The sequence below is a fragment of the Enterococcus sp. RIT-PI-f genome, assembly GCF_001297065.1.
Classification (GTDB): domain Bacteria; phylum Bacillota; class Bacilli; order Lactobacillales; family Enterococcaceae; genus Enterococcus_D.
This window is the reverse complement of record NZ_LHOX01000018.1, coordinates 403,700-461,370: the sequence shown is the minus strand read 5'-3', so window position 1 is coordinate 461,370 and position 57,671 is coordinate 403,700. Positions and strand designations below refer to the sequence as shown.

Annotated in this window: 54 protein-coding genes and 1 pseudogene (2 of these 55 running past the window's edge); 15 read left to right on the top strand and 40 right to left on the bottom strand. The window is 41.6% G+C overall.

All coding sequences use genetic code 11. The annotated features are described in order from the left end of the window. Nucleotides 1–31, bottom strand: partial view of a YitT family protein gene (locus AEQ18_RS13335; protein WP_054116826.1) — the start only. It extends 905 nt beyond the left edge of the window; only the first 31 of its 936 coding nucleotides appear in the window; it begins with the start codon at nt 29–31; its stop codon lies off the left edge, out of view. Between the two features lie 154 nt (nt 32–185). Between AEQ18_RS13335 and AEQ18_RS13330 the strand changes: the two genes are divergently transcribed. Beyond that, nucleotides 186–677 carry a YajQ family cyclic di-GMP-binding protein gene (locus tag AEQ18_RS13330; RefSeq protein ID WP_054116825.1) on the top strand — a complete coding sequence of 164 codons (492 nt, stop codon included), beginning with the start codon at nt 186–188 and terminating at the stop codon, nt 675–677. 55 nt (nt 678–732) lie between these two features. On the opposite strand, the gene AEQ18_RS13325 is transcribed toward AEQ18_RS13330, so the two are convergent. Together AEQ18_RS13325 and AEQ18_RS13320 are read right to left on the bottom strand one after the other, a co-directional pair. Next, nucleotides 733–3,162: an ATP-dependent DNA helicase gene (locus AEQ18_RS13325; protein ID WP_054116824.1), complete on the bottom strand. Its 2,430-nt coding sequence runs from the start codon at nt 3,160–3,162 to the stop codon at nt 733–735. Nucleotides 3,163–3,329: 167 nt separating this feature from the next. Next, complete coding sequence (locus AEQ18_RS13320; RefSeq protein WP_054116823.1) at nt 3,330–3,863, bottom strand: hypothetical protein; 534 nt, start codon at nt 3,861–3,863, stop codon at nt 3,330–3,332. Nucleotides 3,864–4,250: 387 nt separating this feature from the next. On the opposite strand from AEQ18_RS13320, the gene AEQ18_RS13315 reads away from it, so the two are divergent. From AEQ18_RS13315 to AEQ18_RS13305, 3 genes are all read left to right on the top strand, one after another. Continuing rightward, nucleotides 4,251–4,871, top strand: a complete 621-nt coding sequence (locus AEQ18_RS13315; RefSeq protein ID WP_054116822.1) for an MBL fold metallo-hydrolase — start codon at nt 4,251–4,253, stop codon at nt 4,869–4,871. A 28-nt stretch (nt 4,872–4,899) separates the two neighbouring features. Continuing rightward, nucleotides 4,900–5,604, top strand: coding sequence for a histidine phosphatase family protein (locus AEQ18_RS13310; RefSeq protein ID WP_054116821.1), 705 nt, complete (start codon nt 4,900–4,902; stop codon nt 5,602–5,604). A 129-nt stretch (nt 5,605–5,733) separates the two neighbouring features. Then, nucleotides 5,734–6,567, top strand: coding sequence for an undecaprenyl-diphosphate phosphatase (locus AEQ18_RS13305; RefSeq protein ID WP_054116820.1), 834 nt, complete (start codon nt 5,734–5,736; stop codon nt 6,565–6,567). 37 nt (nt 6,568–6,604) lie between these two features. On the opposite strand, the gene AEQ18_RS13300 is transcribed toward AEQ18_RS13305, so the two are convergent. Then, nucleotides 6,605–7,228 (bottom strand): DUF47 domain-containing protein, encoded by a 624-nt coding sequence (locus AEQ18_RS13300; RefSeq protein WP_054116819.1) that lies wholly within the window; start codon nt 7,226–7,228, stop codon nt 6,605–6,607. Between the two features lie 13 nt (nt 7,229–7,241). After that, complete coding sequence (locus AEQ18_RS13295; RefSeq protein ID WP_054116818.1) at nt 7,242–8,297, bottom strand: inorganic phosphate transporter; 1,056 nt, start codon at nt 8,295–8,297, stop codon at nt 7,242–7,244. 237 nt (nt 8,298–8,534) lie between these two features. On the opposite strand from AEQ18_RS13295, the gene rpsT reads away from it, so the two are divergent. Further along, entirely contained in the window at nt 8,535–8,789 is a 255-nt protein-coding gene (gene rpsT, locus AEQ18_RS13290) for a 30S ribosomal protein S20 (RefSeq protein ID WP_054116817.1), read from the top strand. Between the two features lie 47 nt (nt 8,790–8,836). On the opposite strand, the gene holA is transcribed toward rpsT, so the two are convergent. The 10 genes from holA to AEQ18_RS13240 form a co-directional block, all read right to left on the bottom strand. Next, on the bottom strand, nt 8,837–9,862 hold the full coding sequence (gene holA, locus AEQ18_RS13285) for a DNA polymerase III subunit delta (RefSeq protein ID WP_054116849.1): 1,026 nt from the start codon (nt 9,860–9,862) through the stop codon (nt 8,837–8,839). Between the two features lie 25 nt (nt 9,863–9,887). Further along, nucleotides 9,888–12,143 carry a DNA internalization-related competence protein ComEC/Rec2 gene (locus AEQ18_RS13280; protein WP_054116816.1) on the bottom strand — a complete coding sequence of 752 codons (2,256 nt, stop codon included), beginning with the start codon at nt 12,141–12,143 and terminating at the stop codon, nt 9,888–9,890. Beyond that, a complete protein-coding gene (locus AEQ18_RS13275; RefSeq protein WP_054116815.1) occupies nt 12,112–12,612 on the bottom strand; it encodes a ComE operon protein 2 in 501 nt (166 codons plus the stop codon). The genes AEQ18_RS13280 and AEQ18_RS13275 overlap by 32 nt, the downstream gene beginning before the upstream one ends. Nucleotides 12,613–12,715: 103 nt before the next feature. After that, nucleotides 12,716–13,357, bottom strand: a complete 642-nt coding sequence (locus tag AEQ18_RS13270) for a ComEA family DNA-binding protein (RefSeq protein ID WP_054116814.1) — start codon at nt 13,355–13,357, stop codon at nt 12,716–12,718. 64 nt (nt 13,358–13,421) lie between these two features. Beyond that, nucleotides 13,422–14,039, bottom strand: a complete 618-nt coding sequence (locus AEQ18_RS13265; RefSeq protein WP_054116813.1) for an HAD-IA family hydrolase — start codon at nt 14,037–14,039, stop codon at nt 13,422–13,424. 220 nt (nt 14,040–14,259) lie between these two features. Further along, nucleotides 14,260–15,819, bottom strand: a complete 1,560-nt coding sequence (locus AEQ18_RS13260; RefSeq protein ID WP_054116812.1) for a TPM domain-containing protein — start codon at nt 15,817–15,819, stop codon at nt 14,260–14,262. Nucleotides 15,820–15,994: 175 nt separating this feature from the next. Beyond that, entirely contained in the window at nt 15,995–17,344 is a 1,350-nt protein-coding gene (locus AEQ18_RS13255; RefSeq protein WP_054116811.1) for a PFL family protein, read from the bottom strand. Nucleotides 17,345–17,353: 9 nt separating this feature from the next. Continuing rightward, nucleotides 17,354–17,620: an ACT domain-containing protein gene (locus tag AEQ18_RS13250; RefSeq protein WP_054116810.1), complete on the bottom strand. Its 267-nt coding sequence runs from the start codon at nt 17,618–17,620 to the stop codon at nt 17,354–17,356. A gap of 102 nt (nt 17,621–17,722) precedes the next feature. Beyond that, complete coding sequence (locus AEQ18_RS13245; protein ID WP_054116809.1) at nt 17,723–18,388, bottom strand: 2,3-bisphosphoglycerate-dependent phosphoglycerate mutase; 666 nt, start codon at nt 18,386–18,388, stop codon at nt 17,723–17,725. A gap of 131 nt (nt 18,389–18,519) precedes the next feature. After that, a complete protein-coding gene (locus AEQ18_RS13240) occupies nt 18,520–19,164 on the bottom strand; it encodes a 3D domain-containing protein (protein WP_054116808.1) in 645 nt (214 codons plus the stop codon). Nucleotides 19,165–19,656: 492 nt separating this feature from the next. Between AEQ18_RS13240 and AEQ18_RS13235 the strand changes: the two genes are divergently transcribed. The 3 genes from AEQ18_RS13235 to AEQ18_RS13225 are packed head-to-tail and all read left to right on the top strand — an operon-like array spanning nt 19,657 to nt 23,022. Continuing rightward, nucleotides 19,657–21,132: an ABC transporter substrate-binding protein/permease gene (locus AEQ18_RS13235; protein WP_054116807.1), complete on the top strand. Its 1,476-nt coding sequence runs from the start codon at nt 19,657–19,659 to the stop codon at nt 21,130–21,132. Then, a complete protein-coding gene (locus AEQ18_RS13230) occupies nt 21,125–21,847 on the top strand; it encodes an amino acid ABC transporter ATP-binding protein (RefSeq protein ID WP_054116806.1) in 723 nt (240 codons plus the stop codon). Before AEQ18_RS13235 ends, AEQ18_RS13230 begins: the two co-directional genes overlap by 8 nt. 20 nt (nt 21,848–21,867) lie before the next feature. Further along, nucleotides 21,868–23,022: a pyridoxal phosphate-dependent aminotransferase gene (locus tag AEQ18_RS13225; protein WP_054116805.1), complete on the top strand. Its 1,155-nt coding sequence runs from the start codon at nt 21,868–21,870 to the stop codon at nt 23,020–23,022. Between the two features lie 37 nt (nt 23,023–23,059). On the opposite strand, the gene AEQ18_RS13220 is transcribed toward AEQ18_RS13225, so the two are convergent. Both AEQ18_RS13220 and AEQ18_RS13215 read right to left on the bottom strand, forming a co-directional pair. Continuing rightward, complete coding sequence (locus AEQ18_RS13220) at nt 23,060–23,767, bottom strand: DUF4811 domain-containing protein (RefSeq protein WP_054116804.1); 708 nt, start codon at nt 23,765–23,767, stop codon at nt 23,060–23,062. Further along, complete coding sequence (locus tag AEQ18_RS13215) at nt 23,764–25,242, bottom strand: MDR family MFS transporter (protein WP_054116803.1); 1,479 nt, start codon at nt 25,240–25,242, stop codon at nt 23,764–23,766. The genes AEQ18_RS13220 and AEQ18_RS13215 overlap by 4 nt, the downstream gene beginning before the upstream one ends. A 136-nt stretch (nt 25,243–25,378) precedes the next feature. On the opposite strand from AEQ18_RS13215, the gene AEQ18_RS13210 reads away from it, so the two are divergent. Further along, nucleotides 25,379–25,879 carry a MerR family transcriptional regulator gene (locus AEQ18_RS13210; RefSeq protein WP_054116802.1) on the top strand — a complete coding sequence of 167 codons (501 nt, stop codon included), beginning with the start codon at nt 25,379–25,381 and terminating at the stop codon, nt 25,877–25,879. Nucleotides 25,880–26,054: 175 nt separating this feature from the next. After that, a complete protein-coding gene (gene spxB, locus AEQ18_RS13205) occupies nt 26,055–27,776 on the top strand; it encodes a pyruvate oxidase (RefSeq protein ID WP_054116801.1) in 1,722 nt (573 codons plus the stop codon). A 72-nt stretch (nt 27,777–27,848) separates the two neighbouring features. Here spxB and AEQ18_RS16015 read toward each other — a convergent pair whose 3' ends face one another. Continuing rightward, on the bottom strand, nt 27,849–27,977 hold the full coding sequence (locus AEQ18_RS16015; RefSeq protein WP_054116800.1) for a hypothetical protein: 129 nt from the start codon (nt 27,975–27,977) through the stop codon (nt 27,849–27,851). Between the two features lie 370 nt (nt 27,978–28,347). On the opposite strand from AEQ18_RS16015, the gene AEQ18_RS13195 reads away from it, so the two are divergent. Both AEQ18_RS13195 and AEQ18_RS13190 read left to right on the top strand, forming a co-directional pair. Next, complete coding sequence (locus AEQ18_RS13195; protein WP_054116799.1) at nt 28,348–28,875, top strand: NfeD family protein; 528 nt, start codon at nt 28,348–28,350, stop codon at nt 28,873–28,875. Between the two features lie 13 nt (nt 28,876–28,888). Further along, nucleotides 28,889–30,340: a flotillin family protein gene (locus tag AEQ18_RS13190; protein WP_054116798.1), complete on the top strand. Its 1,452-nt coding sequence runs from the start codon at nt 28,889–28,891 to the stop codon at nt 30,338–30,340. A gap of 56 nt (nt 30,341–30,396) precedes the next feature. Here AEQ18_RS13190 and AEQ18_RS13185 read toward each other — a convergent pair whose 3' ends face one another. The 15 genes and pseudogenes from AEQ18_RS13185 to AEQ18_RS13120 all read right to left on the bottom strand — a co-directional run bounded on the left by AEQ18_RS13185 (nt 30,397) and on the right by AEQ18_RS13120 (nt 45,278). Further along, nucleotides 30,397–30,951 (bottom strand): cysteine hydrolase family protein, encoded by a 555-nt coding sequence (locus AEQ18_RS13185; protein ID WP_054116797.1) that lies wholly within the window; start codon nt 30,949–30,951, stop codon nt 30,397–30,399. Nucleotides 30,952–31,177: 226 nt separating this feature from the next. Then, nucleotides 31,178–32,023, bottom strand: coding sequence for a nucleotidyl transferase AbiEii/AbiGii toxin family protein (locus AEQ18_RS13180; RefSeq protein ID WP_054116796.1), 846 nt, complete (start codon nt 32,021–32,023; stop codon nt 31,178–31,180). After that, a complete protein-coding gene (locus AEQ18_RS13175) occupies nt 32,020–32,601 on the bottom strand; it encodes a type IV toxin-antitoxin system AbiEi family antitoxin domain-containing protein (RefSeq protein ID WP_054116795.1) in 582 nt (193 codons plus the stop codon). Before AEQ18_RS13175 ends, AEQ18_RS13180 begins: the two co-directional genes overlap by 4 nt. A 411-nt stretch (nt 32,602–33,012) precedes the next feature. Beyond that, a complete protein-coding gene (locus tag AEQ18_RS13170) occupies nt 33,013–33,219 on the bottom strand; it encodes a hypothetical protein (RefSeq protein WP_054116794.1) in 207 nt (68 codons plus the stop codon). Between the two features lie 9 nt (nt 33,220–33,228). Next, entirely contained in the window at nt 33,229–33,690 is a 462-nt protein-coding gene (locus tag AEQ18_RS13165; protein ID WP_054116793.1) for a hypothetical protein, read from the bottom strand. Continuing rightward, nucleotides 33,690–34,586, bottom strand: a complete 897-nt coding sequence (locus AEQ18_RS13160; RefSeq protein WP_054116792.1) for an AraC family transcriptional regulator — start codon at nt 34,584–34,586, stop codon at nt 33,690–33,692. Before AEQ18_RS13160 ends, AEQ18_RS13165 begins: the two co-directional genes overlap by 1 nt. Nucleotides 34,587–34,695: 109 nt before the next feature. After that, nucleotides 34,696–35,343 (bottom strand): hypothetical protein, encoded by a 648-nt coding sequence (locus AEQ18_RS13155; protein ID WP_235505542.1) that lies wholly within the window; start codon nt 35,341–35,343, stop codon nt 34,696–34,698. Nucleotides 35,344–35,423: 80 nt separating this feature from the next. Then, nucleotides 35,424–35,667 (bottom strand): annotated as a pseudogene (locus AEQ18_RS15830) (transposase); the annotation flags it as partial. A 140-nt stretch (nt 35,668–35,807) separates the two neighbouring features. Then, a complete protein-coding gene (locus tag AEQ18_RS13150; protein ID WP_054116790.1) occupies nt 35,808–37,874 on the bottom strand; it encodes a DUF262 domain-containing protein in 2,067 nt (688 codons plus the stop codon). Then, complete coding sequence (locus AEQ18_RS13145; protein ID WP_054116789.1) at nt 37,864–39,675, bottom strand: DUF262 domain-containing protein; 1,812 nt, start codon at nt 39,673–39,675, stop codon at nt 37,864–37,866. The genes AEQ18_RS13150 and AEQ18_RS13145 overlap by 11 nt, the downstream gene beginning before the upstream one ends. 571 nt (nt 39,676–40,246) lie before the next feature. After that, a complete protein-coding gene (locus AEQ18_RS13140) occupies nt 40,247–40,534 on the bottom strand; it encodes a hypothetical protein (protein WP_054116788.1) in 288 nt (95 codons plus the stop codon). A gap of 154 nt (nt 40,535–40,688) precedes the next feature. Beyond that, entirely contained in the window at nt 40,689–42,059 is a 1,371-nt protein-coding gene (gene rlmD, locus AEQ18_RS13135) for a 23S rRNA (uracil(1939)-C(5))-methyltransferase RlmD (RefSeq protein WP_054116787.1), read from the bottom strand. A gap of 129 nt (nt 42,060–42,188) precedes the next feature. Then, on the bottom strand, nt 42,189–44,015 hold the full coding sequence (gene typA / locus AEQ18_RS13130; protein WP_054116786.1) for a translational GTPase TypA: 1,827 nt from the start codon (nt 44,013–44,015) through the stop codon (nt 42,189–42,191). A 204-nt stretch (nt 44,016–44,219) separates the two neighbouring features. Continuing rightward, on the bottom strand, nt 44,220–44,987 hold the full coding sequence (locus AEQ18_RS13125) for an inositol monophosphatase family protein (protein WP_054116785.1): 768 nt from the start codon (nt 44,985–44,987) through the stop codon (nt 44,220–44,222). A gap of 18 nt (nt 44,988–45,005) precedes the next feature. Continuing rightward, entirely contained in the window at nt 45,006–45,278 is a 273-nt protein-coding gene (locus tag AEQ18_RS13120) for a UPF0223 family protein (protein ID WP_054116784.1), read from the bottom strand. A gap of 144 nt (nt 45,279–45,422) precedes the next feature. Here AEQ18_RS13120 and AEQ18_RS13115 point away from each other — a divergent pair, with 144 nt between their 5' ends. Further along, the gene (locus AEQ18_RS13115; RefSeq protein ID WP_054116783.1) at nt 45,423–46,352 is read left to right on the top strand and encodes a TMEM175 family protein; all 930 of its coding nucleotides are present in this window, start codon (nt 45,423–45,425) and stop codon (nt 46,350–46,352) included. 109 nt (nt 46,353–46,461) lie between these two features. Further along, nucleotides 46,462–46,986, top strand: a complete 525-nt coding sequence (locus AEQ18_RS13110; RefSeq protein ID WP_054116782.1) for a type 1 glutamine amidotransferase domain-containing protein — start codon at nt 46,462–46,464, stop codon at nt 46,984–46,986. Between the two features lie 68 nt (nt 46,987–47,054). Here the strand turns inward: AEQ18_RS13110 and AEQ18_RS13105 are convergent, their stop codons facing one another. Together AEQ18_RS13105 and AEQ18_RS13100 are read right to left on the bottom strand one after the other, a co-directional pair. Then, complete coding sequence (locus AEQ18_RS13105) at nt 47,055–48,251, bottom strand: MFS transporter (RefSeq protein ID WP_054116781.1); 1,197 nt, start codon at nt 48,249–48,251, stop codon at nt 47,055–47,057. A gap of 174 nt (nt 48,252–48,425) precedes the next feature. Then, a complete protein-coding gene (locus tag AEQ18_RS13100) occupies nt 48,426–49,700 on the bottom strand; it encodes an O-acetylhomoserine aminocarboxypropyltransferase/cysteine synthase family protein (RefSeq protein WP_054116780.1) in 1,275 nt (424 codons plus the stop codon). A gap of 323 nt (nt 49,701–50,023) precedes the next feature. On the opposite strand from AEQ18_RS13100, the gene AEQ18_RS13095 reads away from it, so the two are divergent. After that, nucleotides 50,024–51,091 carry a PTS transporter subunit IIC gene (locus tag AEQ18_RS13095; protein WP_054116779.1) on the top strand — a complete coding sequence of 356 codons (1,068 nt, stop codon included), beginning with the start codon at nt 50,024–50,026 and terminating at the stop codon, nt 51,089–51,091. 116 nt (nt 51,092–51,207) lie between these two features. Here AEQ18_RS13095 and lpdA read toward each other — a convergent pair whose 3' ends face one another. The 5 genes from lpdA to mgtA all read right to left on the bottom strand — a co-directional run. Then, nucleotides 51,208–52,614 carry a dihydrolipoyl dehydrogenase gene (lpdA, locus tag AEQ18_RS13090; protein ID WP_054116778.1) on the bottom strand — a complete coding sequence of 469 codons (1,407 nt, stop codon included), beginning with the start codon at nt 52,612–52,614 and terminating at the stop codon, nt 51,208–51,210. A gap of 7 nt (nt 52,615–52,621) precedes the next feature. Further along, a complete protein-coding gene (locus AEQ18_RS13085) occupies nt 52,622–54,280 on the bottom strand; it encodes a dihydrolipoyllysine-residue acetyltransferase (RefSeq protein WP_054116777.1) in 1,659 nt (552 codons plus the stop codon). Nucleotides 54,281–54,304: 24 nt separating this feature from the next. Then, nucleotides 54,305–55,282 (bottom strand): alpha-ketoacid dehydrogenase subunit beta, encoded by a 978-nt coding sequence (locus AEQ18_RS13080; RefSeq protein ID WP_054116776.1) that lies wholly within the window; start codon nt 55,280–55,282, stop codon nt 54,305–54,307. A 2-nt stretch (nt 55,283–55,284) separates the two neighbouring features. Further along, complete coding sequence (pdhA, locus tag AEQ18_RS13075) at nt 55,285–56,394, bottom strand: pyruvate dehydrogenase (acetyl-transferring) E1 component subunit alpha (RefSeq protein ID WP_054116775.1); 1,110 nt, start codon at nt 56,392–56,394, stop codon at nt 55,285–55,287. A 433-nt stretch (nt 56,395–56,827) separates the two neighbouring features. Continuing rightward, nucleotides 56,828–57,671: the end of a magnesium-translocating P-type ATPase gene (gene mgtA, locus AEQ18_RS13070; protein WP_054116774.1), read on the bottom strand. Its footprint extends 1,748 nt past the window's final position; 844 of the gene's 2,592 nt are visible here — the last part of the coding sequence; its start codon lies beyond the right edge, outside the window; its stop codon occupies nt 56,828–56,830.

Genomic DNA, 57,671 nt, shown 5'->3' with positions numbered 1-57,671 from the left:
ATTGTTGATGTTTCGTTATTAAATTACTCACTCACAGTTAGCTCCTTCACTAAAAAATCTCCTTCCAAAGAATAGCAGTTTGTGTCAAAAATTGAAACAATTATTTGCAAAATTTTACTTTTGATTCCCTGAATCTTTTCGAACATGGTAGAATGAAGACAAACCTTTAATGAGGAGGATGAATAATGGCCAAAGAAGCAAGCTTTGATATCGTATCAGAGATCAATACAGAAGAAGTCAAAAACGCCATTCAACAAGCAGAAAAAGAATTAAAGAATCGCTTTGATTTCAAAGGATCAACCGTTGAGATCAAAATGGACGGCAGCAAAATGACCGTGGTCGGCGATGATGATTTCAAAGTTGAACAAATCAAAGATGTCTTGTTCGCAAAATTGATCAAGCGCAGTGTACCCACCAAAAATATCCAATTTTCAGAAACCGAACATGCCTTAGGAGCAAAAGCCCGCCAAACGGCTGAGCTGATCAATGGTATCGACAAAGAACAAGCAAAAAAAATCACGACTGCCATCAAAAATGCAAAATTGAAAGTCAAAACACAGATTCAAGACAATCAAATCCGCGTCACTGGGAAAAGCCGCGATGACTTGCAAGAAGTCATGCAACTTTTACGGAAACTGCCTTTGACGATCGATCTGCAATTTACAAATTATCGATAAACAATAAACAGGCGCTATCCAGGTCACGTTGGTCTGGATAGCGCCTATTTTTGTTTTATTGATGCCAAAATGCCTCTAGCTGCTGGCTGATTGCCTCAGGGCTGCGGACATGTTGTGCATGTTGCCAATGCAAAGGCAGCAAAGATCGGTAGACTGGCGTCTGAAACCGTTGATCCAGAAGCAGTACCACGCCAGTATCCGCGGTATCCCGAATCACCCGTCCGGCAGCTTGCAGCACTTTATTCATGCCCGGCAATTGATAGGCATAGGAAAATCCAGCGTGATTTTTTTGGTCGTAGTAACTGCGGATCAATTCCTGCTCATGATTGATTTGCGGCAAACCTACACCAACGATGGCCGTACCGATCAACCGCTCCCCTTTCAAATCGATCCCTTCAGAAAAAATCCCTCCTAATACACAAAACGCAACCAGTGACTGCTGGACATCGCCTGCTTTGTTTTGACCACCAGGGGTAAACCGTGCCAAAAAGGCTTCCCGTTCAGGTTCATTCATGGCGGTTCCCTGAATCAACAGATCGATTTCAGGATACTGGCTGGAAAACAGTGCAGCGACATCGTCCAGATATCGATAAGAAGGAAAAAAGACCATATAGTTGCCAGTCTTGGCTGCCACCATCCGCTGGATTGCTTCCACGATCAATGGCATACTGGCAGTTCTTTGGTGATAAGTTGTTTGGATATAGTCGGCAACAACTATTTTTTGCTTTTCCGGTGGGAAAGGACTTGGTAAACGATAGCGTAATGCCTCTTTTCCGCCCCCGAGGACTTCTTGATAATAAGGCAAAGGCGAGAAGCTTGCTGAAAACAACAGACTTGCTTTGCCTTTGTCTAATACATTGCTCAAAAAAGGCGCGGGTTCGATACAAAATTGCTTGATTTGCACCCCGTAAGCATCGATTTCGACGGTTGTTTCGTAGTGATCATCATAAAACTCGCTGATTTTCAGGTAATAATTGATATCAAAATACGCCAGCAAGACATCTTCTTGCCTCGGATCTTCTTCGTTGGCCGGCAACCATTCCTGCATCAACTCTGCCAAAGGACGCAAATGTTTCAGCAGTGTGTCATGGGGTGCCGCTTGATGATGATAGACCCAATCTTCTTCCTTGGCTAAAGCAGCGATTTCCTTGAAATCCTTGTCAACCTTCTTGAGCGCCCGTGTCAATTTCCCATGCGCTTTAGGCAGTTTTTTGATCAAGTCTTGGAACAGTTGTCTTTGCAAAGCAGCGGAATACATTTCCTTTGAGCGATTGACCAGATTGTGGGCTTCATCCACCAAAAAGAAATAGTCTTCTTCTGGTTCTTCAAAAAAGCGGCGCAAATAAACAGTCGGATCAAATAAATAATTATAATCCCCAATGATCACATCACAAAACACGCTCACATCTAATGATAGTTCAAATGGACAGACTGTATGCTTACGCCCATAGGCCTCGATCACAGCACGAGTGATCTGATTTTCATGATTGAGGAGATCCCACAATGCTTCATTGATGCGGTTATAGTACCCTTCGGCAAATGGACAATGCTCAGGTGTACAGTTTCGCTCCTCCAGAAAACAGATTTTGTCTTTGGCTGTCAGTGTCACACTTTTGGTTTCACTTCCTGTATCAGCTAACTGCTGTAAGGCATCTTCTGCGACTTGGCGCGTGATTGTTTTGGCAGTCAAATAAAAAATACGGTCGCCGCCCTCTTCTCCTAAAACTTTCAGTGCTGGGAAAATCGTTGAAATCGTCTTCCCAGTCCCAGTTGGCGCTTCGGCAAACAATCGTTGCCCTGTTTTTAAGGTTTTGTAGGCAGCAGCAGCCAATTCCCGCTGCCCTTTACGAAAGGTATCATAAGGAAATTGCAGCAACTGCAAGGATGTGTTGCGGACTCTCCGCCAATTTTCTTCAAAGACCATCCATTTATGATACTCCTGCAACAACGATTCATAAAAAGAAGCCAATGCGTTGATTGAGAAACTTCTGCGGGTACGGGTAATGATTTTTTCCGTTGTCTGATAATAGGTCAACTGTACATCGATTTGATCGAGGGGCTCAGCCGTGTCAGCGATCGTATCTTGGCTTTCTGGATGTTCCTCTTCCGGATTGCCATTTTCCCGCAACAAAAACAAATAAGCATAGACCATACCTTGAGCAAAAAATAGATCGATCTGATCCGCTTGGATATCTTCATAGTAAGGTTCAGATGTCTTGATCTCATCGATCACCCAGCAGGATTTTTCGTGATCGAAAAAAAGACCATCCGCCCGTCCTTCGACAGTAATCCGATCTTTCCCTACTTGGCTTTCATGCTTCAAAAAGACTTCTTTCTGATAGTCTTCCCCTGCTTCTTTTTGTAATTGGCGATGAATACGGGCACCTTCTTGCGCGGTATGGCTGCTGACGCGGCGGCTATCAATGTCTCCTCTGCGCAAGATAAATTCGACTATTTTTCGGACTGCTACTTTTCCTTTATACACATGTTCACCTTCTCGTTTGTCATTATAGCTGAAACCTTGATTTTGTAAAAGCGAACACAATAAAAAGACTGCCTGGCAGACAGTCTTCTAAAAAACTGACCAGACAGTTTGTTTAAACAAGGTAAAAGGAAAACGCTACTCTATCGATCTTTTTTTGCAGGTTGCCTTTATTCATCCACTTGAATATCATAGCGGACGCCATTTTCATCAATGGCTTGTTTGCTGGCTGGATCAAAGATAAAGGTAAATGTTTGGTCGGCTGTTTTTAACAATAACCGATCATTTTCGATTGTGTAAGATGCATCTGTAAAGTCCGCCTGATAAATTTGATAAGGGTCATCCGTCATTTTGATTGACGTCTGTGAAAAATGCCGGTCAAAATCGTCATTGATCTGTTTTTCATACGCTGTCACAGTTTGCGGATCAGCCACACTATCTTCTTCTATATCTGCGATTGGCAAATACTGCTTCACGATCGTCAATGCATGTTCATGGTAATCATAGACGCCTTGACTCTGAGGGAAGGAAGGGCTGTCTGTTTGGATCAACAGCAAATCACTTTCGCCATTGACAACAGCACCAGAAGCTGCTGAAACCGGTGGTTCAGTCGAATGATTGATCGCGAGATTCTCTTCGCCACAACTGGCAAGCAAAAACAGACTGATACTGCTCATCAAAAGTATACCCACTCTTTTTTTCATCGAAGCCACCTTCTTTCATCAAATAGATTCACACGCACCGTATAGATATGTCTGAACGATCAAAGATCCTTTTCTATCAGAAACCACTTACAGTATAACAGGCGGCTTTTTTCTAAAGGGTTTTCTAAGAGAAATTTTCGGAATCCCACTTTATTTCCGAGGATGATTCTCACTGAATTATGGTTTAAGGTCGTTTTTTTTCACAGAATCTTTATTTTCTTTTCTAAAGCTCATTTTTCTTCTAAATGCGCTGCACGAAAAAAGGATGGCTTTTTTCCCTATCGGTATGCCAGTGGAGGTGCACAAAAACCTTTCTTTGTTTCGCAGACTACTTTGAGCTATACTAAAGGTGGAACTATTTTTTTATTCGATATGAGGAGGTTCTATATGAAAATCATCGGTTTAGTCACAGGCCCTGTACAAGAGAATTGTTACCTCATCTGGCATGAAGATACGCTTTTGATCATTGATCCAGGTGCTGAAGCTGCAAGACTGATCACTGAGATCGACAAAACAGGGGCTGTACCGCAAGCCATTTTGCTGACGCATACCCACTATGATCATATTGGGGCAGTCGATCAACTACGAGCGTATTATGATATTCCAGTTTACGTCAGTCCGCTGGAACAAGATTGGTTGAGTGATCCTCAGAAAAATTTATCTGGCCGTCATCCAGATCTTGGCGCCATCACAGCCAGACCTGCAGAAGAACTTTTGGAAATGAAAGATTACCGTATCGGTGGGCTGTCGTTCCATGTCGTCCCAACACCTGGCCATTCCATCGGCAGTGTCAGTTTTATTTTTGATTCTTTTGTCGTTGCTGGTGACGCCCTCTTCAAAGGCAGCATTGGCCGAACCGATTTACCCACTGGCAACTTAGAACAATTGCTTGAAAGCATTCAGAGTCAATTATTTGTTTTGCCGAATCAAATGGCTGTATACCCTGGCCATGGCGAACCAACAACAATCGAAATCGAAAAAAGGACCAATCCGTTTTTCAATCAATAAAAGACGATAGTGAATGGAGGAAATGGCAATGACCAAAACAGAGCTTTATGTCGTACGACATGGCAAAACAATGTTCAATACGCTGCAGAGAGTCCAAGGATGGTGTGATACCCCTTTGACCCGAACTGGTGAACAAGGCATTCATTATTTGGGTCTGGGCCTGCGGGATGTTGCGTTTACGGAAGCAGTGTCCAGCGACAGCGGCCGGGCGATCGAAACGATGCGTTTGATTTTAGGAGAACATGTACGAGGACCAGAGATTCCTTATCATATCGATAAACGGATTCGCGAATGGAGTTTCGGGTCTTTGGAAGGCGGTTATGATGCTGAAATGTGGGGCGTCTTGCCTAGGATCTTGGATTTCCCTGACTATGATGATATGATCGCCAATCATGTCACCTTCGAAGCGATTGCCAACGCGATCCATCACGCAGATACAGCGAATTGGGCTGAAACCTTCGATGTGCTGACAGAACGGGTCAAAAACGGTTTTGAAGATATTGCCTATCGGGTCGAGAAAAAAGGCGGCGGGAATGCATTAGTTGTGTCCCACGGCTTAACGATTGCTTTCTTGCTTCACTTGATCAACAACGAAAACAATGTACGGATGGATATCGATAACGGTTCCGTGACCCGGCTGGTCTATGAAAATGGGACATTTTCGATTGCAGAAGTAGGCTCAACTGACTACATCAAGAAAGGCGTTCGTCTTTCACAAGAATTATTATCTTAAGACAATCGCCACGTTTTATGCGCAGTTTTCTTTGTTGAAAACTGCGCTCTTTTTTTGGAAAAAGATTGGTATTCTGCTAGAGAAACGGTATACTGATAATTGTATTTTGTTTAAGAAAGGAAGGACTCAATGTTTTTTACTAATTTCATAAAAGCAATTCTCTTTGGTATTATCGAAGGAATCACTGAATGGCTCCCTATTAGCAGTACCGGGCATTTGATCTTAGCGGATGAATTCATCGGGTTGGACGTCACACCGGAATTCATGACCATGTTCAATGTCGTGATTCAGTTAGGCGCGATCTTAGCCGTCGTTTACTTATATTTTCATAAACTGAATCCCTTCTCGCCCCAAAAGAATGCGCTCGAGAAAAGGAATACTTGGACATTATGGTTCAAAGTAGTTGTAGCAGTCTTGCCATCTGTGATTATCGGATTACCACTGGATGATTGGCTCGATGCACATTTCTATAACTTTTTATCAGTGTCGATCGTTTTGATCATTTATGGTATTGGCTTTATCGTGGTTGAAAAAAGAAACAAAAATCAAACCCCTAAATGTACGGATTTGAATCAATTTACTTACAAAGCTGCCCTGATCGTGGGTATGTTCCAAGTACTGGCACTCATTCCTGGTACTTCTCGTTCTGGCGCGACCATTCTCGGCGGGATCTTGATCGGCGCTTCTAGATTCGTCGCTGCGGAATTCTCTTTCTTCTTAGGGATCCCTACGATGTTCGGCGCAAGCGCCTTGAAAATCTTCAAATTCCTAAAAGACGGCAACGCCTTTGACTTACAAGGAACTGTGATCCTGCTGACAGGGACGATCGTTTCATTCATCGTTTCTGTGATCGCGATACGTTTCTTGATGAATTATATCAAACGCAATGACTTTACTGTATTCGGCTGGTATCGCATCGTTCTTGGTGTGATTTTGATCGGTTATTGGCTGACACAGCTATAAAAAAAACTTCCAAGAAAATTTTCTTGGAAGCTTTTTTTTACGTGTTCTTGATGACCATGCCATCAATAATATCCACAGCACTTTCAGTGTCATTGATGATTGATTCAAAGCGATCATAGATATCTTTCCATTTAATGATCTCCAACACATCTGTTTCATCAGTGAACAAGGCCTTTTTCATTTGTGAGTATAACAGGTCCGCTTCTGACTCGATGGCATTGACATCTGTGATCATCTTGCGCAATGTTTTAGAATTTTTAAACTTAGGAAATTCTTTTAATGCCGTTTCAACCCCTTGGGTCGCTTGGGTGATCATGTCAGCAAAACGTGCAGTTTCTGGGCGCAAAGACTGAATGACCAAATTTTCGAACAAATAAGTCAACCCCATAATGCCATCTAAAATGTCATCTAAACGCTCTGAGATAATCAAAATATCTTCCCGATCGATCGGCGTGATAAATGAATCGTACAATTCATTGGTCAACGCTGCGATCACTTTGTCCCCTTCTTTTTCTAATGCATGGATCTCCGCTGCTGCTTCAGTTAACGCTGTTTCTGAGTATTCATGGATCAGAACAGAAAAACGTTGTGCCGCTAAATGGCCATTGGTTGCCAATTGTTCCATCGCTGCAAAATAATCAAAACTTTTTTTACGTGCCATTACTTTCTCTCCCTCACAAAATAAACAATAAAACTTTTACCATCAGATATGCAATGAGTCCGCAACCCGGGAATGTCAAGATCCAAGCGTAGATCATTTCCTTCACGATCCGCCAATCGACACTTGAAAAGCGTCTAGAAGCCCCAACACCCATGATCGCGGTTGTTTTGGTATGGGTCGTTGAAACGGGGATCCCAAACACAGAAGATAGGAACAAGCAGATTGCTGCAGTTACGTCCGCTGCAAATCCTTGATATTTCTCCAACTTGACCATATCCATCCCAACGGATTTAATAATTTTCATCCCGCCGACGGATGTTCCCACACCCATTGTCAACGAACACAGTACCATGACCCATAAGGGGATTGCAAAACCGCTGCCACTTTTTTCGACGATATCGTTATAGTATAGGCCTAACATGAAGACACCCATAAACTTCTGCCCGTCTTGCGCACCATGCAAAAAAGCATTGGCACCAGCTGCGACCGCTTGCCCCACTGTAAAGATTTGATTGGCTTTACGCCTCGGTGTGTCTCGAAAAAGCCATACGATCAGCTTCGATATCAGAAACCCGCCGATAAACCCCATTAACGTTGAAACAACTAAACCGATCAATACTTTGATCCATTCATTGCCATTGACAGCATGTAACCCACCAAGAGCCATTGCAGCGCCTGTCAGACCAGCGATCAAGGCATGTGATTCGCTTGTAGGGATGCCAAAATACCAAGCAGCCACTGTCCAGACAACGATCGAGAAGAGCGCTGCTGCCAAAGCTATTTGTGACACTCGGAAACTGCCCCCAGAATCGAATGTTACGATATTACTGATTGTTTCAGCCACTTGGGCATTGAAATACGTCATCACCAAGACACCTAAAAAGTTCATGACCACAGCCATGCTAATCGCAACATTTGGGCGTAAAACTCTAGTAGAAACAGCTGTCGCGATCGCATTTGGTGCATCTGTCCAACCATTGACGAAAATGACACCCAATGACAATACAATCGTTATAAATAAAGCGATACTCACATTAAACCCTCCATTTGAAAATTCCGAAGTTATCATAGCATAGAAAATCACCGTTGTGTAAACTTTTTGTAACTATTCAATAAAAAATGTGTAAAGATACATTTTACGACAGATATTCAAATGAATTAGCCATTTAATTTGCTCTTTTTTCGTGTTAAGTAAAATTTCTTTACAACTTTTATTGCAATCGGCAAGCGCATTAGGTATAATGACTAGTGTTGATTTATACGTTTTTTCAAACGTAATTGAACTTTTTTTTCGGAGGTGAAATACATGCCAAACATTGAATCTGCAATCAAACGCGCGCGTACAAGCGAAGCGGCTAATGCGAAGAATTCATCTCAAGTAAGCACAATGCGTACAGCGATCAAAAAATTTGATCAAGCTGTTGAAGCTGGTGCTGATAACGTAGATGCGTTATATAAAGATGCTGTTAAAGCAATCGATATGGCTGAGACTAAAGGATTGATCCATAAGAACAAAGCTAGTCGCGACAAATCTCGTTTAAGTAAAAAAATTGCCAAATAAGCAAATTAAGAAAGGTGAAGCAATCGTTGATTGCTTCACCTTTCTTTTTATTTTCTGCTTTTTCCATGGCGCAAGACAAACAATTGAAACAAAAGTGTCTTGTCCATTTGACCGCTTTTGACTTGATAATCATTTTCGATCAACTCATCATACAATCTAGCCAAATCTTCAGCAGCAAGGCCCCTTGTCTGCTGCATGGCCAATTTGACCCGATAAGGATGGATCCCAAGGGTTTGAGCAATATTGGCTTGTTGGTACCCCACCTTCATCAAAATCGATGTTTGCAGCAATAGCCGAACTTGACTGATCAAAATCGCATTGATTTTGATGGTTTCTTCTCCTTGTAACAGTAGATCATCGTATAAACGCAGCGCCTCAGAAACATTGCCCTTCAATACATCACTGGTCAATTCGAAGACATTATGTTCCAACGTTTTCGGAATCAATTCTTGGACGATCTCTTTTGTGATTTTACGGCCATCACCGGCATATAAACGCAATTTTTGCAATTCCTGCATTGCTTTAGTCAATTGCAGATCCGTTAAGCGCAAAAACAAGTCAAAAGCTTCTCTGGTCATTTCGATGCCATCATTGGTCATGGTTTGCTGCAAATAATTACGGACATCCTGTTCTTTCATCGCTGCAGTGTCGATGACCACTGCTGCTTTTTTCAATTGTTTCGTGATTTTCTTCCGCTCATCCATCTTATCTGCTAGAAGGAACAAGACCATGACGGATGTTGGCTCAGGTGATTGGATATAGTTGACAAAGTCCTCTAAGTCATGTTCTGGTCCATTGCTCTTCTTTTCTGCGGTCAAAAAGAAGGGCCGATCAACAAAAATCAAGCGTTGATCCCCAAAAAAGGGCAAGGATTGTGCTTCTTGGATCACCAAATCAACGGCATCTTTCTCCAAATCAAATGTGGCAAAATTCAAATCATCTTTTGAAACAGAAAAACGGGTCAAAAAAGCCTCTCGGACTTGATCTTGTAAAAAAGTTTCGCTGCCGACCACCAAGTAAATGGGTTTCAATGTATCGGTACGAATCGTTTGCAGTGCTTTTTGTAAATCCATTGCGATCCCCACTTTCATCACTATCCTACCATTCCTGATTGGCTTCGTCTAGCCAAGTCTGCAAGGTCAGCTGCTGTTTGTTTTCTGACCAGCTAAATTGGATCATTCCATGATGATCCGTTCTTAGGACTGCAGAACCCGTCAGTCGATCCAGAACTTCTTGATGGGGATGGCCGTATCGATTGTTGCGGCCGCAAGAAACGATGCCATAGCGGGGTGACAAGTGCGCAATAAAAGCCTCTGCTGTTGATGTCCGACTGCCATGATGCCCCAATTTCAACACGTCCACCTGTAACGTTGGATAGTGTGCCAACAGGTCAAGTTCACCTGCTTGATCTAAATCACCGGTGAATAAAAATGAATGTGAGCCAAGATGTGCTTGCAAGACGAGAGAGTCTTCATTTTGTCCTACGCCATAGGCTGGTGCCAACACATGCAGGGACTGCTCGTTCCCAATTCTTTGTCCAATCTCTGTCCATATCACTTCTGTAGACGCAGGCATATCTTTCAACAACGCAGCGATCCGCGGATCTTCTTGACTGCCTGGTACCAAATATAATGTCCTAACAGGGATCGACTGCATCAGGAATAACGCATCTCCGATATGATCGGTATCCCCATGGGTCAAAAACAGACCGGTGATTTCATTGATGCCCTCACCTTTCAAAAAAGGCACCAATGAGTACGCAGCCCCGGATTGATAGGAACGCTGTTGCCAGGCCTGTCTTTCAAAGCCCAACGTGCCACCAGTATCGATGACATAGACCCCGCGATTTCTTTTTTCCTGGATCACGATACTATCTCCTTGCCCGACATCGACAAAAGAAATCGTGGGTACAACCTGCCATTTCTGATACCCAATAGGCAGCAAAATCGTGACTACTAGGAGCCAGAGCACTTTTCTTTGTTGATAACAAATCACACCTACAATCGTACAAAGCAGCGCGACTGATACTGGTAATGCGCCAATCGTCAGAGAACCATGACGTAAATGAAACAACGCACCTTCCAGTAGGTCTAAACATATTTCAGCAATAGCAATCACAGGCGCCAACGAAACGACCAAACTCAACACAAAAAGCAAGAAAACACCGGGCAGCAAGACCGTTGTCATCAATGGATAAAATAAAACGGTTGCCAGTCCGCCGAACAAAGGGATCTCAAAAAAAAGACATGCGAGTATAGGTCCTGCCAACAAGGTTAGCAGCTGGCCACTGACGAAACGATGAAAACGCGGCCTAAGGCTATTGGTCATCAGCAGTAAAAAGGTCATCAACAGACATAACTGACCTGATAGCTGCAGCAACAATTTAGGCGCAATGATCAATAAAATCGTTAAAATAATGCCATAACGATCACTCGCTGACCATGATTTGGCTCTTGCGGTCATCAAGGCATTCAACATATAGACCAATACTGCGCGAATCACACTGATACTGCCGCCAAACAGCACAATGCTGCCGCCTAAACAGCATAATACCGGCAGGCACATTTCCTCAGGTGTAAAATGCAGACGGCGAAAAATATAGGTCAGTTTTTGAAAGAAGAAAGCCACATGCATGCCAGAGATCGTAAAGAAATGCAATAACCCACTCCCGCTAAACAAATCCCGCAACACCTGAAACTCATGATCCTTATAGCCAAAGAGCAAAGCATTGATATAAATACTGATCCGCGAAGGAAAAACACGTTGGACATGTGTGATTGCAGCAGCACGCCATTTTCTCAGAGGCACTACTGACTGATCTTCTGTGCTTTTCTGCCAATCTGTCAGTTCGATCGTACCCACAAAGTTGTGATTTTTCAAATAGGCAGCGTAATCGAACCCATGCTTATTACTTGCACCTTGGGGATGAACCAGCCGCCCATCGCCAGTGATCGTGCCCTGCCAATCTTGACGTCTTTGCCACTGTTCTTTTTCGGCTTCCGTTTGGACTTGCAACCGCACCATAACTTTGCCTAAAGCCATTTTCCCTTCAAACGTGACCAAATCCCCATTGATTTTGATCGTATCCGATCGAACGCTGAGAGAGCCGCTAAAGGTGCCTTCAGCAACTGTTGGCGTCTGTGTCCAATATATACGGGCTGCAATCACTACGCAGCAGCACAATACCACCACACACAAAAAAGCTTGTCTTCTCCAGACAAGCATCATGAAATAATAAACTGTGAGCAAAGCGAGACAGACAGACTGTACTAGATAAGCCGTCGTTCCCAACGCCAAGATCACCCCAAGAAAAAGATAAGAATCATTCTGCTGTGTGTTGGACAGTCGTATCATTCAATACGCCGAAAGACAGCTTTTCAAAATAGATGGGATCGAGCACAACTTGGTGGACGGTAGCACCAACTTGTTGAATCAATTCCATCGCATAGGGATCATTACGGTAATCATTCAAGTAATGGATCCTTTTGACTCCCGCTTGCAAAATGGCTTTCGTGCAAGGCAAACAAGGAAAATGGGTGACATAAATCTCCGCCCCATCTGTAGATACACCTAATTTGGCACATTGCAGTAATGCATTCATCTCAGCATGGATCGTGCGGATACAGTGATTGTCTACAACATGGCAGCCTTCGTCGATACAATGAACATCGCCGCTGACAGACCCGTTATAGCCACCAGCAATAATGCGGCGGTCTTTCACAAGGGTTGCGCCGACCTCTAATCTTGAACAAGTACTGCGTAATGACAATAGGACTGCTTGCGCCATAAAATATTGGTCCCAGGGAATTCGATTTGTCTGCATGTAGTTACTCCTTTATATTCGATTACTTCTATTCTAATTGTTTTTTTGCTTTTTTCAACCGTCATTTCTTGGTGGTCTATTATTTAGATGATGCATTGCTGTTTCAACCTACAGTGATCAATTCTTTTAAAGCGTCAAAGGTTTTGTCGCCGATACCTGTGACTTTAGTGATCTCATCGATTGTTTTAAAGAACCCATGTTCTTCGCGATATTGGATGATCGCCTCCGCCTTCTTTGCGCCAATGCCTGGTAAAGTTTGCAACTGACTTGCATCTGCTTGATTTAAGTCGATCAATGCATTGGCAGTGTCGTCATGAGCGACATCGCTTTGTTGCGGCAGCTCCAGCAAATGGCTCTCATCTTTATGCAGGATCAATACCATTTGCTGGTCTTGTAAGACTTGGGCTAAATTTATCGCAGTTTCTAACGCGTCTTCTGTTAACCCTCCAGCCTGTTCGATCAACTCATACATCCGGGCACCTGTTTTTAATCGATAGATACCCGGCTGGCGCACTTGTCCTTTGATATCAATCACAATCTCGTTACTCTCGGCTTGAGAACTGTCTTCTAGGTTTTTCTCTCCCGCTACCATTTCAGAGGATTGACCAGCAGCATCCGTCATGTCATCCCAGTTCGTTCCTTGGTCTTGCGAGAAAGGTGCGAACCAAATAATCAGCAAAACCAGCAGAACAGCACCCGCAAGTATCATCCGCCAGTAGTCTTTAAACATTTTCCATTGATCCATTTTCACCACCTCATAGATGAAATACGCAAAAAGGAATCAATGACAGAAAAAAAGCCTTGATTTCTCAAGACCTAATGATTTGCTGTATTTCAGCCATCGATTGGACGGTATGGTCAGCGGATACTTCTTTTAAAATGCCTTCTATGTCATAAAAAATTGTTTTGACGTCTGCACCTTGCCCTGCAAAAACATCCATCGTGCGATCGCCGATCATGACAGTCTGATCTTTGTCTAGTTGATACTTTTCGACAAGATAAAGCAAGGAAGTTGGATCAGGTTTGCGGGGAAAGTTGTTTTCTGGACCAACGATCTCAACAATCAAGTGCGCCAGCTGCTCTTTTTCTAACAATTCTTTCGTTGAGATGACATCCCGGTGGGTCAAAATATAGTTCTTGCCACCAGCAGTAACGACAGCCTCTAATGTCTCTTTTGTCCCATCGAAAGAAAGAGGCAGACGATCATCTAGTGCTTCATTGGCTTTGAATTTTTTAGTGAATTCTTGGAAATCCAAGTTGTATTTTTCAGCAACTTTTTTGGAAGACGAATCTTTCAAAATATAGTAAATCTCCGCTGGATCTGGATCGAATCCATACTCTTTCAATGTCTGAATAAAAGCTTTCAACATGATTGGGTAGCTGTCATAAAGTGTTCCATCAAAATCCCATATGTAAGATTGGTACATGATATCCCTCGTTTTCTCACTTTTTCAAACGAATGAAACTTCCATTCATTTTCTGTAACTCTAAAAAAGTTTACCACACTTTGATGGGTTTGTCTTATTTATGAAGGGATTTCCTCCACAAGAAAAAACGCCATCGACCTTGTTACACATCCATTTGCTCAAATCTACATGCAAAGGGATAGGTTACAGGTCAATGAACGTTCATCCGGTATTCGAAAACTTACCAGCTGCCGGAAACACCGCCACCACTGCTGCTTCCTCCGCTAAAACCGCCAAAATCACTAGAGGAACTTTGTGTATCTGCAATCACTTGTTCTTGATGAGACACATGCGTATTCATCATCACAAAGAACAATGCCATATTCATTCCTTGAGGATCATACTCTTGACGAGCGTTGTTTAAAACCGCTTCTCGATCAGAAGCATCAAATGAAGATAATTTTTGAGCCAGTTCAGGATGTTTTTGATAAATCTGCGTCAAGTCAACTTGAAACAGGGCATCAGTTTTAACTTCTGCAAACACATCTGACACTTCTTTGGGAACTGCTTGAACCATCTCAGGATAGGACGCTCTTTCCGTCACAAGTTGGGCTAAGTAGCGACCTTGTTCACTTCGCCTTCTGATCTCTTCTTTGGCTTGCTTGGCTATTTCTGCTCGATAGGCATCTGCTAAAGGCAAATTCTCCGGTAACACATCATCTGACAAATCATCATCTGCTAACCGTTCAGACACTTCTCTGCTTAATTGTGCTTGATAGGTTTTTAAGGTGTCATGCTGCGTAAGGATCAACTGACCGAATTGTTTGAGGGTAGTTTTTTTCTTCAGCAACAGATTTGAAAAATAGGAATCAATCACAGGATTCATCAAGCCATGTTGGATCACTCGGTTATCTGTTGTCGAAAATCCAGTGATCGAACTCAATTTCGCTGGCACATAGGTACTCGTCACATACTGCGTAAATGCACGTTGGCAATCTTTTGCTGTCTGATACTGATGGTAACGCTGATAGTTCTTTCTATTGCTCGCCCATTTCAAAAATTCTTTCTGTTGAAAGTGAATGTCTTCTTGCAGATGTTTTGGCACCGGCAAGTATTCTGCAAATCGCTGTTTGGTTTTAAGATGGCGAAGACTGATGAACCCGATAAGCCCCGCTGCTGTGGCGGCTACGACGCCACTAACGATTTTCCCAATAGTGAACCACATCTGCTTGTTGGCTTCTGCTTCTTGGGCTCGTTTTTCTGCTAACAGTTGATTCCCATCTTGATAGATCGTCCCTAAACCAATCGTTTCATCCGCTTCTTTCATGTGCTGATAGACTTGATTAGACGCAGCCAATATCGCGGCATCATAATCTTCATCTCGTAATGCGTCTTTGGCATCTTCATCCACCAAATCATCTTCCGATAGCACACTGAAGACATAGGATAGTCCATCGCCATACCCTAGACGAAATGCACGATCATCAATCGCAAAGAGAAACAATAGTCCATTATTGTCCTCTGGGTTTCCTAAACCATACTCGTTGAACAGCGCCAAGTTGCGCGCTTCAATTGATTGTCCATCCAAGGAAGGAATCGTGATCACTGCGTATTCTGGCGCGCCGGTCAATGATTGAAACCCCTCTTTGTTTAAGGCATCGATTTGTTCAATCGTCTCTTGTGAAAGAACCCCCGCATCATCACGGACAAATGTCTGTCCAAAAGCAATGGATGGCTGAAAGACAAAGAACCCCATAATCCCAACAATAACTATCATCCCAATTTGGCTTATTTTCTTCATTTTACCACCCCTTTTATTATTGTGTTATCTTGCATTGTATTCGATTTCAAACGAGAAAACATCCGTCTTAAGCATGAAAAAACGAGCAACAGGACCAAAAAACCTTTAAAAGACAGCCTGTTGGTCTGTCTTTTAAAGGTCACTTTATCATATATTTTTACAAAATGAACAGGTACTAATTTTTAAACGAATGGATCGGTGCTGGAATCCGACCGCCACGTTGAATGAAGTCTGTCGATTTCGCTGGGTTGACTTTCATCACAGGCGCAGTACCCAATAATCCACCGAACTCGATCCGATCACCAATCTGTTTGTCCTTCGCAGGAATGATCCGCACAGCTGTTGTCTTGTGATTGATGACGCCAATCGCTGCCTCATCTGCGATCATCGCCGCAATCGTTTCAGCAGAGGTGTCGCCAGGAATTGCGATCATGTCTAGTCCGACGGAACAAATCGCTGTCATTGCTTCCAATTTTTCTAGATTCAATAATCCAGCTTCCACCGCTTTGATCATCCCAGCATCTTCTGACACGGGAATAAATGCGCCGGATAACCCACCGACATGATTACAGGCCATCACGCCGCCTTTCTTGACTGCATCATTCAACAGTGCCAGTGCGGCCGTTGTGCCATGGGTACCGACAGATTCAAGCCCCATCTCCTCAAGGATCAAGGCTACACTATCGCCGACAGCCGGGGTTGGCGCCAATGAAAGATCGACGATACCAAATGGTACACCCAGACGCTCAGATGCCACTCGGCCAACCAACTGGCCCATCCGCGTAATTTTAAACGCTGTTTTTTTGACGGTTTCCGCCACAACGTCGAAAGACGCTCCCTTGACTTTTTCCAAAGCCCGTTTGACCACACCTGGGCCGCTGACACCGACATTGATTTCAACATCAGCTTCACCTACCCCATGAAAAGCGCCAGCCATAAATGGATTGTCTTCCACTGCATTGGCAAAGACGACCAATTTGGCACAGCCCATATCAGAGGCTGCGGCTGTTTTCTTCACCGTTTCTCCCATCAATCGAACCGCGTCCATATTGATTCCTGCTTTGGTTGAACCGATATTGACCGAGGAACAGACAAAATTAGTTTCAGCTAAGGCTTGCGGGATCGATTCAATCAATGCCAAATCAGCACCTTGATAGCCCTTTTCAACCAAAGCGCTATAGCCACCGATAAAATTGACCCCAACAGTTTGCGCCGCGCGATCCAACGTTTTGGCGATCTTCACGCAATCCGCAGGTGTCGCATGACAAGCAGAAGCCACGATAGCGATGGGTGTCACGGAGATTCGCTTATTGATGATCGGGATCCCATATTCACTTTCGATGTCTTCACCCACTTGAACCAAGTCTTTGGCTTTTGTAGTAATTTTCTGATAAATCTTCTGACAAGTATTCTCGATATCCGCATCAATACAATCCAACAAGGAAATCCCCATCGTAATTGTTCGAATATCTAAATTTTCTTCTTCAACCATACGAATGGTTTCAAGTATTTGACTAGTTTCCATTTCGGCCTCCTAAAGTTTATGCATCGTATCGAAAATCTCTTGATTTTGAATGCTGATTTTGACACCTAAAGATTGTCCAAGTTGATGGAGTTCTTCCCGGATACCATCAAAATCACTCGTTGGATCCAATGCCAGAAGCATCATCATCGTAAAATAGTCCTCCATGATCGTTTGCGATACATCTAAAATATTGATATCTAATGCCGCCAATTTTTGACTCACTCCTGCGATGATGCCTACCTTATCTTTGCCAATAACGGTCAATACTGCTTTCATTTTACAACCGCCTTTCCATAAATTTTTCTTATTATAGCACAAGAAAACCGCAATTTCGATGATTGCTCAGACGAAATCACGGTTATAGTCAAACATTGTTCGTTATTCTACCCGTTCGATCAAGTTCATTGCTGCATCGAATTCGTAGATGATTGGTTCCGCATTAGGGATCTTGATCGTATCCATCGCATCCTCAGGCACATTTTCTACATACTTGACCAATGCCCGCAAACTATTGCCATGACCCGTGATCAACACGTTCTTGCCCTCAGCGATCAGGGGGACCACTTCATCTAGCCAAAACGGAACGATCCGTGCGACAACCATCTCGAGATTTTCCCCTTTAGGTACCAATCGTTGGTCCAAATGATCGTAACGACGATCAAAATCATTGGTTTCCACGTACAAAGGCGGTTCCTTGTAGCCACGACGCCAACGCTGGACTTGTGCTTCCCCGAACTGGGTGATCATGTCATCTTTGTTGACCCCAACCAATCGACCATAATGCCGCTCATTCAAACGCCAGGTTTTCATAACAGGGACCCACAATTGATCGGTGGCTTCTAACACCGCATTGCAGGTTGTCAGTGTCCGCTGCAACATTGAGGCAAATGCATAATCAAATTGAATCCCTCTACTTTTAATCGCTAAGCCTGCTTGCCATGCTTGCTGCTGTCCTTTTTCGGTCAAAGGCACATCTAACCAGCCCGTCCAGTAATTCGCAAAATTGGCTTCACTTTCACCATGGCGAATCAATACAACTTTCATCTAAACGCCTCCCTTTACATTCGTTTCTATTATCGCAAGAAATCAACAATAAGTCTGTTTAGACGTGCTGTGCACCCTGTCTGATACACAAAAAAACTGCACGCCGATGACGTACAGTTTTGACACAAAGATTAATCTAAAATCGTTACTTTGACGGTGCGTCGTCCCCATTGCTCTGCTTGGGCATTGGTTGGGAAATGAACATCGATGATATTGCCTTTGATTGCACCGCCAGTATCACTCGCAATCGCTTCGCCGTAACCTTCAACATACAATCTAGTTCCTAATGGAATGACTGAAGGATCCACTGCTACTGCCATCGGATTTTCTAATAGGTTTTGGCCAGTTGCTGTCACTGTACCGCCCCCCAATGTATCTGCCGGATCAGAGCTGTAAGCTGTTGATTCCATCGTTAAAGTTGTACCTGAATAATCGCTTGCATCCGTTGCTTCAGTTGAAGTGGTATCTTCAGTTGATGTTGAATCATCTTTGCTAGATGCAGTTTTCGTTGATGTTTTCGTTGATGTTTCCGCTTTGGCATCTGTATCGATCACCAATGTTGTGCCATCATAAATCATATTTGGATCATCTAGATCGTTTTGATCCGCAATCGTTGCTACATGATCAATATCGCCAAAATATTTTAGTGATAAAGCCGTTAAAGTATCATCCGATGTCACCACGTGTTTGACTTCATCTGCATGTGCGGTCGTGCTCATAGCTGCCAAGCTTGCAACAGCAGCCGTTGTAAGTAATAAAGATTTGATTGTTTTCATATGTGTAATTCCCTCGCTCTATGTAAGTTTCGTCGTAACGACTTGAACAATCATAACAGCACACCAGAATTTTTTGGTAACAATCTTGTGACGAAATATTTCACTTCGGTATGATTCATTAAACAAGCTTCTAAAAATGGGGATTATTTTGTTTAAACACTGTTATATCAGCAAAAAACCGAAATACTCTTCTTCATTACTTGTAATAAAGCAAGCAGCATCATCTGTTTTTTTATGAGAAATCATGGAAAAAGCCCACATGTAACCGATTAGCTCAATCAAGAATGACAACCATGTAACAATATGTCAATTTTATTAAAAAGGTGAATAAATGAAAAAAATAATGGAAATTTTTTTTGCTTTTTTCATTGAAGCTTATTGACTTAGCGCGTGTTTATGCTATGATATGTCTTATCACTTATATGTATTTTTATACATTTTTAAATTTTAAACTGCATGTTTACAAAATGCATACACAAAAGGAGCGTTCACATGAAAAGGTTCAACAAAGTACTGATACTCTTTGGGTTGCTAATGACCCTCTTGCCCTTTTTCTTTGTTCAGCAAGTCAAAGCGGCAGAAACTGATCCAGTCTATGATAAAATCAAAGCCAATGGTCAATTGGTTGTGGGGCTTTCAGCCGATTATGCCCCCTATGAATTCCATGCCACGATCGACGGCAAAGATGAGATCGTTGGTTTCGATATTTCCATTGCACAAAAAATCGCAGATGACCTAGGTGTTGATCTGAAAATCGAAGAATTAGGTTTTGATGCTTTATTAGGTGCCTTGAAAACCGGCAAGATCGATGTCGTTATCTCTGGGATGGCAGCGACTGATGAACGGAAAAAAGAAGTGAATTTTTCAAACACTTATATGGAAGTGCAGCAAAAAGTCATCGTTAGAGCCGAAGATGCTGACACGTTCCAATCTACGTCAGATTTTGATGGTGTAGCCGTTGGTGCCCAAAAGCAAACGACCCAGGAAGAACTGGCAAAAACTGAATTAACTGGATCCACTGTCACTTCACTGCAAAAAGTCCCTGACTTGATCACCAATCTAACATCAGGAAAAATCGATGCGATCGTCATGGAAGGTCCAGTTGCGGATGCGTACGTGATGTCAAACGACAAGTTGGCGATAGCAGACAATGTCACATTTGAAAATGGCACCAAAGAAACAGCTGTCGCAATCTCAAAAGAAGCACCCGTCTTATTAGAAAAGGTCAATGCCTCCATCGACACGATCGTCAACAACGACTTATTGACTCAATATCAAGCCGAAGCCAACGCATTGATGTTTGGTGATGAAGATACCGTTGAACAAGGCTTCTTTGCCAAATATGTGCCTTTTTATATCTCAGGGACCGGCTATACGATTTTTCTAGCTTTTGTTGGTGTTTTGTTCGGTTCGATTGGCGGTAGTTTGCTGGCATTCATGAAATTATCTAAGAACAAAATATTGAAAGTCATCGCAGCTGTTTATATTGAGTATGTTCGGGGAACACCTTTGTTGGTACAAATTTTTATTGTATACTTTGGTACAGGGGTCTTAGGCCTTGATTTGTCGAAAGTCACAGCTGGCTGTATTGCATTGGCCTTGAACAGTGCTGCTTATGTCGCAGAGATCATTCGAGCTGGCATCAACGCCGTCAACAAAGGACAGCTAGAAGCCGCGCGCTCGCTGGGAATGAATCAGATGCAAGCCATGCGCTTCATCGTTTTCCCTCAAGCAATCAAGAATATTTTACCTGCATTAGGCAATGAATTTGTCACAGTGATCAAAGAATCCTCCGTTGTTTCTGTGATCGGTGTATCCGAATTGATCTTTCAAACCGGGGTGGTTCAAGGCGCCAGCTTCAAACCATTCTTGCCTTATGTCATCGTATCATTGATTTACTTTGTATTGACCTTCGCTCTATCACGTTTGTTGGGCGTTGCTGAAAGGAGAATGAAAACTAGTGATTAAAATCGACAAACTTGTGAAAACATATGGTGAGAACACCGTTTTGAATCAAATCGATCTAGAGGTAACATCTGGTGAAGTCGTAGTGATCATCGGGCCATCCGGCAGCGGCAAAAGTACCTTTTTACGTTGCTTGAATTTGCTCGAACAACCAACTGATGGTCAAATCACCTTTGAAGGCAATGATCTGTTGGCAAAGAATGTCAATATCGATCAGATTCGCCAAAAAATGGGGATGGTTTTTCAAAGCTTCAATCTCTTTCCCCACAAAACAGTTTTAGAAAATCTGACCCTCAGTCCAATCAAAGTCAAAAAAATGGCGCCCGCTGCGGCCGAAAAAACCGCTCAAGATTTGCTGGCACAAGTCGGTTTGGCAGATAAAGCCAACAGTTATCCGGCGAGTTTATCCGGCGGGCAACAGCAGCGTGTAGCGATTGCCCGCGCCCTGGCCATGGACCCAGACGTCATGCTCTTCGACGAACCAACTTCCGCTCTTGACCCTGAAATGGTCGGTGAAGTATTGGCGGTCATGCAAACACTGGCTGAAAAAGGCATGACGATGGTCGTCGTGACCCATGAAATGGGCTTTGCCAAAGAAGTGGCCGATCGGGTCATTTTCATGGCCGACGGCATCATTCAAGAACAAGGAACGCCAGAAGAAATATTTGATCACCCACAAAACAGCCGAACCCAAGATTTCTTAAGTAAAGTATTATAAAAACTGGAGATGACAATACAATGGAACGTCCTTTGATCGCAGAAAGATTTCAAACACCTGCTGAAAATTTATTGATGGAAATTGCTACACTGGCCAAAAAAACACCCAATTTGATCGACTTATCCATCGGTGATCCTGATTTGATCACTGATGCAACGATCATCAACGCCGCTTTTGACGATGTCAAGGCCGGTCATACGAAATACACAGCTTCTGATGGCAGTGCTGATTTTATCCAAACGGTTGTTGATTTTTACCAGAAGCAATACAATTTGACCTTCTCACCTAGCCAAGTTCGGGGAACAGTCGGCGCTTTACACGGTATGTATCTAGCGCTGGCGGCAATCTTGAATCCGGGTGACGAAGTGATCATCCATGAACCTTACTTCTCTCCGTATAAACAGCAAGTCGAACTTGCAGGCGGTGTACCAGTCTTTATTCCAACCTACGAGAAAGACGGTTTCCAAATCGATGTGGCAGTATTAGAAGCAGCGATCACAGACAAGACCCGAGGAATCATTATCAATTCACCGAACAATCCAACCGGTGCTGTCTTCTCGCCTGATACATTTAAACAAATTGCTGATGTGGCGATCAAACATGATTTATTGATTCTATCAGATGAAGTCTATGAGGCATTTTGCTTTGACGAAACCTTTGTCCCAATGGCTGTTTTCGCACCAGAACATACCATTACTTTCAGTAGTTTTTCCAAAGCCTTTGCCATGACTGGTTGGCGGATCGGTTATATGATTGCGCCTGAAGCCATCAATCTGACCGCCAAATTGATCAATGAAGCCATCGCATATTCCGCGCCAACGCCTTCGCAACGTGCTGGGATCTATGCCCTTAACCATTATGATGAATTGGTTCCGCAAGTTGTAGCGGTGTTCAAAGAACGGCTGCGCTACATTGAAGAACGCGTGCAACAGATTCCCTTCCTATCCCTCTCTCCTGTCAAAGGCAGCATGTACGCCTTTATCAATATCTCAGGGAGCGGCTTAGATTCTGTTGCTTTTGTAGAGAAATTGCTGCAAGAAACAAGTGTGCTGATGATCCCAGGAAAAGCCTTTGGTGAAACCACCGGTGATACCTATGTCCGCCTCGCGGCAACACAATCATTGGAAGTACTAAAAGAAGCTTTCGATCGGATCGAGACTTGTCAATTCAAATAAAAAATAAGCTTTCCCAACATAAGGGAAAGCTTATTTTTTATTTTTTCGCTTCTTCCACTAACTTCTTCATCGCTTCTGCTTGATAAGCTGCGGTGTATTCAGCGATTTTCGCTTGCTGTTCCGATTCGTCCATTGTCGGATCTGCCATCAAAGCTGCTTGCATTTTTTCTTGTACATATGCTTGTCCTTCAGTTTTCATGGTATCTGCTTGTTCCTTCGCCAAAGACGCTAGTTTTTTGGCTTGATCGACACTCAGCACTTCCCATGCATCAGGTACAGCAAATGTGTTCGTGCGTTCCACATATTCACCGTCGTTATCCGCAATTCCGAATAAAAAGCGATAGACATCATTTTGATAGACCCAGCGAGTTGTATCCGTCGTCAGTTGCGCTGAATCAGCCCCTGTTTCCACAACATTCGTGACTTTATCAGTCCCTGTTTGTTTTGGCTCTTCCTGCGCGCTGTCCGTTTTATACAGATAGACTTTTTCTGTGCCATCACCTAAAGGTTGATAGAGAAGCAAATCAAATGCATCACTGTCGCCACTGGATACCAAAGCAGTTGTTTTCGAAGTGACTTCTTTTTCCATCCCGAAATGATAGGTCAAGTTGGCCATCAAAGCCACAAGACTACCTACAAAAACGACCCCAAGTACTAAAGAAACTGCCGTTTGCCAAGACTTTTTAGCGAAGACATTAAGTAACGCAAAGCCTAGGACACTAAGAACGATCAAAATCAAGATCATTGATTGGCACCTCCTTTAAGCACTTTTAAAGCTGGCTCTTTCTTTTTAAGCGTAAAGGCAAAGAAGAAACCAACCAAACTAAAGGCTGTGGCTACATAAAAGGCTGCATGGTAACCGGATAAAGTTGCCTCGATTGCTTTATCTTTATACGCTAAAGGTGTCGCATCTAATAAACTGTCGCTTGGCAAATTGCCTTTCGTTACATTAGACAATACGCTGATCAAAATTGCTGTTCCGATCGAGCTCGCCACCTGACGGAACGTATTATTGACTGCCGTTCCGTGACTCATCAAGTTAACAGGCAAGGCATTCATCCCAGATGTTGTGACTGGCATCATGACCATTGAAATCCCAAACATCCGAATACAATACAGAATAATAATATGCAAGATTGGGGTATCTTTCGTCAAAAAGGCAAACGGTAAAGTCGCCGCTGTCAAAATGAACATCCCAGTAATGGCCAAACGTTTGGCTCCATATTTATCAAAGATAGCGCCAGTGATTGGCATCATGATCCCCATGATCAATGCACCTGGCAGTAACATCAAGCCAGAATGGAAGGCTGATTCACCACGAATATTTTGAATATATAATGGTAAGACCATTTCTGCGCCGATCATAGCCATATTTGTGACACCAGATAAAATCGAAGCCATCGTAAAGGTATTGGATTTGAAGACCCGCAATTCCAAGAATGGATGCTCGATGTGTAATTGTCGCCATGTAAAGAGGGCAATAAAAATGACACCAGCTGCAAGGAAACCGATCACTTCAACACTGCCCCATCCTTTGTCGCCGACACTTGAAAATCCATAAAGCAAGGTACCAAAACCTACGGTGGACAACAGTGCGGAGAAAATATCGATTTTCGGATGAGATAGTTCGATGACGCTCTTCATCAAAAAGATCGCAAGCACTAAGACAAGAACCACAATTGGAATCACCATACCGAACAGATAACGCCAATCATAATGGTCAATGATCCATCCAGAAAGTGTTGGGCCTAAAGCAGGTGCCAATCCAATCACGATTCCTGACATGCCCATCGCTGAACCACGTTTTTCTGGTGGGAAAATCGACAACATAATGTTTTGCAATAAAGGCATTGAAATCCCAACACCAGCCGCTTGAACTAAGCGACCAATCAATAAAGTAGAAAAATTAGGTGCTGTAAAACAAGCAATAGTTCCCACAAGGAAAATAGTCATTGCGGTCAAATAAAGACTTTTGGAACTAAATTTGTTGATCAACCATGCAGTGATGGGAATCATGATCCCATTCACCAATAAGAAACCAGTTGTCAACCATTGAACATCTGACGCTGTAATATCAAAAGCCTTCATTAAAGTCGGGAAAGCTGTTGTTAGCAACGTTTGGTTCAATACGGTACAGAAAGTACCAATCAGCAAGACCATGACCAACAATGATCGATTGTATGGTTTGCCATATATATCTAAAGGACGACTCGTTGACATATTTCACACTCTTTTCAAATAGTTTTCATAAAGCACTCCTTACTTTAAAACTTTTGGGTTTATTTGTCAACCTACTTGACACAAAAGTAAAACAAGTTACAATATATACAAATACCTTTACAAGAATGGAGTCGATATGTCACATCTATTTCGAAATCTGGTGGAAAACGACAACCTATTGGTAGGCATCAGCGAACTTAGTCAAATGTGCAGCATCTCACCACGACAGTTGCGCTATTGGGAACAAAAAGGCTTTATCGTATCTGTCGCGCAAGAAGAAAATGCGCCGCGAAAATACCGATTGCCTACTGTGATCAAAGTAGAAATGATCAAGCGATTTCTCGATGAAGGCTTCACTTTAGCCAAATCCGTCGAAAAAGCAGACAAAAAAATAAAGATTGCCCATCATATCCGCAAAGTATTTTCTGGTGCTTTGCAAAATCTGGAAGTCATCGATGACCGTTTCACGATCATTAGTTTGGGGCCCGTAGACGAAGACCAACACATTCTGCACATCATCCACGATGATGTCAGCCAAAAACTGCATTATGAATTATTGCCTAAACAAGAATCCTATGATTTTGATAAATTACGGCATTGTACCTCTCATGACACAACCAAAAAGGAAGACCGCTGAAATCGGTGTTCCTTTTTTCGTATGAATTTAATCGAAATCGATCATTGTGCCATGCGCAAAAAGTTGCCCACAGATGTTTTGACGTGCTACCCCTAGCGAAAGCCACATTCTTTGTTGTCTTCTTCGTAAACGTTTATACTTATAGTAGAGGAAAATAGGAAAGCGAGTGAATGTAATGGCAAAAATCAACGCAGCGACGGCAATGATCAACGTATTTGAGGCTTGGGGGATCGATCATATTTACGGTATCCCTGGCGGCTCATTCAATTCAACCATGGATGCTTTGTTCCATGAACGGCAAAGTGTCCAATATATTCAAGTCCGCCATGAAGAAGCAGGCGCATTGGCCGCAGCAGCTGATGCGAAGCTGACTGGCAAAATCGGTGCTGTCTTTGGTTCTGCTGGTCCTGGAGCGACCCATCTGATCAATGGTCTGTATGATGCCCAAATGGACAACGTGCCTGTGGTCGCTTTGCTTGGACAAGTCGCCTCTACCTCTATGAACTATAATGACTTTCAAGAAATGAACGAAAATCCAATGTTTGCGGATGTCAGTATCTACAATCGAACGGTGATGTCCCCAGAAAGCTTGCCCCATGTCGTAGATGAAGCAATCAAAGCGGCGTACAAATTCAGTGGCGTAGCTGTTGTAACCATTCCCGTTGACTTTGGATTCGAAGAAATCGAGGATCTTGATGTTGCCACAGCTGCCAACCACAAAACAGCAGTCTTTCAGCCCACAGATCATGATCTGCGCGCGGCATTGCCCTTCTTTGAACAAGCGAAACAACCTTTGCTCTATATTGGTCAAGGTGTCTTTGGGGATTTTGAAGCGATCAAAGCTTTTTCCGATCATTTCTCCATGCCAGTGGCCGCTTCCGTTTTAGCCAAGGGCATCGTTCCAGACTTATACGAGAACTTCTTAGGCTTCGCAGGCCGGGTTGCGACAAAACCCGCCAATGAAGCGTTAGCTGTTGCCGATCTGATTGTTTTTGTCGGTAGTGATTTTCCATTTGGTCGGCGCTTTTTCAATCCTAAAGCAAAGTTTGTGCAAGTAGATATCGATGCCTCTAAATTTGGCCGCCGACATCATACAGATGTCTCTGTTTTAGGTGATGGCGGCACCGCCTTGAAAAAATGGGTTGAAATAGGACGTGCCCGTCCAGCCGATAAATGGTTGCATGCCAATCAGCAAAACAGTCTAAACTGGCATCGCTGGCGGCATCTATTTGATACCAATAACCAAGTACCATTAAGGCCTGAACCAGTCTACAAAGAAATCAACCGCATCGCCGAAGACGATGCTGTCTTTGTCACCGATGTCGGCAATGTGACGATCCATAGCATTCGACATCTCGAAATGACCGGCCAACAACGCTTTACCACATCTGGCTGGTTTGCAACGATGGGCAATGGCGTACCCGGAGGCATTGCCGCCAAGTTGAGTTATCCAGAGCGACAAGTTTTTACCTTCAGCGGCGATGGTGGTTTTGCTATGCAAATGCAAGATATCATTACCCAAGTCAAATACAATTTACCCATCATCAATGTGGTGTTCTCCAATGATTCTTTTGGCTTCATCGAAGCAGAACAGGAAGATACTGAACAGACTAAATTTGGTGTGGAAATCGCAAGTGCTGATTTTGGCAAAGTTGGTGAAGCATTAGGTGCGAAAGGTTATACCGTGACAGAGAGCTATCAGCTGCCTTCAGTCTTCGAGCAAGCAAAATCCAGTACCAAACCAGTTGTGATCGATGTCAAGATTGCCAATGAACGTCCACTCCCTGTTGAAGAATTACGTTTGGATCCTGAATCATTCACCCCCGAAGAGATCCATGCGTTCAAAGAAAAATATCAAGTGAATGATATGCCCGCATTGAGTGAACTCCTCTCATAATAAAAGACAGCTATACAGATAAAAAAAGAGCCATGATCGATTTCTCTCGATCATGGTTCTTTGCTGTCCAGCTTATTTGTTATAGATTTTTGGTCCCTTACGCATGTTTTTGCGGTCATTTTTTGGAGATTCCATTTTCTTTGAACGGCCGCCACCTTGTTTTTTCTTGATTAATTCGCGCATTTTTTCTTTTTGATCCATTGCTATCACCTCATTTTTTGCACATGACGCACTTACTCATAAAAAGCTGATTACGCTTTATTCGTCTGTTGTATATAAAATTGGGATCGCCTTGCATGGACAGGCTGATCACTTTGTATACCTAGCTTAATTTACTTTGATTTAAAGGATTTGTCAATACTTTTCAGCTAGGCTTCTGTCTAGAAGATTCAGCACACGATCATCAGAAATATTCAAATTTATTTAAATTCTTTAATTTTTCTGATTATTAACGCCTTTTTACTTATAATAGAGATAGGACACCGCTTTCAAAACAACTTCACCACTCCTCGTTCTTTCTTTTTTGGTGCTTGGCAGCGACGTCCAATTTATATGAAAGGAGGTTTGATGCGTGCTCGAAAGCTATGCCCCAGAGCAAATCTATTTTACCGTATTACTCATTTGCGCTTTTTTAGCGGTGGTTTTGCTGATTTTCGGTGATATTTTTGATTTCGATGGTCCGATCGATCCAATGCTGATCATTCCATGGATCGCCTTTCTCAGTTTACTCGGCTACATCGGTGAACAGTGGTTCACCCTATCTTCAATCCATATCTTCCTAGTCAGCAGCGCTTTATCCACCGGTCTCGTTTTTCTGTTAAACTTTTACATCTTAGTCCCACTCCGCCAAGCGGAATCCACATTGTCCAGTTCTGAAAAAAGTTTTGAAGGCCGCGTGGCCACTATATTGACTCCTATCCCTTGTCAAGGTCTAGGCGAGATCCAGTTGTCCAGTGTGACTGGTTCGACCAATCGACCAGCCGCAGCCTTTCAATCCATCGAAGAACCGCTGGCGGCCGGGACAAGTGTTTTGATCATTGAAGTCAAAGACCGGGTCTGTTATGTCGTCCCCTATGTCGACCAACAACTAAAACTTTAAAAGAGGTGGTTCTATGTCAATCCTATACTCAACATTGTTCATACCGATCGCGTTACTATTGTTTATTCTCTTGATGCTGCTGATTGTTTTTGTATCAAAGTACCAAACGGCTAAACCTGACGAAGCGCTGATCATCAGCGGCAGCTACTTAGGCAAGAAAAATGTCCATGCCGATGAGAGCAATAATCGCATCAAGATCGTTCGCGGCGGCGGTGCCTTTGTCCTCCCAGTTTTCCAACGGTCAAATCGCATCAGTTTGTTATCCAGCAAACTTGATGTGTCAACACCTGAAGTCTACACTGAACAAGGTGTACCTGTCATGTGTGATGGGACATCGATCATCAAAATCGGTTCTTCCGTTGAAGAAATTGCCACAGCAGCTGAGCAATTTCTTGGAAAAACGCGAGACGAGTTAGAAAATGAAGCCAGAGAAGTCTTAGAAGGTCATCTTCGCTCGATCCTTGGTTCAATGACCGTTGAAGAAATCTATCAAAATCGGGATAAATTCAGTCAAAGCGTGCAAGAAGTTGCCTCCGTCGATTTGGCAAAAATGGGCTTGATCATCGTTTCTTTCACCATTAAAGAAGTCCGTGACAAAAACGGCTATCTTGACTCATTAGGAAAACCCCGCATCGCCCAAGTCAAACGGGATGCTGAAATAGCAGAAGCCGAAGCATTGAAAGAAACCCGCATCAAAAAAGCCCGTTCTGAACAAGAATCGCAAACTGCCGAGTCAAAGCGTTTGACTGAGATTGCAGAAGCATTGAAAGAAAAAGAATTAAAGTTGGCGTTGTATAAGAAGGAACAAGACATCGCCAAAGCCGATGCTGATCAGGCCTATCACTTGCAAAGTGCTATCATCAAACAGCAAGTAGTGGCGCAAGAGATTGAAGTTCAAGTCATTGAACGGCAAAAACAGATTGAGCTGGAAGAAAAAGAAATTCAGAGGCGTGAGCGCCAATACGACGCAGAAGTCAAAAAGAAAGCTGATGCTGACCGGTATGCTCGTGAACAAGACGCATTAGCCAAAAAAAGTTTGGCCCAAGCCACAACGGAAGCCGAGAAATTCCGCACCGAGTCTATGGCGAAAGCAGAATCAGATAAAATCCGTTTGATTGGATTGGCCGAAGCTGAAACCACCCTAGCCAAAGGAACGGCAGAAGCCGAAACGAAGGAGAAAATCGCAGATGCCTTCAAGAAATATGATGAAGCAGCGATCCTCAGTATGATCGTTGAAATCATGCCTGAACTGGTCAAAGAAGCAGCTGCCCCACTAGCCAATATTGACAAAATATCTGTCGTCGATACTGGCTCAAGTGAAGGCGGCGGTGCCAACCGTATAACCAATTATGCCACCAATCTCTTGGCCTCCAGCCAAGAAACTTTAAAAGAAACAACTGGCTTAGATGTGAAAGCATTGATTGAGAATTTCGCTGGCGCTTCTGAATTTGTGAAAAAGGATTAAACCTATTTTAACCAGCAGCGAAACCATGTATAAGGCATGGATTCGCTGCTGGTCTTTTATTGGATCGTATTGATAAACGCATCCGTACTCAAAATCGTCGCAAATTCATCATGTAGTGTTGCCAAAGTGATTTGGTGGATCTGTTCCGCATCGATCAATTGACCTCGATGATCCATTAAGTCAAAGGCCGCAGTCGCATCGTCCACAAGATACGTCTGATACCCAAGATTGCCGCTCATGCGTGTTGTCGTGGACACACAATGAGGCGTGGTCAACCCAATAATGACGACCTTTTTGATTTGTCTTGTATCTAAGTAGTTTTGCAAATCCGTCCCAATAAATGCACTATTGACCTCTTTTTCGATCACTTTTTCTTCTGGCAAAGCTTCGAAACCCTTCTGTGGTTCAAAGCCCTCATGATGCACATAAAAACGTGATGCTTGATGGGCTGAACGATGGCGGACATGAATGATTTGCCATTCTTTCTGCCGACACAAGTCTAGAATACGCAGCATGTTGGCCTCTGCTTGCGGATTGTTTCTATTCCCCCAGGAAGGGTCTTGAAACGCTTTTTGGACATCTATGATCAATAATGCAGCGAGATCATTCATTGTAATTGCCTCCCTGTGTTTGAATGGATTGAGCATTTTATATATTGTACGCGAAATCTGATGTGAATACTACGAAATGATAGCTGAAAAAGTCTGAATAATGATCCTCTTTTGAGATTCAAAAAAAGCGCGTTCTCAACATTTAGTGAGTGCGCTTTAGAATGAGTGAATTAGATACGATTAGGCCACGTCCCATCCATCTGGTCTGCTGCTCATCATCTAAATATTACTCTCCTAATTCGTTCATAATGGTTTCAACTATATCAACAGATTCTTCAAAATTTATTTCCTGCGCATAGTTGAATGACCTTTGGTACTTCAGCCATAGTTGCTTTTGATAGTTGGATGACCTAATGTCTGCCACTTGCTCTTGCCACTTCTGCAACTCTTCCATGGTATCCCGCTTAACTACTGTATTTTTAAGCGCTACTCGCAGAACATCTAAATCCACCTCGTCTTTTCGTAACTTCCAAAGAGTGAATAGGTCATAACGATCACGAGGTCTTGATGAACCGCTCCCTCTGCTGATCACGGATTCGAGTTTCTCGCCAAACACAGTTTCAAGATTGTAGGAAAGAATCTTGATTTCATCATCCGAAAAGAGCGACTGCACCGAATACTTTATCTCACGAGGCGTAATTTTATCACCAGTCGTCACATCTATGAATACCACCTCACGCAATGTGTCAAAGGCAGCATTGATTTTCACATGAAAACCACCATACTCAGCTTGTTTGCGAATGAGTGAAAGTGAATCGAATTCAAACTGAAATCCTTCTTCCCCCTCTTGTTTTAGTACTTCCTTAAAAATCTCACTGAGGTTATCAGGCGACAATTTCACGCCCTTCAAAGACAGGTCAAGATCCATTGTTGTTCTCTTATCCAGACCAATGATATGGCCAATAAGATAGCCACCTTTAACGATGAAACTATCCTTATATTTGCTTATTGAAATTAATCGCAACACTTGCTCAATCAAATAATTTTGCTGAACTTGTTGTGCCGGTATCCCTCTATCCTTTGCGATATTTTTGATTTTTGTTTTGAAACTATTTGCGTTCGCATACTTCATTCTAACACCTCCAAGTAAGACTGAACTTTTTTTTCTACTTTAAATAACTTAGCATACTTAATCAACTTGGAATAGTTGATTTTCTCTTGGGCTGCATACATCTTAAATGACGGAGCAATTATTTGAACGTCCATTTTATAAACGCCTCGTAGGCTCTCAGTTAAAGTTCTTTCAATATCATAAACACGGACCATCTGTCCCCCAGGCGTTTGTACTTCTACGATTCCTTCTTCATAATTTGAACGGAGAACTATCGGTTTGATACCCACTTCCTTAATCAGTTTGGTATTAGTTCCATAAGGAAAACTCATCACGGGTTCAAATGGAACTGTTAGCGACAAACCATGTAACCAAAGCGCCGTTTCAAGAGAATAGATGCCCTTAGGATAGCGATACTGAAGTGTGTACAACTCATCAACATAAACATCGGGCTTTCGATAAATACCTCTCTCCTCTTTTTCTAGTTCACCAGAATCAAGCTTTCTTCGAATAACAGAGTAAGGTACGCCAGCCTCTCTTATTTGGTTGAATGTAATATAACCTTGATTTTTATCTATTATATCTTCCTTTGCTGACATGAGAACACCTCCTTGTCAAAATTAAAGCTAACATTATTCCTATATGTTAGCACATATTTGCGAAAATTAAAAGCTAACATTCCTCTTGTTTGTTAGCTTATACTTTTTAAGATTTACTTTCATGGTCATATTGCATATGGAGAAGGCAAAATCAAATGAATAAAAAAAGGTCTTGCCACTTCCCGTAGCAAAACCTTCTATTTCTACAACACTATTTTTTTATGAAAAAGTATAGAAAAAGAGATATCCAATTAGGATAAATTGCAAGAACAACTTAGCCCCCAACGAATACATCATGTTATTGAGTAAACATAGTGCTCCTTGATGTTGAGTTTGATGTGATAGTCTGACTAGGACAGGCTGGCATCGTCAGGCTTCCCAGACTAGTTACACACCACAGGAGGCCCAAGGTCAAGCAGCTAATAGATTCGCTGCTTCCGCTTGAAAAACCTGTCTTGGCGTTGGGTAGTCTAATATTTTTTTAGGCAACTGATTCATCCAATTTTCCACACATTTGATGTGCAGCCGATAAACCATTCGCATTTCAGTACCTTTAGAAATAAAACGGCGAATCATACCATTATGTCGTTCATTCGTTCCACGTTCCGATGGCTCCATTCCACAATTTCATTCTTTAATCTCTTCAATCACTTTAGTGATTACCCAATCATCCATATTCTTATCTCGTCGGTACCTAAATGCTGGTATTTCTTCCAAACCGGAAATCTGATACACAGCTAAAAACTTCTTGCCAGCCCATCGCTTGATCTGCTCTGTTGAAAGATTTAATTCTGGTTGATAAGTATCTACAAAAGCTAATGATTCATCGACAGTCAATTTCTCTGTTTCAATGACCTTACTAATGATGCCACGATACTGGACCAGTAAACTTCCTCCTGTTTCAACAAAATAAACCCGATCACCCACTTTTGCCCGACCGCCTAAAGGCACTTTTCGACCTGCAGCACCTCGGATGATCATCGTTTTTTTGTTGTTCAGCAATTTTTCAAGCTCTTTTCCTTCCTTGCTCAGATAAACCAAATGCTCGGCAGCCCCTTCTTTTCCTTGATACCATTGGCTAACTGTCATTATGACATCTCCTTTGTTTTGTCTGAATCCATCAAACTGGTTTCATCTCTATTTTTTTGCTCAACAGGCAGCCACACTTCATAAGTTGTATTTTGAGGATCTGGATCAAGATACACTTCAATATCAGCCGCTTGCCCATATTCATAACCAGAAGACGGCAGCCATTCGGTGATGATTCTTTTTTCAAGTTCTTGAATAGACTCTCCTGTACCTTTTCCCTCAAAGATAGCCCAAATTGATGCGGGAACCTGGTAAGATTCAAAATCTTCTAATGGCGTTATATCACTGGAAACAGCAATATAATACCGCCATTCTTCAAGATGATTACAGACACTAACGCCCAAAACGCCCATCGGTTGTTGATTCATGTAAGTCATTAATGTTGAAAGCGTACCGTCACTGGCAGCTTGTTCCCACATTTTAGGAACTACATTGAAATTCTCTTCAATGTTCTTCGATAAAGGGATTGATCTTCCTACAATTTGAAAAGCTTCTTTTTCTTCAATTCTATATTTCATCTCTTCCGCTCCTTTAATAGATATTTGAAAACGAATAGGCGGAAAAGATTTAAGTGGGACACCTTTCTTTTTGGCCAACGAAGGTGCAATCAGATGAACACTCTGAAACGCACGATTAAAAGATGTAGGTGATGAATAGCCGTATCTCAAAGCAACATCGATCACTTTATCTCCATTTTGCAAATCAATTGCGGCCCTCGTCATCCGCCTACGCCTAATGTATTCGGAAAGTGGCACGCCTGCCATATAGGCAAACATCCTTTGATAGTGAAACGATGAGCAATCAGCGAGTTTGGCTAACGCTTCATAATTTATCTCATCATTCAAATGACCTTCAATATAGTCAATCGTTGTATTTAGTTGTTGAATCCATTCCATTCTCTTCACCCCTTCTCCTTCTAGTCTATATGACATTTTCCGTTATTTCCTCACTAATCATGCAAAATATAGTAAGGTTTTCTAATAAAAATCATACGGACACCTATTTCTATACATCAAGCTTCTTTTGTTCTAAATCATCTTCAAGAATATCGGCTATGAATGTTTCTAAGATTTCAGTGATATCATTTTGCCTAAAAAAAGGAATTTCCAAATAGGGAATCTGGTTCTCATGACACCATTCTCTTTTGACTTCCATGTTTCTAAGTATATTTCTGAAACGCTGTAACTTCACACCCTTCTTAAAATAATGTTGCACACCGTGGTATTCAATAAAGTACCATCGCTCATTGATTTGGAAAGAAATATCGATTAAAAGACTTTTGTCAAACTGATTTTTTAAACCTTTAAAAGCACGTTCTCGATGAACTACAATACCTTTTTTGAGCAAACATTGACATATCAATTGAATTTGCCAGCTAGGTTGGGCATGAACCAATGGGAGCCTTTTATACATTTTCGGGGCATGAATATCGTAAGAGAGATCTTCAATATAGATTTTTTTTTGTGATTCGCCCACTTTGATTCGCGCCATTGTCCCTTTAAAAATACGATGTCTATCTGAATGAAGAATATACCACGTATATACTTTCGGTTGAATGACACCTCGCTGCACAAAAGAGGTACGTACGATATTGAAATTTTCTTCTTTGAAGACTATTTCGTGCATGGCGTCTCCTTTCGTTGGTCTTAACATAACAACAAAACTTTACTTTTTTTCAAAAATCGTGTCTAGTTCAACCTTAAGTTGCTTTTTTTAAATCCTGGAATGGCAACCATTTCGAGTTGTTTATTTTTCATCCGAAGCGCAATCAATTCTGCCTGTTCAGGAGTAATGTTCTCTTTTTCCTTAAACGAACCAGTGGTTTGGACTTGATTGACCCATTTATCAATGGCAGAGACGGTAAGTTCGCAGTCTCAAATAATCTCAACATGTGGCTTTCCTGCAAGATAGAGATCGACGACTTGTTTTTTTGAATTCTTTTAAGTAGGTTCTACGTTGACTTTTGACAAGAAAAATCCTTGCAGGGTGTTTTGATTTATTGTACACAGCTTATTTTTTCTATCTAGTCTAGCGTAACCGCTTCACCGGAGGCAATGAGATTGATGTCAACACTCGACGGGAAAAGATCTATTGATTATGACATTGGTCGTAATCAATCAATTACCCAAATTACTGGCTCCGTTAAGAAAACCTTGAAGCTTTTCAATCGACTCATTTATCTGAATTACAGAAATCCTCGATATAATTTCTTCCTCACTTAAAATCAGAAATTCATTTTTAGCATTATCAAAAGATAACCTAATCTTATCTTTTTCAAGAGTTACTGTATTTTCCTTAGCATTCATATTACCATAATATTCAAATCCTCCAATATAGCATTTAGCAACTAAGATCGGAATACTATACTTATTAGAATTAAATGCCCTCACTCGCCAAACCAAACCAAAAATCGTGCCATCTTCTACATCGATAGCCCCTATATGATTTAATATTTTAGGATAATTGATTACCCATTGTCTCCAATTATCCAGGGTACTAATATCAATAAATTCCTTAGCGTACCACTCTTTCATCCAATCAATATTGATATAACTCTCTAACTTCTCTTTGTATCCTCGTTCGCGGAAGTAACGTTTCCAAGACCAATCACGATAACTATCCTTAACATCCGAATTATTTTTAGGAAAGAAACGGTTAACTCGAATATCCGAATATTTCAACATTTCGGCGATCTCCGTTCTATCTTTAAGCCCATTTTCATCGAACTTATAAAGCATCCAATTAGAATAGTTCTTGAAATTTTCAATATTTCTATCGCTTAATCTCAATAACCAACCAATCGTTCCTTTAAAGTATGGATGCATTTCAGATAAATATATTAGATCTTTCCACTCATTTCCATCCTCTCCTAGTAAGAGCTTAGCCTTGATTACTTCTTCATATTTTTGTTCATCCGACCTTGCGCCAAATGTAATAGAACTTAAATCTCCGTTAGCAAACCAATCTAAGATTCCTTCTGGCCACTCTATCGCTGTTTTAAAAGCTTTTAACGCTGGTCTTGTCACCTCAACATATTTTCTATAGCTTTCTTCAAAATTTGAGGTGATCCTAATCACATTAAATAACTCTTCTATATTAAATGATTCATTATCAACTTGACTTAAATAGCACCAATATGAGAAATATAAATCTAAATCCGCAGTAAAACCATCAATATCTTTATTTGTTAAAATCGTCATGAGTTCATCAAAGCGGATAGACTCAAATCTAGTTGATTGATAGTCTTTTATATCTTCAGATTTAGATTTCAAAAGTTCGATAAAATGGTGAAGTGATGACAGAAAATCTTCATTAACCATACATTTCCAGTTAGCACGGATTTGATTCAGAATTTCATCTGCTGAAGATTCCGTACTTTCTGATGACAATATTCGAACTATAAACAAATTTAAAAAAAAGAATCTTAACATTCGTTTTTCTGTATATGCTGCCTTATCTTCACCATCATACCCAATTCTCCAAAAATAATCTAAAAATTCTGTATCTATCCATTCTTTATATCTATTAGACGATGGGAGTTCAAATAGTTCAGCCTTGAAATTATCCCACTCTGATAATTGTTTTCCTCTCGAATTCATTTTGACATACAATTCTTCTGGTTGACCTAGTTCATCAACATCTAAAAAAGAAAAGGTAATATTTTTCATTTTTCTATAATCTCCACCATCAAGCAGCTGTTCATGAATCTCTTCTAATACAACCAGCATTCCAGAAATTGTTGGATCATAACGCCAAGAGTTAAAAAACCATTTTTGTTTTTGAAAGTATTCAACTGATACTTCATCGGGATTCCAATCCTCTGTAATAAGTGACTCACAAAACTCTCTTGTGTCTGTCCTTGTAGCATAACTAAACTGTTCAAGAATGCTATCATCCACCTTATTTTTTTTAGATAAATATACGCTTAATAACCATAGTGTTGTGATTCGTTGTTGCCCATCTAAAGGGATAAAAGTCTCACCCATTTTTTTCCCATAGACAAAATCCAGATGTAACTTGTTTTGCTTGCCATTAACCACATTAACTAAATTGGCAATAAAATTTTTTCTTTTTTGTGTGGCTTCAAAATTTTTTCTTCCAAAAGCATAGTCTCTTTGAATTGCAGGTATTATCACTTTATCTTTTAGAAGTCCTTTCAGATTCAGCTTTTCTTCACTCTTCAAAATCTAGGTTCTCCCATCCAAAGTAGTTATTTATTGTTTCTCTGATTACTACTTCATATTCTTCTGCGTCTTTTTCCTCCCATGTCAAATTATTCACATTGAGATTCGAATAGTATTTTAAAAATACATTTTTTGTTGTAGGTAACAAATATTTTGACTGGGTCTTATCTACCCTAATAATTTCTTTTAACTTAAGTGGAAATGGCTTATTACCATATCCGCGATTAGTTTCTGCATCTAGTAAACACAAGTTTCCTATGCGATTTGTACTTTCTTCACCCCATGGCTCTGTTTTAGTTAACCCAACTACTTTTTTATAAAATTCATTAAATTGATAAGTGTCATCTATCTTATCCAAAATGTCATAAAAATCTAGTTTTTCAAACATAATAAGGCCAGAATTCTTAATCGCTTCAACCCAAGCTACTCTTTCAGATCTTTTTCTGATTCTATCAAAACCGCTATGAGGAGATATATGCTCCACATCATATTCCCCATTTACATAATCATCAAATCGGAATCTGTTTTTTGTTTGGATGCAAGTAACGATATTAAACAATAATAATATATCTCTCACATCTTTAGATTCATAAGATAAAAACTCGAAATCAATTTTTGGAATTTTATTTTTCACTCTATCATCGTATGTTTTTAAATAACCAATATAGAGTTCTTTAATGATATTTTTCTTAGCATTTGTCAATGATAAATATCCTATTAAATGATAATCTTCATTATCCGAATACCAATCTTCAAATGTCATAAAACATTGTTTTACCATACGCCAAAACTTAGAAACTATATCAGAATTAGAATTGAGATATTTGTTTATTACATTGTAACTATAAAGTTCTTGGTATGAACTTTTGTCCAGTTTATATTCCTGGCTCACATTAATTATATCAGCGACAATATCTAACACGAAATCTATATGAGGTGAATCATCCTGAGGATCCTGTCCTAACCAAGCCCAGAAATTCAATTCTTGAAGTCTCTTTTCAATACGATCCCATTCTTGGGCTATCTCGATAAATTCGTTTTGGTAATTCTCCGTTTTGAAGTTTTGTTCTCTTAATATCAACGCTTTTACGAGCTCTGAATTTGTCAGCGGGATTTTACCTGCATTCAAACCCGTAAATATTTGTTCAACAGTACGATCATCAATTTCTTTTAAAATTTGATATTGAATAAAAAAAGCACCTTTTTCTTTATCTATAAGCTTATCTAACCATTTTTTTGCATTTTTAGTACTGCTATTAGATTTATCAATTAATTCAAAAAAGCTTTTTGCGGTTTCGTAGCATTGATTCATATGATACCAATCTATATTTTCAGCACTGCCAATTGAATCATCAAGGTGATTGTTTAAGAATTCTTCAGTTCTCTCTCTTGTTTGATATTCAATTTGATAGCTTAAATCTTTGGCGGACAATCCTACTGCGCGCAATATAATAAATATAGTAGTGAGCCTTTGTTGTCCATCTACAAGTTCAATTCTGCCATCATCCATTTGTGAAATCACTATTGGCTGTAAGGAATATTTAGCATTTTCATCCCACGTCCATATGTCGTTCATGAGCTGATTCACCTGATTGGAAGTCCATCTATATCCTCGTTGATAAGCAGGTACGTAATAACGATTCCCTGATGCCAACACCTTTTGTATTGGAAGCTCAGTTATTGCATCCTGTTTTTCGAGTTTATAGCGGCCAATATAATTGCCGTTATTATAAATATCAATAGATTCAATTGAATCAATTTTATTTTCAATTTCTATTTTATCTAAATCAACCCTTGTCATGTGATTACGCCCCATTATAATAATTCTAGTTACCCTCTAAACAATTAGCATACAATTAATTCCATATATTTACTATCCCATTTCTAATGACTAAAAACAATAGAAACCCGTAACTCTACCGCCAGAATCATGGGCTTAGCCATCTCATTATATTTCGACCTCAATCTAAATCCCTGATTCGAACTCAACAACCAGCTTTTTCATCAAAGACTATTATTCCTGCAATATCGGTATGATTGGCTTATTGCATCGATACACCTCATTCACGGGGGTGATTACCGCTTGCTGAAGAACATCTTCTCGCATGGCCATCGACTGGCATCCTAATTTCCCTTTTTCCATCCGGCTAACGCTCGCCATACCACCGACTTATAATCCTGATTGTTCCAATGTATTCTCCGATAAATGTCACCAAAATGTGCGCATCTCACAAAACTCGACATGGCATATTTACCGCTGTAAACTCGTTTTTACAATACTTATTAAAGTTGGCCCTGTGCTGTGTCTCAGTTTGAATCGTTCCTTTTTTAATTCGCTGACCGTATGTGATTGTGAATTTGAAATATATAGGTTATGGAATTAACGGAGCTTTGTCTTCGTCAAATATTCCATTATACAAGATTTCATAGTATTGTTTTCCATATAATTCACTACAATACTGTGTTCCCTGATATTCATATGGCGTATAAGGATACTCATTGTTGTTTTTAGTTGTATATTTTGTAACTTCAACATACAAATTCATCACATCACTTTGACTAAAATTTTCTTCAGGGTATACGAAATAATCATATGTCCCATCACCCAATTCACTTTCAAATCCAAAATTTTTAGCACTAATAACATGGTATTTTTTCAATATTTTATATTACTTTAAAACCCTCAAAAACCACATCTCTTTCCACAATGCATAGAACCTATAGACAACCACAAAAAAAAGACACTCCGGCAAATGACCCACAACTCGGGCCAACTACTCGGAATGCCTTATTTACTGCGTTTCTTTATTTTTTTTACTTCTCCGCCCGTGACAGCAACACTACCGTCTCCACATGCGTTGTCTGTGGGAATAAATCAACCGGCTGTACTTGTTTCGTCTCATACCCTTGTTCTGCAAACAAAGCCAAATCACGAGCCAATGTTGCTGGATTACATGAGATATAAATGATGCGTTCTGGTGCAACAGCAGCTGTGGTTTCGATGAATGACGCATCCAATCCTTTACGTGGTGGATCGACGAAGACTACAGTTGGCTGGATACCTTCGCGCAACCATTGCGGCATGATTTTTTCGGCTTTGCCGACGAAATAATGGACATTGTCAACGCCGTTGCGTTTGGCATTGGCTTTGGCATCGTTGACGGCTTCAGGGATCACTTCCATCCCTAAGACTTCACTGACTTGGTCCGCTAAACTAATACCGATCGTTCCGATTCCTGCATAGGCATCGACAACGATATCTTCTGGTTTCAATTGCGCCATTTCAAAGGCTTTTTGATAGAGTACTTCTGTCATTTCAGTATTGACTTGATAAAATGATTTGGCTGAAATTTGGAATGTTTTGCCTAATAATTGGTCTTCGATCGTTTCTTTGCCATACAACACACGGCCAAATTCACCCAAGATGACATTGGTCTTCTCTTCATTGATGTTTTGAATAACGGATACGACTGCTGGGATCTCATCATGAATGACGGTAGCAATTTCTTCGCCTTTGAAGAATTTAGGTTTTCTGGTCACCAAAACAACCATCATTTCACCTGAATGGTGTCCACGGCGGACCACAATGTGGCGTAAAAAGCCTTCATGGGCCTCTTCGTTGTAGGCTTTTACATTGAAACGCTGCAAAATATCTCTGATCGTGATGATTGCTTGATCAATTTGCGGATCTTGGATATAAAAATCTTCGATCGGCACCAATGTATGACTGTTTTTCCGATAAAACCCAGTTGTTAACGCACCATTGATTTTTTGGACTGGGATTTGTGCTTTATTGCGGTAGCCAAATGGCTCTGTCATGCCGATTGGCGCAAGAACAGGTACATCTAATTTGGCGATTTTCGTTAAGACATTTTCCACTTGCTGCTGTTTGAACAGTAGTTGTTTGTCATAACTTAGATGGCTTAGTGGCGCAATCCCTGTGCGCAACAAGGCTTCATTCGGCAGTTCTTGCCGGTCGGGACTTGTTTCAAGAAATTTCATCACTTTCGCGAAGCCGAATTTGTTGCCGACTTTTAAAACTTTAGCGATGACTTTTTCTTTTGGCAATGTATTTTCAATAAATAATAAATAGCCATCCACTTTTGCGATCCCATTTCCTTCATGGGAAAGATCAATGATCTCGACTTCAATTTCCTGATTCTTTTCTACTGGATAATTTTTCATTGTTATCTCCTTTAAGTTTGCTCTCTTCATTGTAAAAAGGTCCTGAAGAAATTGCAAGGGTTGTTTCTGCGACTGCCGTAAAAAAAGCCAGAGCATAACGCTCTGACTTTAGCGGACTGATTGATCAGCCTATTTTTTCTTTTTCTGTGATTTTTCACGTTCGCTCTTGTTCAAGATTTGTTTTCTTAAACGAATGCTTTCAGGTGTTACTTCACAGTACTCATCTTCATTCAAGAATTCCAATGATTCTTCAAGTGAAAGGATTCTTGGTTTCTTGATCACTGACGTTTGGTCTTTGTTTGCTGAACGCACGTTGGTCATTTGTTTTGCTTTGGTAATATTAACAGTTAAGTCGTTATCACGAGAGTTTTCACCGATGATCATGCCTTCATAAACATCTGTACCTGGTTCAACAAAGACAGTTCCACGTTCTTCGATACTCATGATTGAGTACGTAGTTGCTTTACCTGTATCGATCGATACTAGCGCACCATGATGGCGGCCGCCGATTTGTCCTTGGATCATTGGCAAGTATTGGTCAAATGTGTGGTGCATGATGCCGTATCCGCGTGTCATAGATAAGAACTCAGTTGTATACCCAATCAAGCCACGTGCTGGTGCTAAGAAGATGATCCGTACTTGGCCATTGCCAGTGTTGATCATATCTTGCATTTCTGCTTTACGTAAACCTAATGATTCAATGACTGAACCCATGTATTCTTCAGGGGTATCGATTTGTACGCGTTCAAATGGTTCGCATTTGACGCCATCGATTTCTCTTTCGATTACTTCAGGACGAGATACTTGCAATTCGAACCCTTCGCGACGCATGTTTTCGATCAAGATCGACAAATGCAATTCACCACGGCCAGAAACAGTCCATGCATCTGGTCCGATTGGATCAACACGCAATGATACGTCTGTTTGCAATTGTGCCATTAAGCGTTCTTCGATTTTACGTGCTGTCACGAATTTTCCTTCACGACCCGCAAATGGTGAGTTATTTACAATAAAAGTCATTTGCAGCGTTGGTTCATCAATATGCAAGACTGGCAATGAATCTTGTTGATCGATTGGTGTAACTGTTTCACCAACGAAGATATCTTCCATACCAGATACTGCAATCAAGTCGCCGGCTTTGGCTTCTTGGATTTCTAAACGTTTCAAGCCGAAGAAACCAAACAATTTGGTGACACGGAATTTCTTGACTGTGCCATCTAATTTCATCAATGCTACTTGGTCACCGACTTTGATCTTGCCACGGAAGACGCGACCGATACCGATACGGCCAACATAATCATTGTAATCAAGTAATGATACTTGGAATTGTAATGGTTCATCACTATTGTCTACTGGTGCTGGGATATGTTTGATAATTGTATCAAACAATGGCGCCATCGTTTTTTCTTGATCTGCAGGATCATCTGATTCACTTGATGTGCCGTTGATCGCTGAAGCATAGATCACTGGGAAATCCAATTGATCATCATCTGCGCCCAATTCAATAAACAATTCTAATACTTCATCAACCACGTGCTCAGGACGTGCTGAAGGTTTGTCAATTTTATTGACAACCACGATTGGTACTAAATGTTGTTCTAAGGCTTTTTTCAATACGAAACGTGTTTGAGGCATCGTTCCTTCGTACGCATCAACAACCAATACTACACCATCAACCATTTTCATGATCCGCTCTACTTCGCCACCGAAGTCCGCGTGTCCAGGGGTATCCATGATGTTGACTTTTGTACCGTTGTATTCTACAGCTGTGTTCTTGGCTAAAATCGTGATACCGCGTTCTTTTTCGATCGCGTTTGAATCCATCGCACGTTCTTGTAATTGCGTATGGCTATCCAATGTTTGTGATTGTTTCAATAATTCATCAACTAATGTTGTTTTTCCGTGGTCAACGTGGGCAATAATGGCTACGTTACGGATATCATTTCTAAAGTTCAATCTATTTTGCTCCTTCTTTGTTGACATTGCACTCGACAAGCCATTATAACAGAATTTCTTTCTGAAATATAGTGTAAAGTTTTCATTTTTACAGAAAAAAACAGATATTTAGAAAATACCTGTTTTTACCCGCTATTTTGCCTTGATTCCAAAGCGATTTCCTCGTTTTTTGACGCATTAGGCATAGTCAATTATCATTAAAAACTATTGCTTCATCAAAGTCATCAACTCATCGAACGCTTTGGGTGTTCCGCCTACGAATAATTCTCGGCCATTCAGGGACAACGGCTCGCCATTGATATTGGCCATCTTCAAGCCAAGCGTTTCTAATAAGACGCCTCCTGGTGCGTAATCCCATGGTGCCAAATGTGAAATATAGGCGGCTCTCTGTCCTTTGACTAACGCAATCAATTCAAACCCTGCACAACCTGTCATGCGAATACCTAGAGAGCGATCGCTGACTTCGGTTTCATGGTGACGGTTATGGATCAACATCGGAGAGTTCAACCCGACCAAACCTTCTGATAAAGCAATATTTTTTGGCGGATGGATTTCTTTGCCGTTGTTGAACACACCGATCTCAGGTCCGCCCCATAAGAATTCATCTTTCATGACGTTATACACAAAACCGAATCGACCCTGACCATCTTCATAAATCGCGATCATAATACAAAAGTTTTCTTTTTCTAATACGAAATTCATCGTGCCGTCGATTGGATCAATGATAAATACGCGACCACTTAAATCATCTAAGTGATCTAAGCCATTTTCTTCTCCCAAAATTTTCGCGTCAGGGTCATAGGCTTTGATTTGATCGATCAGATAATCTTGGGTTGCTTTGTCCATTTCAGTTACTAGATCTTTGCGTCCTGATTTGGTTTCGACGCGTAAATGTTCTTTAGTCAAACTTTCCTTGATCTGTTCGCCAGCGTCGATCATCCAACCATGTACTGCTTTGACGATATCTTGCATGCTTTTATCGATCCTTTCTTATGCTTTCATTTTTAATTTGCCTGTGGTTTCCTTTGCGGTTTTGACCGTTTGATACAAGGAATAACCGGAAAGTGATTCAAATTCTCGTCCCAATCGCCGTTCTTCCCCAATACTCGGAACCACTTTTTTGAAGGCTTGATAACTGCTCAAAAAATCGGTGGCAGGAAGGCCTTTTTCGTACGCTTGTTCCAATTGATCCCATAATTTCATTACTACGACCATTTCTTCTGTGTTCCAATCCAAATCAAGCGGATATTGATACTCTCGCATAGTGTTCACCTCTGTTTTTCTTTCCCTTTTAGTGTACCATAAAACTGCTTCAAGACGAAAAAACTCTGGTTGAGCTTTTCATCGTTTCTTTTCTTTTCAATTTGTGCCAAAATAGAGTCAGTTTCAACAAGAAAGGTGCATACTATGAAAGAAAGAATCGTTGCTTTTGGTGATGCGATCATCGCAATCATCATTACTATTATCGTATTAGAATTGCCCATCCAATTGACGCAGTCCGGAACCATCGAAGTGTGGGCACTCCTGCGGGCTATTGGTATTTATTTTATCAGTTTTTGTTTCGTCGGTGACCTCTGGTATCAAGGGGCTGGACTATTCAGTAAAATCAACAAAATATCAAATAAAGATTTTGTCGTGTATATGTTTTTCTTATTTTTCATGTCCTTGATTCCTACTTTTACTCGTCTGCTGATTGAAGATACCAACCAGCAAGTCGTCTTGATCTATGGTCTGCTGAGTTTCCTAGTCACTGCTTTATGGACGTATCTCGTCTTGTCTTTGAACAAGCAACTCAATCAACACGCCGCTGATCCTTTTATCCAAAATAAAGAACGCCAAAGACAGCGGATGATGTTGTTGTTTCGTCTCATATTACTGGTACTTGCCTTCTTCTTCCCCCGCTTCGGCTTGATCATTTATTTGATTTTACCGATCATGGGCTTCTTACAAAATATGATTGATCATGAAGAAGATACTTATATCGAACAAATGAATGACGAACAGCGGGCGTATTATTTGAAACAGTGGCGTCAACCGCTGGGACATTCGCTGACACGGTATAAGGATGTGTTGGCAACTGGCAAGGATGAACAAGCCAACGACTATGTTGATCCTCAGTGGTGGGTCCAATTCAATCACAATTGGCAAGAACAAATTGAAAAGCAACTGTCTGAAACGAGTACAAAGTTGGCACAATCCACAAATGACCAAGAACGCAGGCATTTGAAAATGGAGCAAAACCGTCTGCAAAACGAAAAAAACAAAGCCGAAAAAGTCCTGCAACGGGTCACGAACCAGAACAATCGCCGGCAAAGAGGACCAGGTCGAAGACGTTAAGCAAAAAAAAGCCGCTGGCAGATATGATGCCAGCGGCTTTTAAGCGGATATTTTGTTGTTTGTCTGTGCATTTGTTACACTTGAAGCATACAAAAAAGGAGGAATATCTGTGCGTTTAGAAAACAAAAAAATCATTGCCTTAGTGGACAATGATTTTGAAGACTTAGAGTTGTGGTACCCTGTCCACCGCTTAAGAGAAGAAGGCGCTCAAGTTGACTTGGTTGGTCAAGAAGCCCATAAAACTTATATTGGCAAATACGGCGTCCCGGCTGAATCAGCCTATGCATTTGCTGATATCGCAGCCGCTGATTACGATGCAATATTGGTACCGGGTGGCTGGGCACCAGATAAATTACGTCGCTTTCCTGAAGTGATCTCTTTTGTCCAAGAAATGGATAAAGAGCAAAAAATCATTGGACAGATCTGTCATGCTGGCTGGGTCTTGATCTCAGCCAATATTTTACAAGGCAAAACGGTCACCAGCACGCCAGGAATCAAAGATGATATGACCAACGCAGGTGCAACATGGGTTGATACACCAGCCGTTACTGATGGCCACATCGTATCTAGCCGCCGTCCGCCTGATCTACCAGATTATATGCGTGAGTTTATTGCTGTATTAGAGAAAAAATAAGAAAAAAACCGCTGAGTGCAGCGGTTTTTTTTTGATTATTCAATCCTATCCATTGGTACAGCCCATACTCATTGAACGACTTCTCTCGCGCTGCCTTCCTTTGCCGGCAACTTCAGCAGACCGAAATAGACGAGAACAGCCCCTATCATCGCAAAGATCGTTCCACAGACAAGCATGATCCAAACACCAAATGCTTGTACCAAAAAGCCACCTAAAATATTCCCCAGCACACCACCAATAGTTGTGGCAATGATAATCAAGGTTTGGCCAAAGACACGGTCTTCGTTCGCCAATACTTGATTGAATAAGTAAGCCGATGCCGGAATAAATAAGGCAAAACTGAACCCTTGCATCAAATGGGTCAATTCCATGAAAAGGATCGAACCAGCGCACAACATCAGCAAGCCGCGCAACCCAAAGGCAACGCTTGAGAAAAACAGCCAAAACTGACTATTTTTTCGTCTGACAAGCCTTTCGAACAACATCATTCCTGGCAATTCACATAAACCTGCGATCATCAAAGCAATGCCAACTTCTTTGCTGCCGCCACCAATATGACCAAATATTTGTGCCAAGAAACTATTGATCATGGTATGGAAACTAAACAAAAAACTAAAGCCAATAAATAAAAAGAGTAAGAAAGGATATTTCTTCAGCAGATGTTGCGAATGCTGGCTGACTTCTGTTGGTATGGTGTGCGGGTCTTCTGCTAATGCCGGCATCAGTGCCAAAATGCCAAAGAAAAGCACCCCTTCAACAATCGTGAGCAATGGCAATATCTCTGCAGAATAACTAGCCAATAGTTGGCCAATCACAAATGAAGTTGCTGCATACCCCAAAGAACCACCAGCTCTTGAAAAACCAAAATTCAAAGATGCCCCTGTGTTGATATAGGCGAACGCCAACGCATTGACAAAAGATTGCATGGACACCAATAAGATGCCGCCAATCAGATAGCTGCTGATCGCCAAAGCAGGAATCACTACACCTAGCCCCAGTATCAGCAGCATCAGACCAGTCATCACTTTCAAGACTTGCACCAAAGACCAATGGAACTTTTTGACGATCACTTGACTGATCATTGGCTGCAAAATCGCAGAAAGAATATTGATCAATGCCAACATGCCGCCGATTTTGGCTGGATCGATCCCAAAATCGATCAAAAACAGTGTAGCAAAACCGTAGATAGAACAGAACATCATCCAATACAGGCACTGGATACTGGTATAAAAAAAACGCAATGAACCTTTTGCATGTGTACGCATACATTTACCGCCTTAACAGATATTTAATCGTGATAACTATATCATATAACCATCCTTTCCGCTATGATCCAATCATGCCCTCTGAATCGACCTCCCCTGCTTTTAGCATGAAAAAAAGCAAACCACATCACATGGTTTGCTTCTTGCAACACCTGATTCGTTTGCCGCACCCAGCTACTCCACTTGCGCCAAAGCTTGTGCCAAATCAGCAATCAAATCATCGATATGTTCGAGCCCCACGGAGAGCCGAATCGTTTCTGGGCGAATATTTGCGGCAAGTAATTCCGACGCACTTAATTGTGAATGTGTCGTTGATGCGGGATGGATGATCAAAGACTTGGCGTCCCCAACGTTGGCCAACAACGAAAATAGCTGTGTATCACTGCAAAACTTCTTGCTGGCAGCACCACCTGCTTTTAAGCCAAATGAAAAGACCGCACTGGTTCCTTTGGGAAAATATTGTTGTGCCCGCGCAAAATAATTGCTGCTTGGCAACGTTGGATAATGGACCCAGGATACTTGCGGTTGCGCTTCTAAAAAGGCAGCGACAGCTTGGGCATTCGCTACATGGCGCTCCATCCGCAAGGAAAGTGTTTCGATCCCTAACAACAAGGCCCAGGAATTGAAAGGCGAGATGGCCGCACCTGTATCCCTTAACAAAATCGTCCGTGCCCGAGTGATATAAGCAGCTGCTCCAACTGCATCAGTCCAAGAAATACCGTGATAGCTGTCATCTGGTTCAACTAATCTGGGAAATTTGCCATTGGTCCAATCAAAGTTCCCACTATCGATGATCGCCCCACCTAGCGCTACACCATGACCGCCAATAAATTTCGTGGTTGAATAAACAACAATATCTGCGCCATGTTCAAAGGGCCGAAACAAATAAGGGGTAGCAAAGGTATTGTCCACGATAACTGGAATCCCTGCTTCATGGGCAATCGCAGCAATTTCATCAAAATCCGCAATATCAATATCAGGATTGCCCAATGATTCTAAGAAAAGGGCTTTGGTATTCTCTTGAATCGCTGCTTTGACGGCAGCAAGATCTTCACTATCGACAAAACTTGTCGTGATCCCAAAATCAGGGAGTGTGTGAGCAAACAAATTATAGGTACCGCCATAAATCGTTGCTGCCGAGACAATATGGTCCCCTGCTTTGGCAATATTTTGGATCGCATAGGTGATTGCTGCTGAACCCGAAGCCGTCGCCAAAGCGCCGATCCCGCCTTCTAAAAGCGCCAAGCGTTCCTCTAAAACCGCTGTCGTAGGGTTGGTGATCCGTGTATAGATATTCCCTGATTCACTGAGACTAAAACGTGCTGCCGCTTGATCGGCATCATCAAAAACGTAGGATGTGGTTTGGTAGATCGGTAAAGCACGACTACCAGTCGCACTGTCTGGCTGTTGTCCACCATGTAATTGGATGGTTTCAAAGTGTTCTGTCATCATCATTCCTCCTGTAAATCTTTATGGTAGTCAAATAGTAGCTGAAGCGTAACACTGTCAGATTTTTCTGTCAATTGCCGACCTATTCTACGGTGATCATGATTCCTGATCACCACTAGACCCATCTCTAAAAATAAACCGGTATCTATGAGAAAAACCTATCGCTAAAAATAGAGCGCTAACATATTAATTTACTTGGAATTTGTTTTTTTTATTCACATGAAACCGTTTATTTTCAATTGACAGACGCAACGCTAATTGTTATAATTTGAAAAATCTAAAATTTCAAACAATTTAGTTATTGAAAGGAAGTTTTGTCCGATATGGAAGAAAAGATTTCAGTGAAAGAATATGTCTACAAAGTATCTTTAGGTGTTTCGAATGCCGTACTGGTTGCATTAGGGGTTGGTCTATTATTAGAAACGATTGGTCAATTAACTGGGCTTGCTACGATCGGTACGATAGGAACGATCTCAAAATTACTCTTAGCTCCCGCTTTTGGTGCAGGGATCGCTTATCAATTAAAAACAAATACATTAGTGATATTCACTTCTATGATCGCTGCTGCCATTGCCTCTGATGGCCTGTATTTTACCCAAGCCGCAGTTGAAGCAACCACCATGACTGGGATCAGCGCTTCACAAGGCATCGGTGCTGTCGTATTGACTGGTGGTCAACCGATCAGTGCGGTAATGGCCGGACTTGTGGCTGCGTTGATCGGTAAATGGCTGACAGGCAAAACGCCATTGGATATGATTCTGGTCCCTCTGGGCAGTTTGTTTTTTGGCGGATTAGCAGGTGTCGGCTTTGCGTATGTCACAACACCGATGCTATTGGCCATTAGCGGCTTTATGGCACAATCGATCACGATTTCCCCTATCATCGGCTCGATCGTGATTGCTGTGGCCTGGAGCACCTTGCTCATGACCCCTGCTTCCTCTGTAGCGTTGGCGATTGCCTTACAATTGGATCCAGTGTCCTCCGCCGCAGCGTTGATTGGCTGTACTGCACAATTTGTCGGCTTTACGGTTATGTCGTTTCAAGAAAACAATTTAGGGGCCAATATTGCACAAGGATTGATCACACCGAAGGTCCAATTTGCCAATTTGACCAAAAATCCACAAATGGTGATCCCGCCTTTCCTATCGGCAGCAATCTGTGCCCCGCTAGCTACGACCGTCTTTCATTTTTCTACCAACTATGAATTGGCAGGTTTAGGATTGAACTCACTGATTGCGCCTCTGAATTTATTTGCAACAGATCGTTCTGGCTTCATTGTCTATTGTCTGATTGGTGTCTTGCTGTCTGGGACATTAACTTATGTCTTTTACCGCGGTATGTTGGCATTAGGAAAAGCAAACAAAGGCAGCTTGACGATCGAATTGCAATAGGTTCAGCAATTCAATCAACCTGTTTAAGATCATCTAAACGGTGCTGCTCTTGTGGGCAGCACCGTTTTAAAATACAAAAAAACCCGCTGACTTTTCAGTCAACGGGTCGAACGCGATTAGATATGGATTGGCATACCTAATGCCAATTCTGCTGCGTCCATCGTGATTTCACCCAATGATGGATGTGGATGGATCGTTAATGCGATATCTTCTGCGTTCATACCAGATTCAATGGCAAGTGCCAATTCTGATACCATGTCGCTTGCGCCTAAGCCAGCGATTTGTGCGCCGATGATCACATTGTCTTCAACAGTCGTTACAAGACGGATAAATCCTTCTGTTTTGCCTAATGATAAGGCACGACCATTTCCAGAGAATGGGAATTTGAAGGCTTTTGCTTCGATTCCAGCATCTTTTGCATCTTTGATCGTCATGCCGACAGAAGCCAATTCTGGATCTGTAAAGGCAACGGCAGGCATTGCTTTATAATCAACAGCTACTTTTTTGCCAGAAATTGCTTCAGCAGCAATTTTTGCTTCGTAGCTTGCTTTATGGGCAAGCGCTGCACCAGGAACGATATCGCCGATTGCATAAATATTTGCTACATTTGTGCGACCTTGTTTGTCAACATTGATCAATCCGCGTTCGCCTACTTCAACACCAGCTTGTTCTAAGCCCATGTCATCCGTATTTGGACGACGACCAACAGTCACCATCACATAATCTGCAGTCACTTCTTCTTCTTTGCCATCAACAGCATATTTAACAGTGACACTGTCACCATTGTCAACAGCTTCTTTCGCCATTGCATTCGTTACAACTGTCACGCCTTTTTTGGCAAAGTCTTCTTCAACTAATTTTACCATGTCTTTTTCATACGTAGGTAAAATTTGAGGAGAACCTTCAAGGATCGTTACTTCAGCACCTAAGTTCGCATAAGCGGCACCTAGTTCAGAACCGATCACACCGCCACCGATGACCACTAATTTCTTCGGTACTTCTTTTAATGCCAGTCCGCCAGTCGAATCGATCACACGGCCGCCAAATTTAAAGCCTTTGATTTCGATTGGACGAGAACCAGTCGCGATGATTGCATTGTTGAAAGAATACGTTTGAGCTGAATCAGGATGGATGACACGTAATGTATGGTCATCAACGAAGAATGCTTCTCCTTCAATGCTTTCAACTTTGTGTTTTTTCAATAGAAAACCAACGCCGGTCGTCAATGTTTTCACAACTTTGTTGTCTTTCCATTCTTGTGTTTTGGTGAAATCTAAAGTGACATTCTCAGTGTTTACACCAAACATGGTTGAATCTAACGATTCTTGGTAATGATGACCAGCAGCGATCAACGCTTTTGAAGGAATACAACCGACATTCAAACAAACGCCGCCAATATATTCTCTTTCAATGATTGCCACTTTTTGGCCCATTTCAGCAGCGCGGATGGCAGCTACATAGCCGCCAGGTCCCGCACCGATTACAACTGTATCTAATTCAACAGCAAAATCTCCTACTACCATTTGTAAATCATCCTTCCATCATTAATAGCTCAGGATCAGCTAATAGACGTTTGATATTATTCATTGCTTGTTGGGCTGTCGCACCATCAACGATACGGTGGTCGAAGCTTAGTGATAATTTCATCACACGGCCAACAACGATTTCACCTTCAGCATTGACGATTGGTTGTTGCGCAATCGTACCAACACCCAAAATAGCCACTTCAGGGAAGTTGATTACTGGTGTGAACCAGCCGCCGCCTACAGAACCAATGTTGCTGATCGTGATTGTGCCGTTACGCATATCATCAGCAGCAAGTTTGCCATCATGGGCAAGTTTTGCTTTTTCGTTGATTTCGTCAGCGATCGTGAACATGCCTTTACGGTCTGCATCTTTGACGTTTGGTACATACAATCCATGATCTGTATCTGTTGCGATACCGATATTATAGTAGTTTTTGTACACAATTTCTTGTTTTGCATCATCAATAGACGCATTCAAGATAGGGAATTTCTTCACTGTTGCAGTCAAAGCTTTCACAACATATGGTAAGAAAGTTAATTTTGTGCCGTTGGCAGCAGCAACTTCTTTGAACTTCTTACGGTTATCCCAAAGATTGGTTACTTCAACTTCATCATGCAATGTCACATGTGGTGCAGTATGTTTGCTGTTGACCATTGCTTTAGCGATTGCTTTACGTGTAGGTGTTAACGCAACACGTTCTTCTAAGTCACCTAAATTAGACTTGAAGGCTTTTGCAGGTGCCGCAGGTTTGCTTTCAGCCGCCGCAGGTGCTTTCGCTTCTTCTTTCGCTGGCGCTGCAGCAGCTGCTGGCGCAGATGATCCGCCACCTGATAAGAAGTTTTCAATATCTTCTTTTGTGACACGTCCGCCTTTGCCGCTTGCAGAGACTTGAGAAATGTCTACATCTTTTTCACGGGCAAATTGACGTACTGAAGGCATTGCCAAGACACGTTTGTTTGGATCTGCTGCTTCTACAACACTTGCTGATCCAGATGTTTCAACTTTTTCTTTTGGTGCTTCTGCAGCTGTTGAAGTGCTAGATGATGCCGCTGGTTCATTGTGGCCAGGTGCATCGATTTCGACCAATACATCACCTACATTGGCAACTGTACCTTCTGCAACTACGATCGTTTTCACCGTACCGGTTACTGGAGATGGAATTTCTTCCACTGATTTGTCGTTTTGAACTTCTAATAGCGTATCATCTTCGTTGATGGTATCTCCTGCTTTAACGAACCATTTCACGATTTCGCCTTCAGCAATCCCTTCACCGATATCTGGTAATTTGAATTGGAAGACACCAGAGCCTTCAGATGAACCTGAAGCAGCTTCAGATGTTGTTTCTGTCGTTGGTTCAGCAGCTGGTTTTGCTGGTGTTTGTGATTCAGCAGCCACGCCTGCATCGCCTTCGTTGTCTTCGTGTCCAGGTGCATCGATTTCAACCAGTACATCACCTACATTGGCAACTGTACCTTCTGGAACAACGATACTTTTGACAGTTCCTGTCACTGGAGATGGAATTTCTTCCACTGATTTATCATTTTGAACTTCTAGTAAGGTATCATCTTCATTGATGGTATCCCCTGCTTTGACGAACCATTTGACGATTTCGCCTTCTGCAATTCCTTCACCGATATCCGGTAATTTAAATTGAAATGCCATTGTCTATTCTTCCCTTCTTAACTATTAAAAGTTCACGATTTCTTTCACTTTGTCTTCGATATCTTTTGCATTTGGCAACCAAATGTTTTCAGCTTGACCGAATGGGAAAATAGTATCTGGTGCAGATACGCGTCCGATTGGTGCTTCAAGTGATAGAACCGCACGTTCAGAAATTTCAGAAACGACTTGTGCCGCTACACCTGCTTGTTTTTGCGCTTCTTGCACAACGACCACACGACCAGTTTTTTCTACTGATTTGATGATTGTTTCTACATCAAGTGGCGCCACTGTACGCAAGTCGATAATTTCAGCATTGATGTTTTCTTTAGCTAAGTTATCTGCTGCTTTGATTGCTTCACGAACCATAGCACCGTAAGTGATGATTGATACATCAGAACCTTCACGGGTCACTGCTGCTTTATCCAAAGGCACTTCGTATGCTTCTTCTGGCACTTCTTCACGGAATGAACGGTACAATTTCATGTGCTCTAAAAAGACAACTGGGTCATTGCTGCGGATTGCTGCAATCAATAGTCCTTTCGCATCATATGGATTTGAAGGGATCACGACACGGATACCAGGAGATTGCGCAATCAAACCTTCTAAGTTGTCTGAGTGCAATTCTGGTGTATGCACGCCACCACCAAATGGTGAGCGGATCGTGATTGGCAGATTACGTGTACCACCCATACGGTAACGTGTACGTGCCATTTGTCCAACGATTTCATCAAATGTTTCAAAAACGAAACCAAAGAATTGGATTTCAGGAACTGGACGGAAGCCTTCTAATGCTAAACCAAAAGCCAAACCGCCAATACCAGATTCAGCAAGCGGAGTATCAAATACACGGTCTTCGCCAAATTTTTCTTGTAAACCTTCTGTTGCACGGAATACACCGCCGTTTTTACCGACGTCTTCACCAAAGACTAAAATCTCTTTGTCATTTTCCATTTCAACAGCTAAGGCATCTGTAATTGCTTGGATCATTGTTTTTTGTGCCATGACTATTTCGACTCCTTCGCTTCAAAAGTTGCAATTTGTTCTTTAATGTTTTGAGGTTGTACTTCAAACATGTTTTTCAAGAAATCTGACACTTTTTGTTTAGGTACACGGTCAGCTTCAGCAATTGCTGCTTTGATTTCTTCTTTTGTTTGTTCAATGATTTGTTCTTCTTTTTCTTCAGACCATAACCCTTTTTCAGTTAGGTATTTACGGAAACGTACTAATGGATCTTTTTCTTGCCATTCAGTATCCATTTCTTTCGTACGGTAACGGGTTGGATCATCACCTGACAATGTATGTGCGCCATAACGGTAAGTCAATGTTTCAATCAAAACAGGACCATTGCCGTTCGCTGCCCATTCACGTGCTGCTTTTGATACATAGTAAACTGCCAATGGATCCATACCATCTACTTGGATACCAGGGATACCCGCTGCAGCGGCTTTTTGTGCCAATGTTGGTGCAGCACTTTGTACTTCACGTGGTGTAGAGATCGCAAAACCATTGTTTTGGATGTAGAATACAGCGTTTGCATGGTAAGCACCTGCAAAGTTGATTGCTTCATAGAAGTCCCCTTGAGAAGAACCGCCATCACCAGTATATGTGAATACAACATTTTTCTTGTTGCGTTTTTTCAAGCCTAATGCGACACCGGCTGCTTGCACGTATTGTGCACCGATGATGATTTGTGGTGGCAACGCTTTAAGACCTTCAGGATACAAGTTACCTGCGACATGTCCACGAGACCATAAGAAAGCTTCTTTCAATGGTAGTCCGTGTTGGATCAATTGAGGAACGTCACGATAACCTGGTAGTAATACGTCTTCTTTTTCAAAAGCAAATTGACTTGCTAATTGGCTTGCTTCTTGACCAGCAGTTGGCGCGAAGAAACCTAGACGTCCTTGACGGTTTAACGCAGTTGAGCGTTGGTCCAATACACGTGACCATACCATTCGAGTCATCAATTCCACTAATTCGTCGTCACTTAGATCTGGTACTAAATCCGGGTTTACAATTTTTCCATCTTTATCCAAAGTTTGGTAAGTTGGAAAATCTGCATTGACTTGCTCCAAAATCGCTTGGAAATCAAGTGCTTTTTGTTTTTTTGCCATCTTGACACACTTTCCTCTCTGTTAAAAAAGTCATTTTCGTATGTAACAGGGTTTAAATCTGTACTATCGAAATTTCATTTACTCTTATAAATTATCATTTAACTTGGAAAATGACAAGTGAAAAGGGTATTTTTTTTAATAAAAGAATGCCTAGTATAGCAACTCTTAAGAAAAGATTAGTGAAATTTATCACATTTAAGGAATCGCTTTCTTGTAAATTTTCTAAGGAAATTCTTTTTTTCGTTTAAGAATAGTACAGCAATCAGCGTTTACCCTAACAGCAGGTTTGCTTATTTCTCATTTGTAATTGTGAAGTAATTGACTTGTGTGATAGTCGATTTTTTGAATATGAGAAAAAAATAATACAGAATCAAGACAAAAAGAAACAGATCGCCACTCCCCTCTTGATTGAAGGAAACGACGATCTGCTAGTTTAAATCCATTCTTGCGTCACGCGAATATAAATTCTTTTGGCCAACTCAACTGTTACTAAATAAGCAAGGTTGATGCCAATAAACCATGGCCAATAAGAAGCAGGCAACGTTGCGAAATCAAACACTGTATGCAAAGGCGTCAAGATGATCACGAAGCCTACAGCGATCGCCAACACACTAGATAGTAAGACAGCTGGCGAAGCAATACTTTTGATAAAAGGCAGCTTGCGGGTTCTGATCATGTGGACTACCAATGTTTGCGTCGTCAACCCGATCATAAACCACCCAGCTTGGAATAGGGCTTGTTCTTGAACTGTATTGGCTTGGAAAACATGCCACATCACCAAGAAAGTTGTGATATCAAAAATACTGCTGACTGGTCCGATGCCTACGGTAAACTTCAATAAACCTCTAACTTGCCATTTCACTGGTTTCGCTAATTCTTCTTGATCAACATTGTCCCAAGGAATCGTCAATTGCGCCATATCATACACCAGATTTTGAACCAGCAATTGAATTGACAGCATTGGCAGAAACGGCAAGAAGGCACTGGCTACCAAAATTGAAAAGACGTTACCAAAGTTTGAACTCAATGTCATCTTGATATACTTCATCATATTGGTAAAGACTTTACGGCCTTCAATGACACCTTTATCTAAAACGTCCAAGCTTTTTTCCAATAGGATGATCGAACTAGCATCCTTTGTAATATCCGCGGCTGTATCAACTGAGATGCCCACATCAGCAGTACGCAAAGCTGGTGCATCGTTGATCCCATCCCCCATAAAACCAACCGTGTGTCCCGCTGCTTGAATTGTTTGGATGATGCGGGATTTTTGCATT

Bases quoted from the DNA above. Each gene is read 5' to 3' on its own strand.
- AEQ18_RS13240 (WP_054116808.1), bottom strand. From the start codon at position 19,164: ATGAAAACAATCAAATCTTTATTACTTACAACGGCTGCTGTTGCAAGC.
- AEQ18_RS13085 (WP_054116777.1), bottom strand. From the start codon at position 54,280: ATGGCATTTCAATTTAAATTACCGGATATCGGTGAAGGAATTGCAGAA.
- AEQ18_RS13190 (WP_054116798.1), top strand. From the start codon at position 28,889: ATGTCAATCCTATACTCAACATTGTTCATACCGATCGCGTTACTATTG.
- AEQ18_RS13320 (WP_054116823.1), bottom strand. From the start codon at position 3,863: ATGAAAAAAAGAGTGGGTATACTTTTGATGAGCAGTATCAGTCTGTTT.
- AEQ18_RS13235 (WP_054116807.1), top strand. From the start codon at position 19,657: ATGAAAAGGTTCAACAAAGTACTGATACTCTTTGGGTTGCTAATGACC.
- AEQ18_RS13100 (WP_054116780.1), bottom strand. From the start codon at position 49,700: ATGACAGAACACTTTGAAACCATCCAATTACATGGTGGACAACAGCCA.
- AEQ18_RS13255 (WP_054116811.1), bottom strand. From the start codon at position 17,344: ATGGAAACTAGTCAAATACTTGAAACCATTCGTATGGTTGAAGAAGAA.
- AEQ18_RS13080 (WP_054116776.1), bottom strand. From the start codon at position 55,282: ATGGCACAAAAAACAATGATCCAAGCAATTACAGATGCCTTAGCTGTT.
- AEQ18_RS13185 (WP_054116797.1), bottom strand. From the start codon at position 30,951: ATGAATGATCTCGCTGCATTATTGATCATAGATGTCCAAAAAGCGTTT.
- AEQ18_RS13160 (WP_054116792.1), bottom strand. From the start codon at position 34,586: ATGGAATGGATTCAACAACTAAATACAACGATTGACTATATTGAAGGT.
- AEQ18_RS16015 (WP_054116800.1), bottom strand. From the start codon at position 27,977: ATGGATCAAAAAGAAAAAATGCGCGAATTAATCAAGAAAAAACAAGGT.
- AEQ18_RS13260 (WP_054116812.1), bottom strand. From the start codon at position 15,819: ATGAAGAAAATAAGCCAAATTGGGATGATAGTTATTGTTGGGATTATG.
- AEQ18_RS13250 (WP_054116810.1), bottom strand. From the start codon at position 17,620: ATGAAAGCAGTATTGACCGTTATTGGCAAAGATAAGGTAGGCATCATC.
- AEQ18_RS13175 (WP_054116795.1), bottom strand. From the start codon at position 32,601: ATGTCAGCAAAGGAAGATATAATAGATAAAAATCAAGGTTATATTACA.
- AEQ18_RS13310 (WP_054116821.1), top strand. From the start codon at position 4,900: ATGACCAAAACAGAGCTTTATGTCGTACGACATGGCAAAACAATGTTC.
- AEQ18_RS13295 (WP_054116818.1), bottom strand. From the start codon at position 8,297: ATGATAACTTCGGAATTTTCAAATGGAGGGTTTAATGTGAGTATCGCT.
- rpsT (WP_054116817.1), top strand. From the start codon at position 8,535: ATGCCAAACATTGAATCTGCAATCAAACGCGCGCGTACAAGCGAAGCG.
- AEQ18_RS13155 (WP_235505542.1), bottom strand. From the start codon at position 35,343: ATGTTAAGACCAACGAAAGGAGACGCCATGCACGAAATAGTCTTCAAA.
- AEQ18_RS13210 (WP_054116802.1), top strand. From the start codon at position 25,379: ATGTCACATCTATTTCGAAATCTGGTGGAAAACGACAACCTATTGGTA.
- AEQ18_RS13270 (WP_054116814.1), bottom strand. From the start codon at position 13,357: ATGGATCAATGGAAAATGTTTAAAGACTACTGGCGGATGATACTTGCG.
- AEQ18_RS13145 (WP_054116789.1), bottom strand. From the start codon at position 39,675: ATGACAAGGGTTGATTTAGATAAAATAGAAATTGAAAATAAAATTGAT.
- rlmD (WP_054116787.1), bottom strand. From the start codon at position 42,059: ATGAAAAATTATCCAGTAGAAAAGAATCAGGAAATTGAAGTCGAGATC.
- AEQ18_RS13215 (WP_054116803.1), bottom strand. From the start codon at position 25,242: ATGTCAACGAGTCGTCCTTTAGATATATATGGCAAACCATACAATCGA.
- AEQ18_RS13120 (WP_054116784.1), bottom strand. From the start codon at position 45,278: ATGCGAGAGTATCAATATCCGCTTGATTTGGATTGGAACACAGAAGAA.
- AEQ18_RS13165 (WP_054116793.1), bottom strand. From the start codon at position 33,690: ATGACAGTTAGCCAATGGTATCAAGGAAAAGAAGGGGCTGCCGAGCAT.
- AEQ18_RS13125 (WP_054116785.1), bottom strand. From the start codon at position 44,987: ATGCAAGATATCGTCAAAGCAGTACATGGTTGGATGATCGACGCTGGC.
- spxB (WP_054116801.1), top strand. From the start codon at position 26,055: ATGGCAAAAATCAACGCAGCGACGGCAATGATCAACGTATTTGAGGCT.
- lpdA (WP_054116778.1), bottom strand. From the start codon at position 52,614: ATGGTAGTAGGAGATTTTGCTGTTGAATTAGATACAGTTGTAATCGGT.
- AEQ18_RS13170 (WP_054116794.1), bottom strand. From the start codon at position 33,219: ATGGAGCCATCGGAACGTGGAACGAATGAACGACATAATGGTATGATT.
- AEQ18_RS13275 (WP_054116815.1), bottom strand. From the start codon at position 12,612: ATGCAGACAAATCGAATTCCCTGGGACCAATATTTTATGGCGCAAGCA.
- AEQ18_RS13330 (WP_054116825.1), top strand. From the start codon at position 186: ATGGCCAAAGAAGCAAGCTTTGATATCGTATCAGAGATCAATACAGAA.
- AEQ18_RS13245 (WP_054116809.1), bottom strand. From the start codon at position 18,388: ATGAAAGTTGTATTGATTCGCCATGGTGAAAGTGAAGCCAATTTTGCG.
- AEQ18_RS13315 (WP_054116822.1), top strand. From the start codon at position 4,251: ATGAAAATCATCGGTTTAGTCACAGGCCCTGTACAAGAGAATTGTTAC.
- holA (WP_054116849.1), bottom strand. From the start codon at position 9,862: ATGGATTTACAAAAAGCACTGCAAACGATTCGTACCGATACATTGAAA.
- AEQ18_RS13225 (WP_054116805.1), top strand. From the start codon at position 21,868: ATGGAACGTCCTTTGATCGCAGAAAGATTTCAAACACCTGCTGAAAAT.
- AEQ18_RS13105 (WP_054116781.1), bottom strand. From the start codon at position 48,251: ATGCGTACACATGCAAAAGGTTCATTGCGTTTTTTTTATACCAGTATC.
- AEQ18_RS13115 (WP_054116783.1), top strand. From the start codon at position 45,423: ATGAAAGAAAGAATCGTTGCTTTTGGTGATGCGATCATCGCAATCATC.
- AEQ18_RS13300 (WP_054116819.1), bottom strand. From the start codon at position 7,228: ATGGCACGTAAAAAAAGTTTTGATTATTTTGCAGCGATGGAACAATTG.
- pdhA (WP_054116775.1), bottom strand. From the start codon at position 56,394: ATGGCAAAAAAACAAAAAGCACTTGATTTCCAAGCGATTTTGGAGCAA.
- AEQ18_RS13220 (WP_054116804.1), bottom strand. From the start codon at position 23,767: ATGATCTTGATTTTGATCGTTCTTAGTGTCCTAGGCTTTGCGTTACTT.
- AEQ18_RS13180 (WP_054116796.1), bottom strand. From the start codon at position 32,023: ATGAAGTATGCGAACGCAAATAGTTTCAAAACAAAAATCAAAAATATC.
- AEQ18_RS13280 (WP_054116816.1), bottom strand. From the start codon at position 12,143: ATGATACGACTGTCCAACACACAGCAGAATGATTCTTATCTTTTTCTT.
- AEQ18_RS13095 (WP_054116779.1), top strand. From the start codon at position 50,024: ATGGAAGAAAAGATTTCAGTGAAAGAATATGTCTACAAAGTATCTTTA.
- AEQ18_RS13265 (WP_054116813.1), bottom strand. From the start codon at position 14,039: ATGTACCAATCTTACATATGGGATTTTGATGGAACACTTTATGACAGC.
- AEQ18_RS13305 (WP_054116820.1), top strand. From the start codon at position 5,734: ATGTTTTTTACTAATTTCATAAAAGCAATTCTCTTTGGTATTATCGAA.